Annotated in this window: 36 protein-coding genes; 25 read left to right on the plus strand and 11 right to left on the minus strand. The window is 71.6% G+C overall.

Translation table 11 applies throughout. The features are described from left to right. Positions 1–169: 169 nt before the first annotated feature. The 9 genes from ACIRJP_RS30020 (at position 170) to ACIRJP_RS30060 (ending at position 10,355) form a co-directional block, all read left to right on the plus strand. The gene (locus ACIRJP_RS30020; protein WP_404180695.1) at positions 170–1,345 is read left to right on the plus strand and encodes a MalY/PatB family protein; all 1,176 of its coding nucleotides are present in this window, start codon (positions 170–172) and stop codon (positions 1,343–1,345) included. 167 nt (positions 1,346–1,512) lie between these two features. Continuing rightward, entirely contained in the window at positions 1,513–3,048 is a 1,536-nt protein-coding gene (locus ACIRJP_RS30025; protein WP_404180698.1) for an MFS transporter, read from the plus strand. A 58-nt stretch (positions 3,049–3,106) separates the two neighbouring features. After that, positions 3,107–3,520 (plus strand): DUF3151 domain-containing protein, encoded by a 414-nt coding sequence (locus ACIRJP_RS30030; RefSeq protein ID WP_328512431.1) that lies wholly within the window; start codon positions 3,107–3,109, stop codon positions 3,518–3,520. A gap of 178 nt (positions 3,521–3,698) precedes the next feature. Next, a complete protein-coding gene (locus ACIRJP_RS30035) occupies positions 3,699–4,547 on the plus strand; it encodes a tryptophan 2,3-dioxygenase family protein (protein ID WP_404180701.1) in 849 nt (282 codons plus the stop codon). A 13-nt stretch (positions 4,548–4,560) separates the two neighbouring features. Further along, complete coding sequence (gene kynU, locus ACIRJP_RS30040) at positions 4,561–5,793, plus strand: kynureninase (RefSeq protein WP_404180894.1); 1,233 nt, start codon at positions 4,561–4,563, stop codon at positions 5,791–5,793. Positions 5,794–5,914: 121 nt separating this feature from the next. After that, positions 5,915–6,790: an alpha/beta hydrolase family protein gene (locus ACIRJP_RS30045; RefSeq protein WP_404180704.1), complete on the plus strand. Its 876-nt coding sequence runs from the start codon at positions 5,915–5,917 to the stop codon at positions 6,788–6,790. A gap of 128 nt (positions 6,791–6,918) precedes the next feature. Beyond that, entirely contained in the window at positions 6,919–8,220 is a 1,302-nt protein-coding gene (locus ACIRJP_RS30050) for a sensor histidine kinase (protein ID WP_404180707.1), read from the plus strand. A gap of 5 nt (positions 8,221–8,225) precedes the next feature. After that, positions 8,226–8,918, plus strand: a complete 693-nt coding sequence (locus tag ACIRJP_RS30055; RefSeq protein ID WP_404180897.1) for a response regulator — start codon at positions 8,226–8,228, stop codon at positions 8,916–8,918. 207 nt (positions 8,919–9,125) lie between these two features. Beyond that, positions 9,126–10,355 (plus strand): cytochrome P450, encoded by a 1,230-nt coding sequence (locus ACIRJP_RS30060; protein WP_404180710.1) that lies wholly within the window; start codon positions 9,126–9,128, stop codon positions 10,353–10,355. Between the two features lie 33 nt (positions 10,356–10,388). Here the strand turns inward: ACIRJP_RS30060 and ACIRJP_RS30065 are convergent, their stop codons facing one another. From ACIRJP_RS30065 to ACIRJP_RS30075, 3 genes are all read right to left on the minus strand, one after another. Further along, a complete protein-coding gene (locus tag ACIRJP_RS30065) occupies positions 10,389–10,718 on the minus strand; it encodes a hypothetical protein (RefSeq protein ID WP_388666219.1) in 330 nt (109 codons plus the stop codon). 90 nt (positions 10,719–10,808) lie between these two features. Beyond that, entirely contained in the window at positions 10,809–12,443 is a 1,635-nt protein-coding gene (locus tag ACIRJP_RS30070; protein ID WP_404180713.1) for an ABC transporter permease, read from the minus strand. Beyond that, the gene (locus tag ACIRJP_RS30075) at positions 12,440–13,399 is read right to left on the minus strand and encodes an ATP-binding cassette domain-containing protein (protein ID WP_404180716.1); all 960 of its coding nucleotides are present in this window, start codon (positions 13,397–13,399) and stop codon (positions 12,440–12,442) included. The genes ACIRJP_RS30070 and ACIRJP_RS30075 overlap by 4 nt, the downstream gene beginning before the upstream one ends. A gap of 101 nt (positions 13,400–13,500) precedes the next feature. Here ACIRJP_RS30075 and ACIRJP_RS30080 point away from each other — a divergent pair, with 101 nt between their 5' ends. Continuing rightward, positions 13,501–14,070, plus strand: a complete 570-nt coding sequence (locus ACIRJP_RS30080; RefSeq protein ID WP_404180719.1) for a GbsR/MarR family transcriptional regulator — start codon at positions 13,501–13,503, stop codon at positions 14,068–14,070. 206 nt (positions 14,071–14,276) lie between these two features. Here the strand turns inward: ACIRJP_RS30080 and ACIRJP_RS30085 are convergent, their stop codons facing one another. After that, the gene (locus tag ACIRJP_RS30085; protein ID WP_404180722.1) at positions 14,277–15,134 is read right to left on the minus strand and encodes a diacylglycerol kinase; all 858 of its coding nucleotides are present in this window, start codon (positions 15,132–15,134) and stop codon (positions 14,277–14,279) included. Between the two features lie 186 nt (positions 15,135–15,320). On the opposite strand from ACIRJP_RS30085, the gene ACIRJP_RS30090 reads away from it, so the two are divergent. Both ACIRJP_RS30090 and ACIRJP_RS30095 read left to right on the plus strand, forming a co-directional pair. Next, positions 15,321–16,604 carry an adenylosuccinate synthase gene (locus ACIRJP_RS30090; protein WP_404180725.1) on the plus strand — a complete coding sequence of 428 codons (1,284 nt, stop codon included), beginning with the start codon at positions 15,321–15,323 and terminating at the stop codon, positions 16,602–16,604. A gap of 628 nt (positions 16,605–17,232) precedes the next feature. After that, the gene (locus ACIRJP_RS30095) at positions 17,233–18,129 is read left to right on the plus strand and encodes a glycoside hydrolase family 19 protein (protein ID WP_404180728.1); all 897 of its coding nucleotides are present in this window, start codon (positions 17,233–17,235) and stop codon (positions 18,127–18,129) included. 71 nt (positions 18,130–18,200) lie between these two features. Here the strand turns inward: ACIRJP_RS30095 and ACIRJP_RS30100 are convergent, their stop codons facing one another. Then, the gene (locus ACIRJP_RS30100; protein ID WP_404180900.1) at positions 18,201–19,679 is read right to left on the minus strand and encodes a helix-turn-helix domain-containing protein; all 1,479 of its coding nucleotides are present in this window, start codon (positions 19,677–19,679) and stop codon (positions 18,201–18,203) included. Between the two features lie 337 nt (positions 19,680–20,016). On the opposite strand from ACIRJP_RS30100, the gene dnaN reads away from it, so the two are divergent. Continuing rightward, the gene (dnaN, locus tag ACIRJP_RS30105; protein ID WP_404180731.1) at positions 20,017–21,168 is read left to right on the plus strand and encodes a DNA polymerase III subunit beta; all 1,152 of its coding nucleotides are present in this window, start codon (positions 20,017–20,019) and stop codon (positions 21,166–21,168) included. Positions 21,169–21,423: 255 nt separating this feature from the next. Here dnaN and ACIRJP_RS30110 read toward each other — a convergent pair whose 3' ends face one another. From ACIRJP_RS30110 to ACIRJP_RS30120, 3 genes are all read right to left on the minus strand, one after another. Continuing rightward, positions 21,424–23,415 (minus strand): Ig-like domain repeat protein, encoded by a 1,992-nt coding sequence (locus tag ACIRJP_RS30110; RefSeq protein WP_404180734.1) that lies wholly within the window; start codon positions 23,413–23,415, stop codon positions 21,424–21,426. A gap of 146 nt (positions 23,416–23,561) precedes the next feature. Then, positions 23,562–23,786, minus strand: coding sequence for a DUF397 domain-containing protein (locus ACIRJP_RS30115; RefSeq protein ID WP_404180903.1), 225 nt, complete (start codon positions 23,784–23,786; stop codon positions 23,562–23,564). Between the two features lie 223 nt (positions 23,787–24,009). Further along, entirely contained in the window at positions 24,010–24,708 is a 699-nt protein-coding gene (locus ACIRJP_RS30120) for a hypothetical protein (protein ID WP_404180737.1), read from the minus strand. A gap of 293 nt (positions 24,709–25,001) precedes the next feature. On the opposite strand from ACIRJP_RS30120, the gene ACIRJP_RS30125 reads away from it, so the two are divergent. From ACIRJP_RS30125 to ACIRJP_RS30135, 3 genes are read left to right on the plus strand one after another with little or no spacing between them, the layout of a single operon-like run. Further along, positions 25,002–26,483, plus strand: coding sequence for a DUF4331 domain-containing protein (locus ACIRJP_RS30125; RefSeq protein WP_404180740.1), 1,482 nt, complete (start codon positions 25,002–25,004; stop codon positions 26,481–26,483). Next, positions 26,480–27,784: a tetratricopeptide repeat protein gene (locus ACIRJP_RS30130; protein WP_404180743.1), complete on the plus strand. Its 1,305-nt coding sequence runs from the start codon at positions 26,480–26,482 to the stop codon at positions 27,782–27,784. Before ACIRJP_RS30125 ends, ACIRJP_RS30130 begins: the two co-directional genes overlap by 4 nt. Positions 27,785–27,802: 18 nt before the next feature. Beyond that, positions 27,803–29,335, plus strand: coding sequence for a nickel transporter (locus ACIRJP_RS30135; RefSeq protein ID WP_404180746.1), 1,533 nt, complete (start codon positions 27,803–27,805; stop codon positions 29,333–29,335). On the opposite strand, the gene ACIRJP_RS30140 is transcribed toward ACIRJP_RS30135, so the two are convergent. Then, the gene (locus ACIRJP_RS30140) at positions 29,336–31,180 is read right to left on the minus strand and encodes a protein kinase (RefSeq protein WP_404180749.1); all 1,845 of its coding nucleotides are present in this window, start codon (positions 31,178–31,180) and stop codon (positions 29,336–29,338) included. Positions 31,181–31,415: 235 nt separating this feature from the next. On the opposite strand from ACIRJP_RS30140, the gene ACIRJP_RS30145 reads away from it, so the two are divergent. The 3 genes from ACIRJP_RS30145 to ACIRJP_RS30155 all read left to right on the plus strand — a co-directional run bounded on the left by ACIRJP_RS30145 (position 31,416) and on the right by ACIRJP_RS30155 (position 34,428). Then, positions 31,416–32,789 (plus strand): aspartate aminotransferase family protein, encoded by a 1,374-nt coding sequence (locus tag ACIRJP_RS30145; RefSeq protein WP_266731725.1) that lies wholly within the window; start codon positions 31,416–31,418, stop codon positions 32,787–32,789. A gap of 119 nt (positions 32,790–32,908) precedes the next feature. Further along, positions 32,909–33,655 (plus strand): GntR family transcriptional regulator, encoded by a 747-nt coding sequence (locus ACIRJP_RS30150; protein WP_404180753.1) that lies wholly within the window; start codon positions 32,909–32,911, stop codon positions 33,653–33,655. 122 nt (positions 33,656–33,777) lie between these two features. After that, positions 33,778–34,428 (plus strand): hypothetical protein, encoded by a 651-nt coding sequence (locus tag ACIRJP_RS30155; protein ID WP_404180756.1) that lies wholly within the window; start codon positions 33,778–33,780, stop codon positions 34,426–34,428. Positions 34,429–34,471: 43 nt separating this feature from the next. On the opposite strand, the gene ACIRJP_RS30160 is transcribed toward ACIRJP_RS30155, so the two are convergent. Next, a complete protein-coding gene (locus tag ACIRJP_RS30160; protein ID WP_404180759.1) occupies positions 34,472–35,233 on the minus strand; it encodes an SLATT domain-containing protein in 762 nt (253 codons plus the stop codon). Between the two features lie 357 nt (positions 35,234–35,590). On the opposite strand from ACIRJP_RS30160, the gene ACIRJP_RS30165 reads away from it, so the two are divergent. The 3 genes from ACIRJP_RS30165 (at position 35,591) to ACIRJP_RS30175 (ending at position 37,374) form a co-directional block, all read left to right on the plus strand. Further along, the gene (locus ACIRJP_RS30165; protein WP_189543466.1) at positions 35,591–35,926 is read left to right on the plus strand and encodes a YbaB/EbfC family nucleoid-associated protein; all 336 of its coding nucleotides are present in this window, start codon (positions 35,591–35,593) and stop codon (positions 35,924–35,926) included. 57 nt (positions 35,927–35,983) lie between these two features. Then, positions 35,984–36,583, plus strand: a complete 600-nt coding sequence (recR, locus tag ACIRJP_RS30170) for a recombination mediator RecR (RefSeq protein WP_072487887.1) — start codon at positions 35,984–35,986, stop codon at positions 36,581–36,583. Positions 36,584–36,714: 131 nt separating this feature from the next. After that, on the plus strand, positions 36,715–37,374 hold the full coding sequence (locus ACIRJP_RS30175) for a DUF5063 domain-containing protein (RefSeq protein ID WP_266731732.1): 660 nt from the start codon (positions 36,715–36,717) through the stop codon (positions 37,372–37,374). A gap of 43 nt (positions 37,375–37,417) precedes the next feature. Here ACIRJP_RS30175 and ACIRJP_RS30180 read toward each other — a convergent pair whose 3' ends face one another. Further along, the gene (locus ACIRJP_RS30180) at positions 37,418–37,726 is read right to left on the minus strand and encodes a hypothetical protein (protein WP_404180763.1); all 309 of its coding nucleotides are present in this window, start codon (positions 37,724–37,726) and stop codon (positions 37,418–37,420) included. Between the two features lie 273 nt (positions 37,727–37,999). On the opposite strand from ACIRJP_RS30180, the gene ACIRJP_RS30185 reads away from it, so the two are divergent. The 3 genes from ACIRJP_RS30185 to ACIRJP_RS30195 all read left to right on the plus strand — a co-directional run bounded on the left by ACIRJP_RS30185 (position 38,000) and on the right by ACIRJP_RS30195 (position 41,277). Further along, positions 38,000–39,271, plus strand: a complete 1,272-nt coding sequence (locus ACIRJP_RS30185) for an aspartate kinase (RefSeq protein ID WP_266731735.1) — start codon at positions 38,000–38,002, stop codon at positions 39,269–39,271. Beyond that, positions 39,268–40,332, plus strand: a complete 1,065-nt coding sequence (locus tag ACIRJP_RS30190; RefSeq protein ID WP_404180767.1) for an aspartate-semialdehyde dehydrogenase — start codon at positions 39,268–39,270, stop codon at positions 40,330–40,332. Before ACIRJP_RS30185 ends, ACIRJP_RS30190 begins: the two co-directional genes overlap by 4 nt. A gap of 369 nt (positions 40,333–40,701) precedes the next feature. Next, positions 40,702–41,277 (plus strand): SigE family RNA polymerase sigma factor, encoded by a 576-nt coding sequence (locus tag ACIRJP_RS30195; protein WP_404180770.1) that lies wholly within the window; start codon positions 40,702–40,704, stop codon positions 41,275–41,277. Positions 41,278–41,495 lie beyond the last annotated feature (218 nt).

Below are 41,495 nucleotides of genomic sequence, written 5' to 3' on the forward strand. Positions count from 1 at the left end.
GCGCTGGGCGCCGCGGGGCCCCCCACACCCCCCGCCCCCCCCCCCCCCCGGCGGGGGGGGGGGGCCGGGGGGCCGGGGGGGGGGGGGGGCCCCCCCCCCGGGGGGGGGCCCCCCCCCCACGGCATGTCCGAGGGACGTTTTCTGACAGATACATACGTAAGGAGTCGCTGTGGCTTCCAGCGCGCGCTATGACTTCGACACCGTCGTCGACCGCCGGGGCACCTGGTGCGTCCAGTGGGACGGGGTCGCGGACCGGTTCGGGGTGGACGGGCTGCTGCCGTTCACCATCTCTGACATGGACTTCGAGACGGCCCCGGAGGTGCTGGACGCGCTGCGCTCCCGCCTCGGCCACGGGGTGTTCGGCTACACCGACTGGCGGCAGGGCGACTTCCGCTCGGCGATAGCCCACTGGTACGCGACCCGGTACGGCACGGAGGTGGACACCGGGCAGCTGGTGTACGGGCCCTCCGTGCTCAGCCAGCTCTCGCAGCTGTTGCAGATGTGGACGTCGCCGGGCGAGGGCGTGGTCGTCCACACCCCCACCTACGACGGTTTCCGCAAGGCGGTCACCGGGCTCGGGCGGGAGCTGCGCGGTGTGCCGGTGGGGGACCCGGCCGCGCTGGAACGCGAGCTGGCCCGCCCCGACAGCAAGGTCCTGGTCCTGTGCTCCCCGCACAATCCGACCGGCCGGGTGTGGACGACGGCCGAGCTGGAGGAGATCGCCTCGCTCGCCGCGCGGCACGGCGTCGCGGTGATCAGCGACGAGATACACGCGGACTTCGTGCACGAGGGGCATACGCATGTGCCGTGGACGCGGGTCGCGGGTGACGGGCGCTGGGCGCTGGTCACCTCCGCGTCCAAGGCGTTCAACTTCCCGGCGTTGACCGGTTCGTACGGATTGATCGGCGATCCGGCCGACCGGACGGAGTTCCTGCGCCGGATGGAGACGGCCGAGGGGCTCGCCTCCCCGGCGGTGCTGTCGCTGACCGCGCACATCGCCGCGTACCGGGAGTCAGCACAGTGGCTGGACTCGGTGCGGGAGTACGTCGCGGGGAACCTGGCGCTGGTCGCGCAACGGCTGGGCGAGGCGTTCCCGGAGCTGGGGTGGCGGCCGCCGCAGGCCGGATACCTGGCGTGGATCGATCTGCGGCCCGCCGGTGTCGACGGCGACGAGGCATTGCAGCGGGTGCTGATCGAGCGGGAGAAGGTCGCGGTGATGCCGGGCGGGGTGTACGGCGCGGAGGGCTTCGTGCGGCTGAACGTGGGATGCCCGCGCGCCAAGACGGAGGCCGGGGTGGACGCGCTGATCCGGGGCGTGCGGGCGGTGACGGGGCGGGCGGCGTAGGCGTCGTAGGCTGCCCGGTGTTGCCCGGTGCTGCCCGGGGCCCGGCGCCGCCTGGTGTCGCTCGGTGCCGCCCGATGTCGTGCGGGAGATCCGTGCAGCCGCCCCCCGTCGGCCGGGAGCGCCGCCGCCGGATGGCTCTCCCGGCCCGGAGCGGGGATGCTGCTCGTATGCCTGACGCAGCCGAGACGGGAACCCCGGGCGCCATCCGCGTCGCCTCCGCCGCCGGACGCTGGGTCGTCCTCACCACCGTCCTCGGCTCCAGCATGGCCATGCTGGACTCCACCGTCATCAACGTCGCACTGCCCCGCATCGGCAAGGACCTCGGCACCGACCTGGCCGCGCTCCAGTGGACCGTCAACGCCTACATGCTGACCCTCGCCGGACTCATCCTCCTCGGCGGCGCCCTGGGCGACCGGTACGGGCGGCGGCGGGTCTTCGTCGTCGGCGTCGTCTGGTTCGCCGCCGCGTCGGTGCTGTGCGGTCTGGCGCCGAACGCCGCCGTCCTGATCGCCGCCCGCGCTCTCCAGGGCATCGGCGGGGCGCTCCTTACGCCCGGTTCGCTGGCCCTGATCCAGGCGAGCTTCCACCCCGACGACCGGGCCCGCGCGGTCGGGCTGTGGTCGGGGCTGGGCGGGGTCGGGGCCGCCGTCGGGCCGTTCGTCGGCGGATGGCTGGTCGACGGGCCGGGCTGGCGGTGGGTGTTCCTGCTCAATGTGCCGCTCGCCGCGGTCTGTGTGCCGGTGGCGCTGCGCCACGTACCGGAATCACGCGACCCGCACGCCCACGGGCGCTTCGACGTGCTGGGCGCCGTGCTCGCGGCGCTCGCCCTCGCCCTGGTGACGTACGCGCTGATCGAGGCGCCGGGGCAGGGGGCGTCCGGGGCGGTGATCGGGGCGGCCGTCGCGGGGGTGCTGCTCGGGGCGCTCTTCGTACGGGTGGAGCGCACCCGGGCGGAACCGATGCTGCCGCCCTCGGTCTTCGCGTCCCGGCAGTTCACCGTTGTCAATGTGATCACCCTCTGCGTGTACGCGGCCCTCGGCGGTTACTTCTTCCTCTCCGCGATCCAGCTCCAGGTGGTGGCCGGGTACTCGGCGCTCGGCGCGGGCACGGCGCTGCTGCCGTCGACCGTCCTGATGCTGCTCTTCTCGGCCGCCTCGGGCGAGCTGGGCCAGCGCATCGGGCCCCGTATTCCGCTCACGGCCGGGCCGCTGGTCGCCGCCGCCGGAATGCTGCTGATGCTGCGGGTCGGGCCCGGGTCGAACACCGTGTCCGGCTACCTCACCGACGTGCTGCCCGCGGTCGCCGTTCTCGGCGTCGGACTGGTCACCCTGGTCGCACCGCTCACCGCGACCGTCCTGGCCTCCGTGGACACCGCACGGGCCGGCCTCGCCAGCGGGATCAACAACGCGGCCGCCCGCGCCGCCGGGCTGATCGCGGTGGCCGCGCTGCCGCTGCTCGCCGGAATGGGACCGGAGGCCTACCGGAACGCCGACGAGTTCGCCGCGACCTTCCGCCGGGCCATGCCGATGTGCGCCGGGCTCCTCGTGCTGGGGGCGGCGATCGCCTGGGTGACCGTACGCAGACCCCCGGTCACGGCGGACGAGAAGGAGCAGGTGCGGCCCGAGTGCACCGTGCACTGCGGGATCGCCGCACCGCCCCTGGAACCGGCGCACGAGGAGGAGCAGAACCCGGGCGCACGCTGACCGCGCACGCCGACGCCCGGGTGCCCCCGGCGGGCGGGCGCCAGGCACACTTGAACCCATGTCGATCCACGAGAACCTGCTCGGGGGCCCGCCCCCCACCCACCTGCCCGACGACCCGGAGCCGCGCGAACTGCTGGCGAACGGCGTCGCCCCCGCCGACGTCGCAGCGAAGTACCCGACCTCGTCCCTGGCCTGGGCGCAGCTCGCCGACGAGGCGTACGACGCCGGCCGCGTGGTCGAGTCGTACGCCTACGCCCGCACCGGCTACCACCGCGGCCTGGACGCGCTGCGCAGGGCCGGCTGGAAGGGACACGGCCCCGTGCCGTTCGAGCACGAGCCGAACCGCGGCTTCCTGCGCGCCCTGCACGCCCTGGCACGGGCCGCGCGGGCGATCGGTGAGCAGGAGGAGTACGAGCGCTGCTCGACGTTCCTGCGCGACTCCTCGCCCACCGCCGCCGAGACGCTGGGTTAGGGCCGCCGGGCCCCCCAAGGGTTGCGAGAAGGTGCTTTGGGCCTCGCGGACATATCGTCGTCCGCGGGGCCTGCACGTTCTCCCGGTGTCCGCTTAGGATGCCGACAGGGGACCGGAGCTCCATCACCTCACGGAAGGGGCGGACCGCTACCCGGAAGCTTGTGTCGAGGAGACAGCAATGTCGACGATCCACCCCGACCCCGAAGCCACCGGTGCGCAGACCCCGCACCTCGACTTCGCGGGTACGACTCCGTACGAGGACTATGTCCAGGCGGATGTCCTGACCCATCTCCAGCACCCTCTCTCCGACGATCCGGGCGAGATGGTCTTCCTGGTCACCACCCAGGTCATGGAGCTGTGGTTCACCGTCATCGTCCATGAGTGGGAGACCGCCGCGCACGCCCTGCGCCAGGACCGGCTGAATGTCGCCCGCGACGCGCTGAAGCGCTCGGTGCGCGAGCTGGAGGCGCTCAACGCCTCCTGGACGCCGCTGGCCCAGCTCACCCCCGCCCAGTTCAACTCCTACCGCTCCGCGCTCGGCGAGGGTTCCGGTTTCCAGTCGGCGATGTACCGGCGGATGGAGTTCCTGCTCGGCGACAAGTCCGCGTCCATGCTGGTGCCGCACCGGGGCGCGCCCCGGGTCCACGCCGAGCTGGAGAAGGCGCTCGGCGAGCCGGGTCTGTACGACGAGACGCTGGCGCTGCTCGCCCGGCGCGGGTTCGCCATACCCAAGGCCGTGCTCGGCCGGGACCTGACGCGGAAGTACGAACCGTCGCCCGAGGTCGAGGCGGTCTGGGCGGAGATCTACGCGGACCCCGAGCACCACGACGAGCTCGTCCGGCTCGGCGAGGCGCTCACCGACGTCGGCGAGCTGGTGTGGCGCTGGCGCAACGACCATCTCGTCGCCACGCGGCGCGCCATGGGCTCGAAGACCGGTACCGGCGGATCCGCCGGGGTCGCCTGGCTGGAGAAGCGGGCCACGAAGAACGTCTTCCCCGAGCTGTGGACGGCGCGCAGCCATGTCTGAGACCTCCGCTGCCATGCCCGAGAACTCCGCAGTCACGTCCGAGACCTCCGCTGCCGCCTCCGAGTCCCTCGCCGCGCGGGCCGCGGCACTCGACGCCGCCGACCCGCTCGCGGACCGGCGCAAGCTCTTCGCCCTCGACGACACTGTCTACCTCGACGGCAACTCGCTCGGCGCGCTGCCGGCGCACGTGCCCGCCCGGGTGCAGGAGGTCCTCACCCGCGAGTGGGGCGAGCTGCGCATCCGGTCCTGGGGCGAGAGCGGCTGGTGGACCGCGCCGGAACGGATCGGTGACCGGATCGCCCCGCTCGTCGGCGCCGCCGCCGGACAGATCGTGGTGGGCGACTCCACCAGCGTGAACGTCTTCAAGGCCGTCGTCGCCGCGACCCGGCTGGCGCCGGAGGGCCGCGACGAGATCCTCGTCGACGCGACGACCTTCCCCACGGACGGGTACATCGCCCGGTCCGCCGCCCGGATGACCGGCCACCGGATCGTCCCGGTCGCCCCCGCCGAGGTGCCGGACGCGCTGGGCCCCCGTACCGCGGCCGTGCTGCTCAACCATGTCGACTACCGCACCGGCAGGCTCCACGACCTGCCCGGACTCACCGCCGCCGTGCACGGGGCGGGCGCCATCGCCGTCTGGGACCTGTGCCACAGCGCGGGCGCCCTGCCCGTCGGCCTCGACGAGCACGGCGTGGACCTGGCGGTCGGCTGCACGTACAAGTACCTGAACGGCGGCCCCGGTTCGCCCGCGTACATCTACATCGCCGAGCGCCACCAGGCGGCCTTCGACTCGCCCCTGCCGGGGTGGACCTCGCACGCCGACCCGTTCGGCGTGACACCTGAATACACCCCGGCCGACGGCGCGGTACGAGGCAGGGTCGGCACCCCCGACATCGTCTCCATGCTCACGCTCGAAGCAGCGCTGGACGTGTGGGACGGGGTGTCCATCGACGAGGTACGGGCCAAGTCCCTGGCGCTGACGGACTTCTTCCAGGAGTGCGTCGCCCGGTACGCGCCCGAGGGCCGGGTCCCCTCCATCACCCCCGCACCCGCGGAGCGCGGCAGCCAGGTCGCGCTGCGCTGCGAGGACGCGGAACAGGTGATGGACGAACTCATCGCCCGGGGCGTCGTCGGTGACCTGCGCCGGCCGGACGTGCTGCGGTTCGGATTCACGCCGCTGTACGTCGGGTTCGCGGACGTGGAGCGGGCGGCCCGGGTGCTGGGCGAGGTGCTGGCCCAGCAGTAGCAGGGGAAGCCCGCGGGCATCTTTGGGCCCGTGATCCTCCGCGGGGACGGGAACCTTCCGTACTGGTACCGTCCCCGCAGGTCAGGCCAGTTGGGCACAGCTACAGGACGGTTGGAGCAGCATGTCGGATTCTGCCGCGCGTGATCGGGACGCAGCCGAGACCGAATCGGCCCTCTCGCATCCACCGGTCGCCCCCGATGCGTCAGCCTCCTATGGCAGCCACCCCGACCAGCTGATCGACTTCTACGCCCCGCGCGACGGGCGGACCGGGGCGCCGGTCGTGGTCGTGCTGCACGGCGGGGCATGGCGGGCGCCGTACGACCGGCAGCACGTGTCGCCGTTCGCGGATTTCCTGGCCCGGCGCGGGTTCGCCGTCGCCAGCGTCGAGTACCGGCGCGGCGGCGAGATCCCGCAGCAGCGGGGTTCCGGTCCGGTCGCGGGCCGCTGGCCGGAGACCTTCGACGACGTCGCCGCGGCGATGGACGCGCTGCCGGCGCTGCTGGCCCGGGAACTCCCGGAGGCCGACGCCCGGCGGATCGTCGTCACCGGGCACTCGGCCGGCGGGCAGCTGGCGCTGTGGGCCGCCGCCCGGCACGTACTGCCCGAGGGGTCGCCGTGGCGGCTGCCCGCGCCGCCGCAGCTGCGGGGCGTCGTCGCCCTCGCACCCATCGCAGACTTCGCCACCGCCGTCGGGCTGGACGTGTGCTCGGGGGCGGTCGGTCAACTCCTCGGCGGTGATGAGGACTTCGCGGATCGGGCCGCGCACGCCGATCCGGCCGTGCTGCTGCCCACCGGCATCGCCACCACTGTGGTGCAGGGCACCACCGACATCGACGTGCCGCAGGCGGTCGCGGAGGCATTCGTCGACGCGGCGGCGAAGGCGGGCGAGACGGTGGGGCTGACCCTGCTGCCCGAGGTGGGTCACTTCCCGCTGATCGACCCGGCGGCGGACGCGTGCGCGGTGGTGGCGGAGGAGCTCGCACAGCTCGCCTGGTGAGGGACGTTTCCGGTCGCCTGGCGAGCTGGGCAGGCCGCTCGGCGGAGTCCGTAGTACTTGCGATGGACGGCCCGGAATCCGTATCACTGCTGACGACCGGGCCGGGCCCGCCCGCCTAACGTGGAAGCGTGACCGAGACCAAGAGCAGAAGCCCGGAGTTCCAACTGGCGGCGGGGGCGATAGGCGGCCTCCGGCAGTCCCTCTTCAACGACGCGTTCGCCTACCGCCCGATGCCGCGGCTGGGGACCGACGGGCCGGTGATCCGCCAACTGCCGAAGCGGATGCGGGAGCGTGCGACCTGGGCGCTGCACGCGGTCGTGGTGCTGGCCGCGCTCATCGTCTTTCTGCTGGGGGTGGCCGAGGCGGAGTATCCGCTCGCCGAGGTGCTCGCCGTGTTCCCGGCCATCGCTGTGGCGATGACGCTGGTCAGGCCGGTCGGGGCGTTCTGGATGTCGTTGCTGCTGACGCCGGTGACCGCGGTGTTCGGCAACGGCGGGTGGCCGTGGGGGCCGGTCACGTTCTTCGCGCACCTGGTCGTGCTGATCGTCGTCGCGGCCAGGACCGGGCGGCGCACCGCGGCCTGGATGTGGGGCCTGACCACACTGCTCGGTGTGGTCATGGAGAACCTCGTCTGGCGGCCCGGGACCACCACCTTCGGGATGGCCCTGACCTCGGCGTTCGCCCTGCTGGTGGTCTCCACGGTGCAGATCCGCCGCGACGCGGAGCGCGAGGTGACGGTGCAGCGGACTGTGACCGCCGTCGAGCGCGACCGGCGCACACTGCTGGAGGAGCGCACCACCATCGCCCGTGAGCTGCACGACGTGGTCGCGCACCACATGTCGGTCGTCGCGATCCAGGCCGAGGCCGCCCCGTACCGGGTGGAGAATCCGCCGCCCGAGCTGGAGCAGGCCTTTGTCACGATCCGGGAGAACGCCGTCGCCGCCCTCACCGAGCTGCGCCGGGTCCTCGGCGTCGTACGCGCCGAGGACTACCAGGCGCCGGACGCCCCGCAGCCCACGCTCGCCCAGCTCGACGGGCTCCTCGCCAACGTGAGCGAGGCGGGCCTGACGACGGAGAAGACCGTCACGGGTGCGGTGCGCGAACTGCCGCAGGGGGTCGAGCTGTCGGCGTACCGGATCATCCAGGAGGCCCTCAGCAACACGCTGCGGCACGCACCGGGCGCCACCGCCAGGGTGGAGATCGGCTATGTGCTGGGCGGGCTCGGTGTACGTGTCGTCAACGGGCCGCCCACCGGTCCGGTGAAGCCCTCACCGGGCGCGGGCCACGGGATCACCGGGATGCGGGAGCGGGTCGCGATGCTGAACGGCGACATGACGGCCGACGCGACCACCGACGGCGGGTACGAGATCACGGTGTTCATCCCCGTACAGACCGGTTCCGAGCCCCTGGAACAGGCGGACCGGGCATGAGCGGCATGAGCGGCACGGGCACTTCCACCGTCCCGGCCCCGTCCATCCGGGTGCTGATCGTGGACGACCAGATGATGGTCCGTGAGGGCTTCTCGGTACTCCTCAACGCCATGCCGGGGATCGAGGTCGTCGGCGAGGCGGTCGACGGCCGACAGGCCATCGCACAGGTCGCGGCCCTGAGCCCCGACGTGGTCCTGATGGACATCCGGATGCCGGAACTCAACGGCATCGAGGCCACCCGCGAGATCGTCGCCGCTGACGCGGACGCCAAGGTCCTGGTGCTGACCACCTTCGACCTCGACGAGTACGTGTACCAGGCGCTGCGCGCCGGGGCGTCCGGCTTCCTCCTCAAGGACGCCTCCGCGCGCCAGCTCGCGGACGGGGTACGGGTGGTGGCCGCGGGCGAGGCACTGCTCGCGCCGACCGTCACCAAGCGGCTGATCAACGAGTTCTCGAAGCTCGCGGAGGCCCCGCGCTCACCCGCGCTGGCCCGGATCGGCGACCTCACCGAGCGCGAGACGGAGGTGCTCGTCCTCATCGCGCAGGGCCGGTCCAACGCGGAGATCGCCTCGTATCTGGTGGTCGCCGAGTCCACCATCAAGACCCATGTGAGCCGGATCCTGGTGAAGCTGGGACTGCGCGACCGCACCCAGGCGGCCGTCTTCGCGTACGAGGCCCGCCTGGTCACACCTTCCTGAGACGGGGTGGTGGACGGGAGACGGACGGGGGCGGTCGGCGGCCGGGAGAGGTCTGGGCCGCTGGTCGCCGCCGCGGGATGGCTGGGGTCGGTCCTTGGCCGGGGGCGTGACCCGGGATGGCCGGGTCGGTCCTTGGCCGGGGGATGGCTGGGGTCGGTCCGTGGCCGGGGGTGGTCGGCGGCCCGGGGATGCGGTTAGCGTCCGGCTATGCACCAGTCCCCCCGTTCCGCGGCCGATGCCCCCTTCGACCCCTGGTCCCCGGCCTTCGTCGCCGACCCGTACCCCGCCTACGCCGCACTGCGCGCCACCGGCCGGGTGCACCGCTTCGAGCCGACCGACCAGTGGCTCGTCCCGCACCACGCGGATGTGTCCGCGCTGCTGCGCGACCGCCGCCTGGGCCGCACGTACCTGCACCGCTTCACCCACGAGGAGTTCGGCCGCACGCCGCCGCCCGCCGGGCACGAGCCCTTCCACACCCTCAACGGACAGGGGCTCCTCGACCTGGAGGCCCCCGACCACACCCGGATCCGGCGCCTGGTCTCCAAGGCGTTCACCCCGCGTACGGTCGAGCAACTCGTCCCGACCGTGCGGCGGCTGGCCGCCGAGCTGGTCGACTCCTTCGTCGAGGCGGGCGGCGGCGATCTGCTCACGGCGGTCGCCGAGCCGCTGCCGGTGGCCGTCATCGCCGAGATGCTCGGCATCCCGGAGTCCGACCGGGGCCCGCTGCGGCCCTGGTCCGCGGCGATCTGCGGAATGTTCGAGCTGAACCCGTCCGAGGAGACCGCGCACGCCGCCGTCCGCGCCTCGCTCGACTTCTCCGCGTATCTGCGCGAGCTGATCGAGGAGCGGCGCAAGAACCCCGGTACGGATCTGATCTCCGCGCTCATCGCCGCCCACGACGAGGGGGAGCGACTGAGCGAACAGGAGATGATCTCCACGTGTGTGCTGCTGCTGAACGCGGGCCACGAGGCGACCGTCAACACCACCGTGAACGGCTGGTGGACGCTGCTGCGCCACCCCGAGCAGCTGGCCGCACTGCGCGCCGACCACGGCCTGCTGCCGACGGCCATCGAGGAGCTGATGCGGTACGACACCCCGTTGCAGATGTTCGAGCGCTGGGTCCTGGACGACATCGAGATCGACGGCACAGTCATTCCGCGCGGCTCGGAGGTGGCGCTGCTCTTCGGCTCGGCCAACCGCGACCCGGCCCGCTTCACCGACCCGGACACCCTGGACCTGGCCCGGCAGGACAACCCGCACATCACCTTCGGTGCGGGCATCCACTTCTGTCTGGGCGCCCCACTGGCCCGGGTCGAACTGGCCGCGTCCTTCGGTGAACTGCTGCGCCGAGCCCCGCGGATGCGGCTGGCGGCCGAGCCGGAGTGGAACCCGGGCTATGTGATCAGGGGTCTGAAGGAACTCCGCGTGGAGCTGTGACGACAGCCGGGGCGGCGCGGGGCCGCCCCGCGCTCAGCACCCCGGTCCGCAGGCCAGCGGCGGGCCCTCCAGTACGTCGAAGGCCACCCCGAAACCGGTGAGGGCGGCGAGCGCCACCGCCGCCCCGAGCGCCCGCCGCCACTTCCGCCCCGCGAGGGCGACGAGGACGAGCCCGGCCGCGATGCCGCCGAGCGTCATGACCGGAAGCCCGAGCCAGAGCACGTTCCACTCCGACTCGCCCTCGAAGCCGCCGAAGATGCCGTGCCTGCCGTACGGCGCCCAGGCGAGCACCCCGGCCGCCGCGCCCGCGGCGACGACCAGGCATCCGACGGCCCCACGGACGGCTTCGCTTCGGTTCTCCATGCACGCAGTGACGCCCGGGAAACCCGGCGGGGTTGCGCCCGCCGGGTTTCCCGGGACCATCCAGGGCCCGTATCGTCCCGCAACGCCCCGTCACGTCAGGACATCGCGCCTGCGCAACGCCCCCACCCCGGTCCCGACCAGTGCCACTGCGACGGCGGTGAGCGCGAGCACCGGGCCCCACTCCATTCCCGTGCCGCCCGGCAGCTTCGGCAGATGTGTGAACGGCGACATGTCCATCACCGCCTGCGGCATGTCGACGGCGGGCCCGAGCCACCCCAGCGCCAGACAGATCCCGGCGACGCCCCAGGACGCCACCGCCGCCTTCGGGAACGCCCCGTACAGCAGGACCGTCACCCCGCCGAGCAGCCAGATCGCCGGGAGCTGCACCAGCGACGCACCCAGCACGGCCGGGAGTTCGTGGCCGTAGCCGAGGGCCAGGCCGAGGCCGCCGGCCGTCATGAGCAGGGCCGCGCCGCCGAACGCGATGACCAGATGACCGGCCGCCCACCCCGTCCGGCCCACTCCGCCCGCCAGCACCGGTTCGGCACGTCCGACGGTCTCCTCGCCGTGCAGCCGCAGCACCGACGCGACGATGTACAGCGCCGCGACCATCCCGAGCACGGAGATCATCACGGCGAGGAACGCGTCGGTCAACCCGGCCTGACCGCCCATCCGCTCGAAGACCTCCCTGGTCTTCGCGTTGTCGCCGACGAGATCGGCCGCCCCGCCGGTCAGCCCGCCGAAGGCGACACCGACCACCGCGAAGGAGAGCGTCCACCCGGTCAGCGCACCGCGCTGGAGCCGCAGCGCCAGACCGAACGCCGTGGAGATCCGTCCCCGCGCGGGCCCCGGTCTCGTCGCCAGGAAGCTCATCCCGACATCGCGCCGCCCGGCCAGCCCGTACGCGAGGACGGCCTGGACCACCACGGCCGCCGCGAGGACGAGCAGCACCCACCAGCGCTCGTCCGCGTACGCCCGGACGTTCTCCGCCCAGCCGATGGGGGAGAGCCAGGTCAGCACGGACGAGCCGTCGTCCGAAGCCGAGTCGCCCGCCGCCTTCAGGACGAACGCGGCACCGATCACCGCCGCCGTGAGCCCCTTGGCGAGCCGGGCGCTCTCGGTGAACTGGGCGGCGATCGCCGCCGTGCAGGCGAACAGCACACCGGTCCCGGCGACCGCCAGGGCCAGGGCCACCGCCCCGGCGCCGCCCGCGCCCGACCCCGCCAGGCCCGCGCCCATCACCAGTGCCAGTGCCGTGTTGGCGATCACGGCGGCGAGCAGGGCGGCGGTCAGCGGGGCGCGGCGCCCCACCATCGCGGAGGAAAGCATCTCCTGACGGCCGGTCTCCTCTTCCTCCCGGGTGTGCCGTACGACGACTATCAGGCTCATCACGGCCGCCAGCACCGCCCCGAAGGCGGCCATCCGCCAGCTCACGAGTCCGCCGACCGAGTCGTCGAAGACCGGGCCGTACATGGCGCGGAGGGAGCTGTTGCCGTTCATCGACGCGGCGAGTTCGGCACGTTGGGCGGCGGTGTCGTAGATCGAGGCGATGGAGTTGCCGACGGAGGAGAAGGAGCCGCCGAGGGCGAGCACCCAGATCGGCAGCATGATCCGGTCGCGCCGCAGCGCGAGCCGCAGCAGCGTCCACGTCCCGGCGAGCTGCCCGGTCGCGGCCCGGGTCCGGCGCCGGGCGCCGGCCGGGGTGGTCATGGTCACGGCAGTCATCGCGCCACCGCCCCCGCGCCCTCGCCTTTTCCAGGAGCGTCCGCCGTGTCTGTCGCGCCTGCTGTGTCCGCCGTGTCGGTTGCGTAGTGGCGCAGGAACAGCTCCTCCAGCGTGGGCGGAGTGCTGGTCAGCGTCCGTACGCCCGACGCGGTGAGCGACTTGAGGACGGCGTCCAGCTTGTCCGTGTCGACCTGGAGCGTGACCCGCAGGCCCTGGACTTCGAGGTCGTGGACACCGGGCAGCCGGGCGAGCCCGTTGGGCGGGGCGGCCAGCTCGGCGCTGATGTTCGTACGCGTCAGGTGGCGCATGTCCGCCAGCGAGCCCGTCTCCACCGTCCGCCCCTGGCGGATGATGCTGACCCGGTCGCAGAGCGTCTCGACCTCGCTGAGGATGTGGCTGGAGAGCAGGACCGTCCGCCCGCGCGCACGCTCCTCGGCCACGCACTCCTGGAAGACCTCCTCCATCAGCGGGTCGAGTCCGCTGGTGGGTTCGTCCAGGATCAGCAGATCCACGTCGGAGGCGAAAGCGGCGACGAGGGCGACCTTCTGGCGGTTGCCCTTGGAGTACGTACGCCCCTTCTTGGTCGGGTCGAGCTCGAACCGGTCGACGAGATCGGCGCGCCGGGCCCGGTCGAGGCCGCCGCGCAGGCTCCCGTACAGATCGATCACCTCGCCGCCGGAGAGGTTGCGCCACAGCGTGACGTCGCCCGGGACGTACGCCACCTTCCGGTGGAGCTCCACCGCGTCTCGCCACGGGTCGCGGCCGAGCAGCTGGGCGGCGCCGGAGTCGGCCCGCAGCAGGCCCAGCAGCACCCGGATGGTGGTGGACTTCCCGGAGCCGTTGGGCCCGAGGAAGCCGTGGACCTCACCGCCCTCGACGATGAGGTCTAGCCCGTCCAGCGCGTGTGTCCGGCCGAAGGACTTGTGCAGTCCGGCCACCGTGATCGCCTTCGTCATGTTTCTGAACGTACGCTACTTTCACAATTTTGTGAAGTTAAGGAAGCGTATAAAGTTGACGTTGCGGCGGGGGCCGGGAAAACAGGGGAGACGATCGGGTGATGACCAGCGAGACCCAGACCCAGACCGGGGCCGGGAGTCAGAGCGGCGAGACCGGGCGGAGCGGGGGCTCCGGGCGTGACGCGGAGGCTGTGTCGCGGTTCGTGGAGCGGTTCGCGTCGGAGATGACCGAGGCGGGGATGCAGCGGATGGCGTCCCGGGTCTTCGCCGCGCTCCTCGCGGACGACGACGGCTCCATGACCTCCGCCGAGCTCGCCCTCGCGCTGCAGATCAGCCCGGCGGCCGTGTCCGGCGCGGTCAGCTATCTCACGCAGGTCAGCATGGTCAGTCGTGAACGCGACCCGGGTTCGCGCCGCGACCGCTACCGCCTGCTCGACGAGGTCTGGTTCGCCACCTTCGCCAGCCGCGACCGGGTGCTGACCCGCTGGGAGAGCACCCTCAAGGAAGGCGTCCGCATCCTGGGCGAGGACACCCCGGCCGGTGCCCGGCTCGCCGAGACGGTGGCGTTCTTCGAGTTCCTGCAGGCGGAGCTGGTCGGGATGATGGACCGCTGGCACGAGCACCGCAAGGCGCTCGACCTCCCGACCCGCGACGGGCACGCGACCGCCTGACGGGCACGCGACCGTTTGGGCGGGTGCGGGGGACCCGGCGGCATGAGCCGCAGCAGCCCCTCCGGCAGGGCATCGCCGTCATCGGCAACCACCCCCGGACCCGCCTCTTCGCCCGCCTCCCCGGCCGGGAAGAGCATGAGCAGGGGCCCGGCAGCCGCGTCGTTCACGTCGAACAGCAGGACATCCCCCCACTCCTCGGCCGGAGGCTAGCCCTCCGCCATCGGCAGCATCAGTCCCCAGGCCCCCGCCCGCACCGTCCACGTCCGCGTCCGGACCGGGCCGCCGACCTGTATGTCCGCCCGGTAGCGGAAGTCCGCGCCCGAGACCGTGACGGCCTTCGCCTCCGCCGTCACCGGATCGGCCGCAGGCGGGCGGATCACCACCTCCGCGAGGCCCCCGTCACCGCCCTGCGAGGTCACCGTCACCGATTCGACCGGCTGGTCCAGGTCGTTCAGCAGGACACCGTCGGCCTCGACCCGCAGCCGGTGCGTGGGCGGCGGGGCGGCGGGTGTCTGCGGGACGGGGCGCACCAGGGTGCGGACCAGGTTGCGGCAGGTGTCCCAGACCGCCGTGACCCCCGTGTGCGCGGCCGACGCACCCGGCAGCGCACTCTGCGCCGGGATGTGCAGCGCGCCCAGGACCACACCGTCGCTGTCGTCCACCAGCAGGTCCAGCCTGCGCGCGGCGCCGTCCAGCGCGGTGCGCGCCGCCGCCACCGCGCCCAGGGGCACGCCGAGCGAATGGGCCAGTTCCAGCGCGGCCGCGCTGCCGACCGGGATCAGCGAGAGCACGCTCCCGTCCGGCTCCCGCTCCCGGTGCAGCTGGGCCACCGCCCGCCGCAGCGCGCGGTCGTCGCCGACCACCACCGGGCGCCTCCCACCCCGGCGGGACAGGGCCCTGGCGAATTCCTCGGGCCCGTCGGGCAGGCAGATCTTGGCGTGCGAACCGGCGCTCAGCACGTCCTTCGCGATACGCACGGACTCGCCGTCGGTCCGGCGGGCGACCGGGTCGATGACCACCAGCAGCTGGTGCGCACCGTCGCCGGGGGGCTGGGCAGCCGACACCTCGGTCCTTCCTCGGGTAGCATCTTGGTGCAAGAGCCCCTTGCGCTATTGCGCCAGGGGCTTCGTCTATTCCGGGGCACCCGGTTCGACGGTTCAGGCCTTGTCGTACATCGTCGTACGGCATGTACGACGTTTACGTACGCCCCCTGACCTTGGACATGCCCCGCCCGGAAGGGGTGTACGCCTGTGCCCGCACTTGTGCTGCTCGGTGCTCAGTGGGGTGACGAGGGCAAGGGAAAGGCCACCGACCTCCTCGGTGGATCCGTGGACTATGTAGTGCGCTACCAAGGCGGCAACAACGCCGGCCATACGGTGGTCGTAGGTGACCAGAAGTACGCACTGCATCTCCTCCCCTCCGGAATCCTTTCGCCGGGTTGTACCCCGGTCATCGGAAACGGTGTCGTCGTCGACCCGGCCGTCCTGCTCTCCGAGCTGAGTGGGCTGAACGACCGCGGCGTGGACACGTCCAAGCTGCTGATCAGCGGCAATGCCCATTTGATCACCCCGTACAACGTCACGATCGACAAGGTGACGGAACGGTTCCTCGGGAAGCGCAAGATCGGCACGACCGGTCGAGGCATCGGCCCGACGTACGCCGACAAGATCAACCGGGTGGGCATCCGCGTCCAGGACCTCTACGACGAGTCCATCCTGGAGCAGAAGGTCGACGCGGCCCTGGAGCAGAAGAACCAGCTCCTGGCCAAGGTCTTCAACCGCCGTGCCATCGAGTCCGGCAAGATCGTCGAGGAGATGCTCCAGTACGCGGAGCAGATCAAGCCGTACGTCGCCGACACGACGCTGATCCTGAACGACGCCATCGACGCGGGCAAGGTCGTCCTCTTCGAGGGTGGTCAGGGCACGCTGCTCGACGTCGACCACGGCACGTACCCCTTCGTCACCTCGTCGAACCCGACCGCGGGCGGCGCCTGCACCGGTGCCGGCGTGGGCCCGACGAAGATCAGCCGGGTCATCGGCATCCTCAAGGCGTACACCACCCGCGTCGGCGCCGGCCCGTTCCCGACGGAGCTGCTCGACGAGGACGGCGAGGCGCTGCGCCGGATCGGTGGCGAGCGCGGTGTCACCACCGGCCGCGACCGCCGCTGCGGCTGGTTCGACGCGGTCATCGCGCGGTACGCGACCCGGGTCAACGGTCTCACCGACTTCTTCCTCACCAAGCTGGACGTGCTGACCGGCTGGGAGCAGATCCCGGTGTGCGTGGCGTACGAGATCGACGGCAAGCGCGTCGAGGAACTCCCGTACAGCCAGACCGACTTCCACCACGCGAAGCCGGTCTACGAGATGCTGCCGGGCTGGTCCGAGGACATCACCAAGGCCAAGTCCTTCGGTGACCTGCCGAAGAACGCGCAGGCGTACGTGAAGGCGCTGGAGGAGATGTCCGGCGCCCCGATCTCCGCGATCGGTGTCGGCCCCGGCCGCACCGAGACCATCGAGATCAACTCCTTCCTCTAGGAGCGGCCGCCGCCGAGCGGCGAACACCAAAAGGGCCGGGACGGCGAGTCCCGGCCCTTTTGGTGTTTCGTTCACTCCTCGCCGCAGATCCGCAGCCCCTCCGGCGTCGCGCACGGCAGATGGCTGTGGGCGCGGATCACGTCCTGGCCGTTGCCCCGGGTGAGGTAGCCGAGGAAGCCCGCGGCCAGTGAGCCGGTGGGCGGGCGTCCCGGATGCCGCCGATGATGCGGACGCGGCTGTCCACGGCCGCCCCGGTCAGCAGCACCAGCAGCTTGAAGTGCTCACCCCGGTTGAGCGGTACGCGCGGCAGCCGGATCAGCGAGCCGCTCTGGCGCAGCCCGGCTGCCGGGGTGAAGCCCTGGGGTGCGACGGCGGCAACCCCGCCTCGGTCGAGGCCCGGGTTGCCAAGTGCGAACGGGTTACGTCCGTTCTCGGCACGGACCCGGCTCAGGACTGATCTGCTGACGCCGAGTCAGCTATGCGCCGTCGGTGCGCCCCGGATGCGCCCCGAAAGGAGCGCCGTTCTGGTCTAGACCTTGACAGGTTCAGACCATTCCCGCTTGAGTGGCGGGCAACCCCATGGCGGCGCACCGTCCAGTCCGGTGCACCGCGCCGAAGGAGTGATCGCATGATCAGGCGCTTCACGGGTCTGCTGGCCGCGCTGGCCGCGGTCGTCGCAACGGTCGTCTTTCTCCCGGTGGCCAACGCGTCCGGCGCGGCGGCCGAGGCCGACTGCGCGGCCCCCTGGAACTCCTCGTCCGTGTACACCGGTGGCGGGACGGCCTCCTACAACGGACACAACTGGACCGCCAAGTGGTGGACCCAGAACGAAACCCCCGGAAGCTCCGACGTCTGGTCGGACCGGGGGAGTTGCGGCGGTGGCGGTACGGACCCGGGCAACCCGTCCGGCTTCGTCGTCAGCGAGGCGCAGTTCAACCAGATGTTCCCGAACCGGAATTCGTTCTACACGTACGAGGGTCTGGCCGCAGCCCTGAGTGCCTACCCGGCCTTCGCGAACACCGGCAGCGACAGCGTCAGGCGCCAGGAGGCGGCGGCGTTCCTCGCCAACGTCAGCCACGAGACGGGCGGCCTGGTGTACGTGGTCGAGCAGAACACGTCCAACTACCCCCACTACTGCGACAGCAGCCAGCCCTACGGCTGCCCGGCCGGTCAGGCCGCGTACTACGGCCGCGGCCCGATCCAGCTCAGCTGGAACTTCAACTACAAGGCCGCCGGTGACGCACTCGGCATCGATCTGCTGGCCAACCCGTACCTGGTCGAGCAGAACGCCTCGGTCGCCTGGAAGACCGGCCTCTGGTACTGGAACACCCAGAACGGCCCCGGCACCATGACCGCCCACAACGCCATGGTGAGCGGCGCCGGGTTCGGTGAGACCATCCGGTCCATCAACGGCACCCTGGAGTGCAACGGCGGCAACCCCGCCCAGGTCCAGAGCCGCATCGACCGCTACAAGGCGTTCGTGCAGATCCTCGGCGCCACCCCCGGCTCCAACCTGAGCTGCTGACCGGCGGCTCCTGTTCTCCCCCACGCTGCGGGGGCGTGCCCGGCTCCGGCCGGGCACGCCCCCGTTCCGGTTCAGCGGGCGGTGCCGGCCTCCGCGAGGTCCAGGGCCCGGAAGGCGAGCCACAGGTCGTAACGGGCGCTGGGCGGCTGGAGCAGTGAGCGGCCGAGGACCGATTCGAGCCTGGTGAGGCGCTTGCGGACGCCCGGCACCGAGATGCCCAGCGCCTCGGCGGTACCGGAGAGTTGGGCCTCGCACTCCAGCCAGGCACGGAGGGTCTCCCACGGATCGGCGGAGCTCCGCGAGGTGCCCGGCCCGGGGAGCGGGCGCAGTTGCTGGGCCGCCCACTCCTGTACGGCCACCACGCCCAGGATGTCGTCCAGGCCGAGCGGCGGCCGGGGCGCGCGCTCGTTCCGGCGGGCCCTGCCGGGCACGGTGGGGGTGGCGCGGATGCGCAGGGCCAGATCGAGGGCGGCCTGGTCGCCGACCCGGTTCAGGTCCAGGCCGAGCAGTTCGCCGATCAGCCGGAGCCGGGCGGCCAGGGTGTTGCGATGGATCTTCAGATGCTGGGTCGCGTGCGAGGAGAACGCCAGCCAGGAGGCGAGCGTCGCCGCGAGTTCCTGGCTGCCCGGGTCCTGGCTGCGCCGGGGCAGGTACGTGAGCAACGGGTGCAGCAGTTCGTCGGCCCACCGCGCCCCGACCGCCCCGGCGGCCACGGCCGGATCCGGCGCCGATCCGAAGCAGGCGTGCCGGGCGGGCAGTCCGCGGGCCACCGCCAGCGCGTGGAACGCCTGGCGGTAACCGGTCGCCGTGTCCGCCAGCGGTACGTCCTCGCTCACCCCCGCGACGCACTCGGTGACCGCCTCGGCGACCCGGATGCCGAGCCGCTGTTCGGCCGTGCCCGCGTCGGCCGGCACGACGAGGATCAGATGGCGGGCGTAGACCGGGCACCGGACGATCCAGGACCGCCCGCCGGAGAGCTCCGTGCAGATCCGCGCCACCTCGTCCCGGCGGCCGGGCGGGCACTCCACGACGTACACCCGGACGGGGTCGGGCAGGTTGGGCTTCAGCGCGCCCGCCACCTGGTGCGCGATGGACAGCTGACCCGTCATGAGCAGGTGCAGCACCGCTTCCCGGCTGCGCGACTCCGCGAGGTCGACGCGGCGCCGCTTGCGCTCCACGGCCTCCGCCGCCCAGCACATGGCGAGCGGCATCGCCACGTCGGCGAGCAGGATGGCGAGCCCGTCCGGCAGCGGGCGTGGCGCGACCACGGCCAGAATGGGGGCGGCGGCGTCCGGCGGGCCGTCCAGCGGGAACAGCAGCGCGGTGTTCGCCCCGCGGTCGAAGGAGAAGGAGCGGGCGTCGAGCCCGGGCAGGTTCCTCGCGTACTCGCGTGCCAGCGCGGCCGCCTCCACGCCCGTACCGTCCGGGCTCCGGGTCACGCCGTGCAGCACGGTGCCGTCCCCGTCGAGGAGCCCGGCCCAGCCCGCCGCCCGGCCGGACACCCAGTGCAGGAGCTCCCGCGATCCGCCCGACCGGGCCAGCCGGTACATCCGAAGTACGTCATCGGCCCGTTCCCGCGCGCGCACAAGTCCTCCACCCCTGCTCAAAACCGGAATGAAGGCTACCGGTTTGATTGTGCGGACTGATACCTGACATGGCCCACACAGTGCTGATTGAAGCTTTCAGGTACGTACCCGAGGACCTAGAGTCCGAACACGGTTGCGGCACCCCTTGGGGGAGGGGTACGGGGGCGACAGCAGCGGCTCACGGGGGTGGCCGCTGTCGCGTCGGCCGCAACCGTTCTTTTTCTTCCGTTGTCAGTGGCGGCCCCTAGTGTCGGCTCACGATCGCGTCCGCGATCGAAGCCGACCGGGAGAGGCCGCCGCCATGGAGTTCCGCATTGAGCGCAGCGCACTGACCGATGCCGTGGCCTGGGCGGCCCGCGTGCTGCCCACGCGCTCGCCCGTTCCAGTGCTGGGCGGCCTCCTGCTGGAGGCAGCCGATGGCCGGCTGGGCATCTCGGGGCTGGACTACGAGGCGTCGGCCCGCATCGAGGTGGCGGCAGAGACCGTACGGGCCGGGAAGGTGCTGGTCATGGGCCGGCGGCTGCTCGATGTCTGCAAGGTGCTGCCCGAGAAGTTGGTGGAGTGCGCGGTCGAGGGTTCCCGGTTCTCGCTGGCGAGTGACGGTGCCCGGTTCGGCCTCTCGGTGCTGCCTTTCGACGACTACCCGTCGCTGCCGTCGCTGCCGGAGGTGCTCGGCGGGGTGGACGCGGAGGAGTTCGCGGCGGCCGTCGCCCATGTGACGGTGGCGGCGGGCCGGGACGACTCGCTGCCGACGCTGACCGGCATCCGGCTGGCGCTGGACGGCGACACGATGACCCTGGCCGCCACGGACCGCTACCGCTTCGCGGTGCGCACGCTCTCCTGGAAGCCCGGCCGGGACGCTGTCACGGCTGATGTCGTGGTCTCTGCCCGCAGGCTCACCGAGATCGCCCGCTCCTTCGGCCGGGGCGGCGTGGTCAGCCTGGCCCTGGACGGCGGTTCGGCCGGGTTCGAACTGGCCGGGATGCGTACGACGGTGCGCCTCCTCGACGGCCGGCTGCCGCGCCACGACCAGCTGTTCGCGATGACCGGCGCGGTCACGGCCGAGACGGACCGGGTGCCCCTGGTCGAGGCCGTCAAGCGGGTCGCCGTGGTCGCGGAGGGCGGCAGCCCGCTCCACCTCGTCTTCTCCGAGGGCTCGGTGCTGCTCCAGGCGGGCTACGAGGACGACGTCGCCTCCCAGCGCCTGCCCGCCGTGCTGGAGGGCGCCGAGGATCTGACGGTCGCCTTCAACCCGGCGTATCTGATGGATGCGCTGGGCTCGTTCGGCACGCCCGTGATCAGGTTCGAGCTGATGGGCCCCGGCCAGCGCGCGATGGTCACCGGCCGGACGCCCGGCGAGGACCCGGAGGGCTCCCGGCCCGCTCACCAGCATCTGCTGATGTCGGCCAAGCCGCTGCTCCAGGACGTACCAGGGGCGGGGCGTGTCACGTGATGCTGACGTCATGATCGCGCGGCTGCGTACCTGGCACGCCCGGAAACCGCCGCCCGCTGCCGGGGCGGCGGTGCGCGAAGCCCTGCGCGAGGGCATGGACTGGCTGGAGCGCCGGGGCCGGGCCGGCGCGCGCCGCCACGCGTACGGGGCCGGGCGAACAGCCCGGCCCCGCATTCATGCCGACCGCACTCACGAGGCTGCCAGGTGCTGCTTGTTGCCGCCTGGCTACTTCGCGCCTTGCCAGTTCGTGCCTGGTTACTTCGTGAAGATGAAGTACTGCCAGGCGCCGTGCGTGGTCGAGTTCACCGTGTCGCCCGAGGTGCCGTTGACGTACGAGGCACGGACGCGCATCCGGTAGCCCGTGTCATGGGTGCCGTTCAGCGTCACGATGGTCTTCCCGTTGGTGCCGAGCTTGAAGTACTGCGAGCCCGCGTCGTACCACCTGCCCTGGTAGTACAGCTGCAGGGACAGCTTGTGCGAGCGGTTCTTGTAGTACGTCATCGTCGTCGTGAAGACCGGGTCGGTCTTCTTGTGGAAGTACCGGTACGAAGTCTTGCCGATCTCCGCCGTCTTGTACTGCTTCGAGATGGAGGTGGAGACCTTCACCTTGGCGTACGCGGTCGACGTGACCTTCTTCGAGGTGTACCGGCCGTCGCCCTTGAAGACCGCGGTGACGGTGGTGTCCCGGGTCATGTCGACGGTGGTCGACAGGTTGCCCTTGGAGTTGACCTTGCCGGTCTTCACCAGCTTGTTCGGCTTGTCCGACCCGAACGGGTCCACCCACAGCTCGACGGTGCGGTTCTTGTACGTCTTGCCGAGGTGCGCCGTGAACGTCACGTCGGCGCCGTACGAGTACAGCGCCTTGTTGTGGTTCAGGGTCAGCGAGGTGGCCGTCCGGGGCACGGCGACCTTGTCGGAGCCGGAGGCCGCGGAGTGGGTGGTGTCGCCCGCGTACGAGACCTTGTACGTGACCTGGCCACCGGCGGTCGGGGTGTCGGTGAAGGAGAAGCTGCCGTCGGACTTCAGCGTCACCGAGGGCAGAGCTTTGCCCTTGGGCGACTCGATGTCCGTACGCGTCACGGCGGCCTTGGCGCCCGCCGGGAACGCGCCGTCGGACTTCACCCGGCCGGTGACAGTGAGCTTCTTGTCGAGCGCGGACTTCGCCGGGGCGTCGACCGTGACGGTGCTCGCGGACTTCACGGCATCGGTGAGCACCCGCAGCGAACGGACGCCCGCGCTGTTCACAGTGACCGCGAACAGCCGGCTGGTGTCCGGTGCCCAGGCCAGCCCCGCGTCTGCCAGGGTGTCCGAACCGCTGCTGTTCCCGGTGTTGGGGAATTCGTACGTCCGCACCGGCTTGGTGGAGTTGCCGGGCTTGTAGACGTAGACATCCGATTCGTACCAGGCAAACGATCCCGCGGCGATCGTTCCGTTCGGGGCGATGTCGATCGCGTTGGGGTACGAGGTGGACGGGTACGCGGTCCCCGGCGTGAGGTCCGTCGTGTTGTACGCCTGGTGGAGGTACGGGGCCGCGCTGGCGACCACGACCTGCTTGCCGTCCGGGCTCAGCGCCAGGTCGCGCATGTTGCCCCCGTCGGCGCGCACGTGCGCGGTCCGCGTGGCCGTCCCCGAGGAGACGTCGTACACGGCCAGTTCCGTCGGGCTCTGGGTCTCGATCCCGGCGGCCAGTGTGCCCGGCGCGCCGGGCGCCGACGCCAGGGTAGGGGCCGAGTACCAGGTGCGGTCCGGGTCCTGGTCCAGGGTGACGACCGGCTCGGCGCCGGACAGATCGAGCGATCCGATGTTGCCCTCGGATCCCGCTCCGTAGCCGAACCAGAGCTTGCCGCCTGCCAGCGCCGGGTGCTTCGGGTCGGTGCCCTCGCCGGTCGCGTACCGGGCGGACTCCGTGAGCCCGGCCGTGTCGATGGTGACGATCGCGTCGGCGCCGGGCACGGCGGCGTACAACGTGCCGGAGTCGGCGGAGAGTTCAAGGCCGGTCACGCCCGGCAGAGAGGTGATGGTGCCGACGACCGCACCGTTGTAGTCGGTGACGAGCACCTTGCCGCCGGTCGGGTCACTGATGAAGACCCGCTTGTGCACACCGTCCGCGACGATGTCGCCGACCGAAGCGGCGGGAAGGACCTTGGTGGAGTCGGCGGCGGCCGGATTCGCCGCACCACCGATCAGAACTACGGAACTGAAGAGAACCGCGAGCGAGGTCGCGGCCGAGATTCTGCGCGTACGCAAAATTGTTTACCCCCACGGGAAGAGAGGGCCGTGGCACCCGAGATGAGAGGGGTGCGGCCCACGAACGCAGGGTATGCCATGGCGTCCACAACTCCCACACATTTGTGAGGCCGGGGCAGGACGCCTCCCCCCGGCCCCGCGAAACGTCAGTCCGCCCAGGTGAGGAACGCCGCCCAGGCACCAGGAGCGATCGCGAAGGTGGGGCCGTCGGGCACCTTGGAGTCCCGGATGTGGACGGAGTGGGGGCAGGTGGCGACCTCGATGCACTGGCCGCCGCTGTCGCTGCTGTACGAGGACTTGTGCCAGTCGAAGGCCACCTCGATGCACTCGCCGCCGTTGGCGTTGCTGTAGCTGGACTTGAACCAATGCAGGGTGTTGCTCGCTCAACGCGAAGGCGGGCCGGATCAGTTACGTACCGATCCCCGCACTGAGCGGCCGGACCTGGCCGCTGGCCTGGCACTTCCCGCCCACGGCGCCGGACCGGTTCGTCCACACGATGCTTCTGCTGCACGCCGCGACCGCCCTGCTCTGCTGACCGGGCGCGGGCAGCACGAAACGGCCGCCCCCCGGCCGGGGGGCGGCCGAAAGGGCCGGTCAGAAGCTCGGGAAGCCGATGGGCGAGGAGGTCTGGCCCGGGATGTAGTCGAAGTTCGGCGTGAGCGTGCCGAGCAGACTGCCGACGCGCGGACCCGGGCGGCCCGTCACCTGGGCGAACAGCGCCGACGCCTCGGCGGTGATACGGAACGGCACCTTCTCCAGCCGGAAGCCCGTGGGGCTCGGGCGGGCGCCGAGCAGGGCCTCGGCGGGGGTCGTGTCCGCGATCAGCAACTCGTCGGCGATCGGCACACCGTCCACCGCGACCCCGGCGGCGTAGCCCGGGGTCGGCATCACACGGATGTACGTCGGCTTCAGGGTGATGGTCTTGCTCGAGGCGGCGTGATGGAAGTTGAGGCCACCGGGGTAGAAGATGCGGCCCTTGGAGTCGAGGCCGTCACCCGCCGTCGAGCCGATCGGCATGGAGAAGCCCCGGCCGTCCGCGTCCATCACGAACGGGCTGATGGCCTCCAGCGTGATTCCCTCGGTCCGCATCCACGTCAGCAGTTCCGGGCTGAGCTCCACCTGGGCGTCTCCCCACGGGGAGATGTACACGCCGGGGAACGGGTCGGCAACCACCGTGCGGGGGGCGCGGGCGGAGTTCGACTCGGCCGCTCCGGCCGATGCCAGGCCGAGCGGCACGCTGAGTGCGGCCACTGCGGCGAGGACGGTGAGACGGCGGATTACGCGCATGCTCATGGGGCCTTCCTGATCTGATGCTGCGTGGGGGGAAGTGCCGGGCAGAGCTGCCCGGACGTCCCAACGGGGTGCATGGAGAGCGGAGTTGACCGATTGACGTAGAAGCGCCACGGTTCTCGACCGTCCGTCGGGCGTGTCCATCAATGCATACATGCGTGCTCGGTCAAACGGTCCTTAGACCGCCCGGCGGAAAAGCTCCACGCGATTGGGGGCGATCGGCGCGCTGAGTTCGCGCCTTGATCAACAGCGCTCCAGTCTGGGCGGACTCCCCCCACCGAGCACTGGAGCGTCGCGTGTCCGCAACCGCCCGACAGCCACGCCGTTTTCCATCCGGCCGTCTCGCCGCCCTGACCGCCACCGCCGCCGCACTGACCGCCGCGTCCCTGTGGGGACCGCTGACCGGAAGCGGCGAGGCGGGCGGCCACATCGACGCTCCCTCGTCGGTGCTGGACACGGCGGCGGACCTCACCGACGTGTACGCGTTCAGCAGCCCGGACAACCCGGACATGGTCACCCTCATCGCGAACGTCCGGCCGTTCGAGACGCCCGGGACCGCGCTGAACGCGCTGGTGGACTATCCGTTCGCGACGGGTGCGCGGTACGAGATCCACACGGACGCCGACGGTGACGGGGTGCCCGACACCACGTACCGCTGGACCTTCCGGGACGACGACCGCAGGCCCTTCGGGCTCGGGCCCAAGGTCGGTCCGGCACCGGTGACTTCGCTGGACGACCGCTCGCTCGGGGTTCGTCAGAAGTACAACCTGGAGCGGGTCACGGCGGGAGGCGCCGGTCAGACGCTGCTGAGCGACGCGATCGCCGCGCCCACCGACACCGGCCGGTTGCTGATGCCGGACTACGGCAAGCTGCGCGCGCAGGCGATCCGCAGGCTGCCGGGCGGCGGCCAGACCCTCGCGAGCCAGGTCGCGGACTCGTTCAAGGCGGACACCCAGGTCTTCGGCCTGTACACGGTCGGGACGCGGGGGCCCGTGCCCGGCTGGCTGCCGGACGCCCAGCCGCTGTCGGTGCTCAATGTGAACAGCCTGATCATCCAGGTGCCCAAGAGCGAGGTGGCGCTGAAGGGCGACCCGGCGCGCAACCCGGTGATCGGGGTGTGGGCGAGCGTCTCCAGGCCGGGCGCGGACCTGGGCCGCAGCCTGGCGAAGCAGGCCCCGACGTTCCGCCAGGTATCGCGGCAGGGCAACCCGCACCTGGCGTTCACGGTGTACGGCTCCACCGTCGGCCTCTCCAGGCCGGGCGGGCCCGAGGACCGCTTCCAGGCGCGGGCGCCGAAGGACGACCACCTGGAGAACGAGTTCCTGGCCGACACCCTGGACCCCGTACCGCCCCACCGCATCCAGACGGCCCAGGGGTACCCGGCACCGGCGACCCCGCGCACCGACATCCAGGCCCTGTTCCTGAAGGGCATCGGCGCGGACAACGGCTCGAAGTTCGGCTTCGACCTGAACACCCACACCATGAACGCGGACGCCGACCGCAGCCGCATCGTGATGGCCGAGGAACTGCGGTTGAATCTGACGACGCCGATCACCGCCGCACCGCGTGCCATGGGCGTCCTCGACGGCGACCGGCAGGGCTTCCCCAACGGGCGCCGGCTCAACGACAACATCGACGGACCCCTGCTGCGGATGCTGGAGGGCGAGCCCGCCCAGCCGTCACCGCCCGGACTGCTGCCCAAGCCGGTGGTCGCGCTGGAGGTCGCCGACGCGCAGAACACGTTCCCGTATCTCAACCTCCCGCACGCGGGCCCGTGAGGCGTCCGATCTCCGTTGCGGGCGCGGCGGTGGCCGTCGCCGGGTGCGTGGCGGGACTGCTGTACCTGGGTCCCGGCACGGAGAACCATCCGACGGCCACCGCCCCGCGGGCCGGTGCGGCGCCCGACGCCGTGGCCCTCGCGGTCGCCACGGCGCGCAAGCGCACGGAGCGCTACCCGGACGACCCGACGGTCTGGTCGAACCTGGCACGGGCGGAGGTCGAACAGGCCCGCGTCACGCTCGACGCGGCCCGGCTCGACGCGGCCGACGAGGCCCTGCGCCGTTCGCTGGCCCTCAATCGCAAGGACAACTACGCCGCGGTGACGGGGCAGGGGCTGGTGGCCAACGCCCGCCACGAGTTCGCGGACGGCCGGAAGTTCGGGCTGAGCGCCACCCGGATGGCGCCGGACCGGGCGGACGGCTACGCGGTGCTGGCCGACGCGGAGATCCAGCTCGGCGACTACCCGGCGGCCAGGTCGGCCGTGCAGCGCCTGCTGGACATCGCTCCGGCGGGGGCCGCGTACAGCAGGGCGGCGTACGACCTGGAGACCAACGGCAGGCCAAAGGACGCCGCGATCGCGCTGGGGAGGGCGGTGGAAAGTGCGGCCACCGCCGACGAACGGGCCTTCGCGCAGGCCCGGTTGGGTGACCTGGCCTGGAACGAGGGTGCGGTGGACCGGGCCGAGTGGCACTTCCAGCGGGCGGTGGACGCCGTACCCGGGCATCCGTACGGGGAAGCCGGGTTGGCCAAGGTGCACGCGGTGCGCGGCGACACGGCGAAGGCCCTGGACATGTACCGGCGGCTGGTGGCGCGGACACCGTTGCCGCAGTTCCTGGCGGAGGCCGTGGAGCTGGGCGGGGGCGGGGAGCGGATGCGGGGGGAGAAGGCGGCGCTGGACGCGCAGGTGCGGCTGCTGCGCGCCTCCGGCGGGCCGGTCGACCCGCATCTCGCCCTGTACGTGGCCGACCACGGGGACCCGGAGGTCGCGGTGGAGTTGATGCGCGGGGAGTGGAAGCGGGCCCGGAGCGTGATCGTGGCCGATGCGCTGGGCTGGGCGCTGCACCGCGCGGGGCACGACGCGGAGGCCGTCGGGTACGCCCGGCAGGCGGCGCGGACGGGGTGGGGCAACGCGCTGTTCCGGTACCACCGGGGCGCGATCGAGCACACCCTCGGGCTGCCCGAGGGCGACCACCACCTGCGGGAGGCGCTCGCCCTGAACCCGAATTTCTCGCCGTACCACGCTCCGTTGGCCACTCGAATGCTGAAGCAGAAGAACCAGCAGAAGAACCGACAGAACTGAGTTCTTGCGTTGTTGTTGATGATGAAGCGAATCGGCGGTGCGGTGGCTGCCGCGCTGCTCCTCTGCCCGGCCACGGCGCCGCCGGTGCACGCCCAACCGGCCCATCCGCTCGGGAACTTCAGCCTGAATCATTACGACGGGCTGCGGCTCGTGCCGGACGGGATCGAGGACACGGCCGTCGTCGACAGCGCGGAGATCCCCACCGCCCAGGACGAGGAGGCCACCGACCGGGACCGGGACGGGAGGGTCTCGGCGGCGGAGGCCGCCGCCCGCGCGAAGGCCCGGTGCGCGGAACTGGCCGGGCGGACCCGGGCCTCGGCGGCCGGCGAGGCGCTCGACTGGCACGTCGGGCGCACCTCCCTGACGTACGGGAAAGGGGCGGCCGGCCTGCCCATCGCCCGGCTGACCTGCGTACTGCGGGCGGACGCCGATCTGTCCGGGCCCGCCGACGTGACGTTCGCCTCGGGGGCGGAGGCGGCGCGGACGGGCTGGAAGGAGATCACGGCGGTCGGGAGCGGGGTGCGGCTGGTCGACTCCTCGGTTCCGGCGCGCAGTTCGAGCGACGCGCTGCGGAGCTACCCGGCGGGTGGGGACGGCGGGTGGTCGTCGGACGTGGTCGATGCGCGGATCCGTACGGAGCCGGGTGCGGCGGGTACGGGGGGCGGGGCGGGTGCCGCCGGGTCCCGGCTGCCGGGCGCGGCCCCGGCCGTGGACCGGGGGGCGATTCTCTTTCCGGCGCTGGAGGACCGGCTCACCGGTCTGACGTCGGGCCGGAACCTGACGGTGCCGGTGGGCCTGCTCGCGGTCCTGCTGACGATGCTCCTGGGGGCGGGGCACGCGGCCTTGCCGGGTCACGCGAAGCTCGCCGTCGCCGCCTGCCTGGCACGGAAGGAGGGCGGCGTGCGGGCCGCGTTCGCGGTGGGTGCGACGGTGACGGTGACCCACACGGCGGGCGTGCTGGCGGTGGGGCTGGCGCTGACGGCGGGGGGCGGCTTCCTGGGGGAGCGGCTGCTGGGGTGGCTGGGGGCGGTGAGCGGGGCGGTGATCGCCGTGCTGGGCACGGGGCTCGTGGTGACGGCGGCACGCGCACTGCGGACGGGGCGCCCGGCTTCGCACAGCCATGAACACGGGAATGGGCATGGACACGGGCACAGCCATGCGCACGAGCACGGGCACGCGCATGGGCGCGACCACGATCACGATCACAGGCATGAACACGGGCGTTCCCGTCGTACCGGGCTGCCCGCGCTGCTCGGCGTCGGGCTGGCGGGCGGGCTGGTGCCCAGTCCGTCCGCGCTGGTCGTCCTGCTGGGGGCCGTCGCGCTCAGCAGGACGTGCTTCGGCGTCCTGCTGGTCGTCGGCTACGGCGTCGGCATGGCGCTCACCCTCACCTCGGCCGGACTGCTGCTGGCCGGCGGCAGCAACCGGCTCGCCGTCCTGGGCGAGCGGCGGCTGCCCGCCCTGCGGCGCTGCACCCCGTACGGGAGCGTCCTGACCGCGCTGGCCGTCCTGGCGGTGGGAATCGGCCTCACGGTGCGCAGTCTGGGCTGATCAGTCGTCCTTCGTGTACGTGAGCTGCTCGCCGTTGTCGTTGTTCGCACGGCGCAGCGAACCGTCCGGGAGCAGGGTGAGCGTGGTGGCCTTGCCCGCCGTGCAGGACGTCATGGGCTCGCCCACCGTGACCGTGGAGGGGCCGACCTCGACGGGGCCGCCCGGGGACGGCTCCGCGGTCAACTCGGCCTGGAAGACGCAGTGGTAGGTGCCGCCGGTGTCGAGCGGGCCGTCCGCGGTGAGGGTGAGGACGCTCTGCCCGACCGTGCCCTGCTGGATGACGAGCTTCCGGGTGGAGCGGCCGGCCGCGTTCTCGATGGAGCCGGACCAGGTGCCGAGGTAGCCGGACGGGATGGGACCGTCGCTGTTCTTCTTGCCGTCGCTGGGGGAGGGGTCCGGCGAGGACGGGTCGTCGGTCCCGGGGGAGTCCGACGAAGGGTCCGTGGGGGCCGCGGAGCCGGTGGGGCCCGGAGTGGGCTCCACCGGCTTGCCGTTCATGAGCGCGTAGACGGACCCGCCCGCCCCTACCGCGACGAGCAGGGCGACGGCGATGAGCGCGATGGTCGAGCCCCTCCGGCGGCGGGCCGGTTCGGGGGCGGGCTGTTGCGGAGCGGTGGGGTAGCCGGGCCCGGGGCCGTACGGGGGCGTGCTGCCGAATCCGGGCTGCGGGTGCTGGGGCTGGTGGTACTGCTGCTGTGGCTGCGGCGGGTACCCGTAGCCGGCGGGGGGCTGCTGGGGGCCGAAGCCCTGGCCGGGGTGCGGCGGGTATCCGTAGGCGGGGGCAGGCGTGGGGGCGGGCGTGGGCGTGGGGATGTGTGCGGGAGCGGGCGCGGGCGGCGCGGGCTCCGGGGATGCGGCGGGCGCCTGTGGAGCTTGTGGCACCTGGGGTGCGGCCTCCGCCGGGCTCTCCTCCGGGTCCTCGGAGTCCAGCAACTCCACCGCGTGACGGCCGAGTTGGGCTATCAGGGCGCCCGGGAGCCAGGGTTCCGCCGTGTCGCCGCCGGCCAGGCGCTCCAGGATCGCGTCCGTCGTCGGACGGGCGGCCGGGTCCTTGTGCAGGCAGTCCCGGACCAGTTCGACGAGGTCCACGGGGACGCCGGTCAGATCCGGGTCCTCCTGCGCGATCCGGAACATCTGCGCGTGCGGGTTGCTGTCGGACGGCCCGAACGGAAGCCGGCCGGTCGAGGCGTACGCCAGTACGGAGCCGAGACAGAACACGTCGCACGCCGGGGTGACCCGCTCGCCCCGCACCTGCTCGGGAGACATGAAACCGGGCGATCCGACCAGGGCCCCGGTACGGGTGACGGCGCCGTCGATGACGGTGTCCAGCGCGCGGGCTATGCCGAAGTCGATGACGCGCGGCCCGTCGATCGTCAGCAGGATGTTGGAGGGCTTGAGGTCGCGGTGGACGATCCCGGCGGCGTGGATGTCCTGGAGGGCGTGGGCGAGACCGGCCCCCAGGATGTGGACCGAACGTTCCGGCAGGGGACCGTACGCACCGGAGGCCGCCGCCTCGGGGGAGCGCGCGCGGCCGGTGACGGTGGCGTGCAGGGAGGGGCCGGCGACGTAGCCGGTGGCGACCCAGGGCACGGCGGCCTCGGTGTCGGCGTCCAGCACGGGGGCGGTCCAGACGGAGCCGACCTGGCGGGCGGCCCGTACCTCGTGGCGGAAGCGGTCGCGGAACTCCTGCTCCTCGGCGAGTTCGCCCCGTACCAGCTTGATCGCTACGGTGCGGCCGCGGTCGGACCGGGCCAGATAGACCTGGCCCATGCCGCCGGCGCCGAGACGGCCCAGCAGCCGGTACGCGCCGATGGCACGCGGATCCTGTGGCGTCAGGCTCTGCATGGCGCTGAACGTCCTTCCCCCGGGTTCGAACTGAGCGATGCCTCGCATGGCTCGCTCGATCATAGGGATCCACGCAGCGCGTGGCCGGGCCGGTTGCGATCCGGGCTCCCTCCGTTCCGCCTCCGCTCCGCTCCGGCCCCGTACGGCGGCAACCCGACACCCTGCCCAGCGGAGCGCCCCACGCCATACAAGGTGGCCATGTCGGCCCGCTCCCGGTACCGCCTACGCTCGCCGCATGACCCCTCATGCCCCGCATGCACCGCATGTCGACCCCGCTGCCGGTGCGGCCGTGAAGGCCGCCGACCGCGCGCACGTGTTCCACTCCTGGTCCGCCCAGGGCCTGATCGACCCGCTCGCCGTCGCCGGCGCCGAGGGGGCGTACTTCTGGGACTACGACGGCAACCGCTACCTGGACTTCACCAGCGGTCTCGTCTACACCAACATCGGTTACCAGCACCCCACCGTCGTCGCCGCGATCCAGGAGCAGGCGGGCAAGCTCGCCACCTTCGCCCCCGCGTTCGCGATCGAGGCGCGCTCCGAGGCCGCACGCCTCATCGCCGAGCGCACCCCCGGCGACCTGGACAAGATCTTCTTCACCAACGGCGGTGCCGAGGCCGTCGAGAACGCCGTCCGGATGGCCCGGCTGCACACCGGCCGTTCGAAGGTGCTCTCCGCCTACCGCTCGTACCACGGCGCCACCTCCACCGCGATCAACCTGACCGGTGACCCGCGCCGCTGGCCGTCCGACAACGGCTCGGCGGGCGTCGTCCGCTTCTGGGCGCCGTTCCTCTACCGCTCGCCGTTCCACGCCGAGACCGAGGCCGAGGAGTGCGCCCGCGCGCTCCAGCACCTTGAGGACACCCTCGCCTTCGAGGGCCCCGGCACCATCGCCGCGATCATCCTGGAGACGATCCCCGGCACCGCGGGCATCATGACGCCGCCGCCCGGCTACCTCGCGGGCGTCCGCGAGATCTGCGACCGGTACGGCATCGTCTTCATCCTCGACGAGGTCATGGCCGGTTTCGGCCGCACCGGCAAGTGGTTCGCCGCCGACCACTTCGACGTGGTGCCGGACCTGATGACCTTCGCCAAGGGCGTCAACTCCGGTTACGTGCCGCTCGGCGGCGTCGCGATCTCCGCCGAGATCGCCGCCACCTTCGAGACCCGCGCCTACCCGGGCGGACTCACGTACTCCGGTCACCCGCTGGCCTGCGCGGCCGCCGTCGCCACCATTCACGTGATGGAGGACGAGAAGGTCATCGAGAACGCCGCCCACATCGGCGAGACGGTCCTCGGCCCCGGCCTGCGCGAACTCGCCGAGCGCCACCCGTCGGTCGGCGAGGTCCGCGGCCTCGGCGCGTTCTGGGCGCTGGACCTGGTCCGCAACAAGGAGACCCGCGAGCCGCTGGTCCCGTACAACGCGGCGGGCGAGGCCAACGCGCCGATGGCGGCCTTCGGTGCCGCGGCCAAGAAGAACGGCCTGTGGCCCTTCATCAACATGAACCGCACGCACGCCGTTCCGGCCTGCAACATCACCGAGGCCGAGGCCAAGGAGGGCCTCGCGGCCCTCGACGCGGCGCTGTCGGTCGCGGACGAGCACACAGCGTGACCCGCAGCCGCGGGGCCGCCTGGTAGGCGCCCCGCGGTACGTCGCCCCTCCCCTGCCCGGATCCGGGCACAGCGGCCCTGGCTTAAGGTGACCGAAAGCAAAGAACGGGGAGGGGCGCCATGGGCGCGAGCGGAGCTGTGACCCGCAGTACGCTGCGGCAGCAGATCGCGGACGCGCTGCGTGACGAAGTGCTCGCCGGGCGTCTGCAGCCGGGGCGGGAATTCACGGTCAAGCAGATCGCCGAGCAGTACGGCGTCTCGGCCACGCCGGTGCGCGAGGCGCTCTTCGACCTCTCCGCGCAGGGGCTGCTGGAATCGGACCAGCACCGGGGCTTCCGGGTACGGGAATTCACCGTCGCCGACTACCGGTCGCTGGTCGAGGCCCGCAGCCTGGTCATCGACGGAGTCATCCGCGGGGTCTTCTTCGGCCCTGGGCCCTGGCCCGCGCAGCTGGAGGGGTACCAGGACTGTCTGGTCTCCGTGCGCCGCAGGGCCCAGGAGGCGGCGCGGGCGGCGCTGGGCGGCGACCTCGACATCCTCATCGGCTACGACCTGCGGTTCTGGCGCGAGCTGGGCGTGCTGGTCGGCAACGCCTACATCAACGACTTCCTGCACCGACTGCGCGTCCAGGCCTGGGTGTTCGCGGTGCCGTACCTGCGCCATGACGCAAGGGCCCGGGACTGGCTCTGGCACGGTCATCCCGACCTGGTCGCGGCGATCACCCTCGGCGACCACGACGCGGTGCGCGCGGTGATGGACGACTACAGCACGCACGCGCTGAACTGGGCGGACCGGCTCGCGGCCGGTGAGCTCGAACATCCGGGGCGCGGCGGGCCGGAGCCGGCAGCGGGTACGCCGGAGCCGTAGGGCCTGCCTCCTGCCCCCGTCGGTACCGGCACTGTGCGCAACGCACCCACCGCATTACGCTGTCCCGACCAACCCGAACGTTCCACACGTTCCATGCGCACCCAAGGGGAGAGCGAGACTTCGTGGCCTGTGACCTGTGGCTGGTCCCCCTCGTCGATGTGCTGTGCCACAGCCCCGACAACCCGTTCGCCGAAGAGATAGCCGTCTACGACAAGGCGTTGGGCGAGGCCGGACTGCCGCCCGTCCCCGTGTACGCCTACATGCCGGGCCTGACGGGCGATGTCGCCCCGATCGCGGGCTTCGACTACGACGCCCTGCACTTCCTGCGCCGCGCCTTCCTGCTCCAGCTCAGCGGCCTCGCAGTCACACCGGTCGACGAACTGGGCGGGGACTACGAGCAGTTGCTGGAGATGTTCGAGGCGTCGGCCCAGCAGTCCCACCTGGTCTGGCACTACGACCACGCCGGGGCTTACGTCCCGCTGGACTTCGCCGCCCCGCTCTCCAACGACGACCTGCTGGCGGGCGGCGGCCCGCTCGGCTCCTCGCACGGGCTGCTGCGGGAGCTGCAGTACGTCGCCCCGTCCATCGGTATCGACCCGGCGAACCCACCGGCCGCCCCGCTGCCGCCCGCCGCGCCGACCTCCCTGGAGGAACCGGCGGCGCCGATCCCGTACGACGACAGCCCGTTCGCCCGCGAGCGGCACGTCTGGTTGGGCCTGCACGCGGCGGCCACCCGCAGCCTCGCCCAGGGCTCGATGATCATCTTCAGTTGAGGCCGGCAAGGCCCCCGGGGCGGCCCCCGGGGTCACCGCGAGGTCATCGCGGTGACTCCGGCGGGCGCTGGCGCGGCATGTTCGGCCGGGTCATCGTCTGGAGCGGGAACCGCCCCGACAACACCCCCTGATCCGGACGCCCGCCGTTCCCTGAGCCCGACGACAGGGCCTGCAGCCCCATCGGTGCCGGCCCGGCCCGGAACTCCACCATCCAGTCCGCGGTCTCGGTGCGCACCAGCTCCGTGATGTCCTCCGAGAACCGCCGCAGCACCCCCAGGCACCGTTCGGCCGCCTCGCTGGCCGTCCCCTCGGTCGGGCCGAGCACCTCCCGTACGCACTCCGACGCCCAGTCGAACTGCAGCACCTGGAGGCGCCGCTGCACGGCCTGGGCGGTGGCGAGGTTTCTTATCCAGCCCGAGGTGAGGCCGAAGTACCGGTCGCACGCCATGCACGCGGCGCCCAGCAGCAGCGACAGATATCCCCAGCCCGCCGCCTCGGGCAGCGCCCCGGTCAGATCGAGCAGCGGCAGCGCTGTGCCCGCGACCGTCCCGAGCGCGGTGCCGATCCGCAGCGTCCTGGCGCCGCGGCGCTTGTGCACCCGGTCGTTCAGGTACCAGTCGGCGGTGCGCAGCGCGTCGGCCTCGACCCAGCGGTACAACTCGTCGAGGCGGTCGGCGGGTTCGCCCCAGTCGCCGAGCGGGAATGGCGTACCGGTCAGATCCCGGCCCCGTGCGCGGGAGTCCGAGCCGGCCGGACGGGGCTCGTTGCGGGGCGGCCCTTCGGGCTGCTTCTCCGGCTGACTCACCGGGTACTCCTCTGCATTCTGCGTAGCGACGCCTGATGTGGCGATGTGTTTCGAGACGGTGGGGTGCTCACTGCTCTCCGGCGTGGCCGACTGTCCCGAGTGGGTAACTTTGCGTGACGATCGGAGTGCCTGGGTGTCCTGATGCGTGTGCCCTTCCTACCGCCGAATGGTGGGCTGCGGAGGAGAAAACGCGGTATTCCCGGGTGCGCAGGGCCTGTGATCAGGTATAGGAGCCCGGCAAGGGCTGCCTGAAACTCACTCGAAAGAGTTGCGCGCCAGCGAGTGGGGCGCGCTGCCCGGGGACCACGTAGGCTCGGCTTACCGAAACATTTTGTCGTCGAATTGCCAGGAGTGACCGTGATTCCCGGTGGTGGTCAGCCCAATATGCAGCAACTGCTGCAGCAGGCCCAGAAGATGCAGCAGGACCTCGCCGCGGCCCAGGAGGAGCTGGCCAGGACCGAGGTCGAAGGTCAGGCGGGTGGCGGTCTCGTGAAGGCGACCGTGACCGGCTCCGGCGAGCTCCGCAATCTGGTCATCGACCCGAAGGCCGTCGACCCGGAGGACACCGAGACGCTCGCCGACCTCGTCGTCGCCGCGGTCCAGGCGGCGAACGAGAACGCGCAGCAGCTCCAGCAGCAGAAGCTGGGCCCGCTGGCCCAGGGCCTGGGCGGCGTGCCCGGCCTCCCCTTCTGACCTGTCCCTTCTGACCGGTCGAGAACAGAGACAGAACAGGAAAGGAAGGCGTTCCCGTTGTACGAAGGCGTGGTTCAGGACCTCATCGACGAGTTGGGCAGGCTGCCCGGCGTCGGTCCCAAGAGCGCGCAGCGGATCGCCTTCCACATCCTGCAGGCCGAGCCGACCGATGTACGCCGCCTCGCCCATGCCCTCCTGGAGGTCAAGGACAAGGTCCGGTTCTGTTCGGTCTGCGGCAACGTCGCCCAGCAGGAGCAGTGCAACATCTGCCGGGACGCGCGCCGGGACCCGTCGGTGATCTGTGTGGTCGAGGAGCCGAAGGACGTCGTCGCGATCGAGCGGACCCGTGAGTTCCGGGGCCGGTACCACGTGCTCGGCGGCGCGATCAGCCCGATCGAGGGCGTCGGCCCGGACGACCTGCGCATCCGCGAGCTGCTCGCCCGCCTCGCTGACGGCTCGATCACGGAACTGATCCTGGCGACCGACCCCAACCTGGAGGGCGAGGCCACCGCGACGTACCTGGCGCGGATGATCAAGCCGATGGGCCTGCGGGTCACCAGACTGGCCAGCGGCCTCCCGGTCGGCGGCGACCTGGAGTATGCGGACGAGGTCACCCTGGGCCGCGCCTTCGAGGGGAGGCGCCTGCTCGATGTGTGACGCCTTTACGACTTCCGATGTTCTTCCGGTGACCGTTTCGAAGGGCGTTCCCGCGACTCACGGCGGCTTTACGTTCAGCGACGCTATGTTCTACTCACCGTTCGCGACCGTGCCCACGGGAGGTCCCCTCGATGTCTGACGCCACGCTGAACTCCGTCACGCAGGACCCGGACGACTTCGCCGTCCAGATCGCCGACCAGATCAAGACGTTCATCGTCGCGGTCACCGAGGTGTCCAAGGTCGAGGAGCCCGAGGAAGCCGTCCCCGTCCTGCTGCTCCAGGTCTCCCAGCTCCTGCTGGCGGGCGGCCGGCTCGGCGCGTACGAGGACATCGTCCCCGACGAGCGCTACGAGCCGGACCTGGGCGCCGAGCCGGACGCCGACGGGCTGCGCGAGCGGTTCGCCGCCCTGCTGGAGCCGATCGACGTCTACTCCGAGGTCTTCGACCCGTACGAGCCCCGCAAGGCCCCGGTCCCGGCCCGGATCTCCGACGACCTGGCCGACCTGGTCACCGACCTGCGCCACGGCCTGGCCCACTACGAGGAGGACCGCACCACCGAGGCGCTGTGGTGGTGGCAGTTCTCCTACTTCTCCAACTGGGGCTCCACCGCCTCCGCCACCCTGCGCGCACTCCAGTCCCTGATCGCCCACATCCGCCTCAACCAGCCCCTCCAGGAGCTGGACGGCCTGGACACCGACACGGAGACCCTCGACGACGACCTCGCCGAGGAGGCCGGCCGGGTGATGGCCGAGGAGATTGCGGGACCGCTGGGGCTGCGGCCGGTGCAGTAGGCGCCGCTCCGCTGCCCCGCTGCCCCGCTGCCTCAAGGCTCTCTCAGCCCCCGTCGCACCGCAGGTCGCCGTCGCGCATGTACCCCAGAGGTGCGCCGTCGTCCGTGCGCGACACGCGCCACAGCTCGTCCGCGCCCTGGCGGGCGGCGTTCACCGGAATACCCGGGTCCAGGTGGCCGGCGATGTCGGACGGTGTCGGGACAGGGTTGGCGCCCCCGTAGATCGGGGCGTCGGCATGGGTGGTGAAGCAGGTGGAGCCCGCGTGCGCGGGGGACGCGGTCAGAGGGAGCGCGGCAAAGGCGAGAAGCAGGGGCAGCGCGCGCAGGGGCAGTGCGCGTAGCGGCGTGCGCATGGCAGGTCTCCGGCGGGCGGATGATTAGGTTCCGGTTCACGCTAGAGGTGCAGGACCGGTGAATCGTGGAGCTGGACCGCCGGGCGTGTGTCCTGGACCACATACGGCATGCGAGCAGGCTCGGCGGGCAGCACACCTGTACGAGCGGTCCGGGAGGTCGCGCCGATGATCACGTGCTGAGCGGGACATCTCACCATGTGGTATCAGCGGGGCGATTCCGGACTGCTCGTTAAACTGAGCCGACCGCAGTAATGGACTGAGCGAGGAGCGCACGTGGGCCTTGTCGTGCAGAAGTACGGAGGCTCCTCCGTAGCCGATGCCGAAGGCATCAAGCGCGTCGCCAAGCGAATCGTCGATGCCAAGAAGAACGGCAACCAGGTGGTTGTCGTGGTGTCAGCGATGGGCGACACGACGGACGAGTTGATCGATCTCGCCGAGCAGGTATCCCCGATCCCTGCCGGGCGTGAGTTCGACATGCTGCTGACCGCCGGAGAGCGGATCTCCATGGCCCTGCTGGCGATGGCGATCAAAAACCTGGGCCACGAGGCACAGTCGTTCACCGGTAGCCAGGCAGGCGTCATCACCGACTCGGTCCACAACAAAGCGCGCATCATCGATGTGACGCCGGGCCGTATCCGTACTGCGCTGGACGAGGGGAACATCGCGATCGTCGCGGGGTTCCAGGGTGTGTCCCAGGACAAGAAGGACATCACCACCCTCGGTCGCGGCGGGTCCGACACCACCGCCGTCGCGCTCGCGGCCGCGCTGGACGCCGAGGTCTGTGAGATCTACACCGATGTGGACGGTGTCTTCACCGCCGACCCGCGGGTCGTGAAGAAGGCCCGGAAGATCGACTGGATCTCCTTCGAGGACATGCTGGAGCTGGCCGCGTCCGGCTCCAAGGTGCTGCTGCACCGGTGCGTGGAGTACGCACGCCGCTACAACATTCCGATCCACGTCCGCTCGTCCTTTTCCGGACTGCGCGGAACCTGGGTCAGCAACGAGCCGCAAGGGGACCAGAAGGTGGAGCACGCGATCATCTCCGGAGTCGCCCATGACGTCTCCGAGGCCAAGATCACCGTCGTCGGCGTGCCCGACAAGCCGGGCGAGGCCGCCGCGATCTTCCGCACCATCGCGAACGCGGAGATCAACATCGACATGGTGGTGCAGAACGTCTCCGCCGCGTCGACCGGTCTGACCGACATCTCGTTCACGCTGCCGAAGGCCGAGGGCCGCAAGGCCATCGACGCCCTGGAGCGCAACCGCGGCACCATCGGCTTCGAGTCGCTGCGCTACGACGACCAGATCGCGAAGATCTCCCTGGTCGGCGCCGGCATGAAGACCAATCCGGGAGTCACGGCGGGCTTCTTCGAGGCGCTGTCGGACGCCGGTGTGAACATCGAGCTGATCTCGACGTCCGAGATCCGCATCTCGGTGGTCACCCGCGCCGACGACGTCATGGAGGCCGTGCGCGCCGTGCACACCGCCTTCGGTCTGGACAGTGACTCCGACGAAGCCGTCGTCTACGGGGGCACCGGCCGATGACCGCGCGCCGTCCTTCGCTCGCGGTCGTCGGAGCGACCGGGGCGATCGGCGGCGTCATGCTCCAGATCCTTTCGCAGCACGCGGATGTCTGGGGCGAGGTGAAGCTGATCGCCTCGCCGCGCTCGGCCGGCCGCAAGCTGGTCGTGCGCGGCGAGGAGAGCGAGGTCCTCCACCTCACCGAGGAGGTCTTCGACGACGTCGACGTGGCGCTCTTCCTGGTGCCCGACGAGGTCTCCGCGCAGTGGGCGCCGATCGCCGCCGCCAAGGGCACGGTCGTCATCGACGACTCGGCCGCGTTCCGGCTGGCCGCGGACGTCCCGCTGGTGGTGCCCGAGATCAATCCGCACGCTGTACGGATCCGGCCACGCGGCATCGTCGCGAGCCCGAACTGCACGACGCTCGCGCTGATCGTCGCGGTCGGAGCGCTGCACGCCGAATTCGGCGTACGGGAGCTGGTCGTCTCCTCGTACCAGGCGGTGAGCGGGGCGGGCCGGGAGGGTGTCGCCGCGCTGCGCGAACAGCTGTCGATGGTCGCCGGCACGGAACTGGGCACGCGGCCGGGGGACGTACGCAGGGCCCTGGGGGATGCGGAAGGCAGCCCCTTCGCCGCCCCGGTCGCCCTCAACGTGGTGCCCTGGGCCGGGACCGAGGCCGGGGACGGCTGGTCCTCCGAGGAGATGGCGATCCGCGAGGAGTGCCGCAAGATCCTGGACCTGCCGAGCCTGCGGATCGCGGCGACCTGTGTTTACGTACCCGTCATCGCGACGCACTCGATGTCCGTGCACGCCCGGTTCGAGAACGAGATCGAGGTCGACCGGGCCCACGAGATCCTGGCGACGGCACCGGGCGTGGTGCTGTACGACAGCCCGGCGGCGGGGGACTTCCCGACGCCGTCCGACGTCGTCGGCACCGATCCGACCTGGGTCGGACGAGTGCGCAGGTCACTGGACGATCCCCGGGGTCTGGAACTCTTCGTCTGCGGCGACAACCTCCGCAAGGGGGCGGCGTTGAACGTGGCACAGATCGCCGAATCGGTGGCCGCGGAGTTTCCCCGGTCCTGATCGAACCGATTTCGTACTCTCTGTGAACGTCCTGTGAGTAAGTTGAAGGTCTCAACCTCTTGAGATGGGGGGTCGGGGTATCCGACGATGACTTTCGGCCTACTGCAACCGCCGACCGAAGGCTGAGCGTCTATGCGGTCACCTTCTGGCGCGGCGGGGGGAACAATTCGGGGCAGTCGGGGTATTCGGGGAAGTGCAGGTACGTATGAGGGCATGTCGCACGGCGGTGAACGTGGTGCCGCGCGCGTACAACCCTGACGGGGGGAAACGTGTCCAACTGGCGTGGCAGAGGTTCTCGAAATCACAGTGGTGGGCCCCTTGCGCGGCGCTTCGGTTCGCCCGCTCCGACGGCCCCGTGCGCCCGGCGGTATGCCGGTGATCGCGCCCATGCCCGCTGCGCGTTCCGCACGGCTGCCCGCGCAGCGCGAGGGCGCTGAGGAGAGCGTGGCTGTCGGAACCACGGTCGACCATCTCACCGAGACCTACCGCGCCCACTACCGCTCGCTGCTCGGCCTCGCGGCCCTGCTCCTGGACGACACGGCCTCGTGCGAGGACGTGGTGCAGGAGGCGTTCATCCGGGTGCACTCGGCGCGCAACCGCGTCCGGGACCCGGAGAAGACGCTCGCGTATCTGCGCCAGACCGTCGTCAACCTCTCGCGTTCCGCGCTGCGCCGCCGCATCCTCGGGCTGAAGCTGCTCTCCAAGCCCATGCCGGACATGGCGAGCGCGGAGGAGGGCGCGTACGACCAGCTGGAGCGGGACGCGCTGATCAAGGCGATGCGGGGGCTGCAACGGCGCCAGCGGGAGGTGCTGGTGCTGCGTTACTTCGCGGACATGACGGAGGTCCAGGTGGCCGAGACGCTCGGGATATCCCTGGGCTCGGTCAAGGCCTACGGATCCCGCGGGATCGCGGCGCTGCGCGTCGTGATGGAGGCGCAGAAGTGAGTCGGCGCGAGTACGAGAACGGCCCCGGAGGCGAGAACGGCTCCGAAGGCGCGAGCGGCCCCGCAGATGTGAGCGGCTCCGAGCGGGAGCATCGGCGTGAGCGTCGGAATGACCGGACTGGAAACGGAATTGTGAACCACGACCCTGGAACGGCTGAGGCGGCTGGAGCTGACGGGGCGGCGGAGGCCGCTGAGACTGCCGAAGCCACCAGGACCGCT

The sequence above is a fragment of the Streptomyces sp. NPDC102437 genome (genome assembly GCF_044765565.1).
In the GTDB taxonomy this organism is placed as follows: domain Bacteria; phylum Actinomycetota; class Actinomycetes; order Streptomycetales; family Streptomycetaceae; genus Streptomyces.

What these genes read in the sequence shown, in the direction of transcription:
- ACIRJP_RS30025 (WP_404180698.1), top strand. Translation starts at nt 1,513, where the DNA reads ATGCCTGACGCAGCCGAGACGGGAACCCCGGGCGCCATCCGCGTCGCC.
- ACIRJP_RS30030 (WP_328512431.1), top strand. Translation starts at nt 3,107, where the DNA reads ATGTCGATCCACGAGAACCTGCTCGGGGGCCCGCCCCCCACCCACCTG.
- ACIRJP_RS30035 (WP_404180701.1), top strand. Translation starts at nt 3,699, where the DNA reads ATGTCGACGATCCACCCCGACCCCGAAGCCACCGGTGCGCAGACCCCG.
- kynU (WP_404180894.1), top strand. Translation starts at nt 4,561, where the DNA reads ATGCCCGAGAACTCCGCAGTCACGTCCGAGACCTCCGCTGCCGCCTCC.
- ACIRJP_RS30045 (WP_404180704.1), top strand. Translation starts at nt 5,915, where the DNA reads ATGTCGGATTCTGCCGCGCGTGATCGGGACGCAGCCGAGACCGAATCG.
- ACIRJP_RS30055 (WP_404180897.1), top strand. Translation starts at nt 8,226, where the DNA reads ATGAGCGGCACGGGCACTTCCACCGTCCCGGCCCCGTCCATCCGGGTG.
- ACIRJP_RS30060 (WP_404180710.1), top strand. Translation starts at nt 9,126, where the DNA reads ATGCACCAGTCCCCCCGTTCCGCGGCCGATGCCCCCTTCGACCCCTGG.
- ACIRJP_RS30065 (WP_388666219.1), bottom strand. Translation starts at nt 10,718, where the DNA reads ATGGAGAACCGAAGCGAAGCCGTCCGTGGGGCCGTCGGATGCCTGGTC.
- ACIRJP_RS30070 (WP_404180713.1), bottom strand. Translation starts at nt 12,443, where the DNA reads ATGACTGCCGTGACCATGACCACCCCGGCCGGCGCCCGGCGCCGGACC.
- ACIRJP_RS30075 (WP_404180716.1), bottom strand. Translation starts at nt 13,399, where the DNA reads ATGACGAAGGCGATCACGGTGGCCGGACTGCACAAGTCCTTCGGCCGG.
- ACIRJP_RS30080 (WP_404180719.1), top strand. Translation starts at nt 13,501, where the DNA reads ATGACCAGCGAGACCCAGACCCAGACCGGGGCCGGGAGTCAGAGCGGC.
- ACIRJP_RS30095 (WP_404180728.1), top strand. Translation starts at nt 17,233, where the DNA reads ATGATCAGGCGCTTCACGGGTCTGCTGGCCGCGCTGGCCGCGGTCGTC.
- ACIRJP_RS30100 (WP_404180900.1), bottom strand. Translation starts at nt 19,679, where the DNA reads ATGTACCGGCTGGCCCGGTCGGGCGGATCGCGGGAGCTCCTGCACTGG.
- dnaN (WP_404180731.1), top strand. Translation starts at nt 20,017, where the DNA reads ATGGAGTTCCGCATTGAGCGCAGCGCACTGACCGATGCCGTGGCCTGG.
- ACIRJP_RS30120 (WP_404180737.1), bottom strand. Translation starts at nt 24,708, where the DNA reads ATGAGCATGCGCGTAATCCGCCGTCTCACCGTCCTCGCCGCAGTGGCC.
- ACIRJP_RS30135 (WP_404180746.1), top strand. Translation starts at nt 27,803, where the DNA reads ATGATGAAGCGAATCGGCGGTGCGGTGGCTGCCGCGCTGCTCCTCTGC.
- ACIRJP_RS30140 (WP_404180749.1), bottom strand. Translation starts at nt 31,180, where the DNA reads ATGCAGAGCCTGACGCCACAGGATCCGCGTGCCATCGGCGCGTACCGG.
- ACIRJP_RS30145 (WP_266731725.1), top strand. Translation starts at nt 31,416, where the DNA reads ATGACCCCTCATGCCCCGCATGCACCGCATGTCGACCCCGCTGCCGGT.
- ACIRJP_RS30150 (WP_404180753.1), top strand. Translation starts at nt 32,909, where the DNA reads ATGGGCGCGAGCGGAGCTGTGACCCGCAGTACGCTGCGGCAGCAGATC.
- ACIRJP_RS30175 (WP_266731732.1), top strand. Translation starts at nt 36,715, where the DNA reads ATGTCTGACGCCACGCTGAACTCCGTCACGCAGGACCCGGACGACTTC.
- ACIRJP_RS30180 (WP_404180763.1), bottom strand. Translation starts at nt 37,726, where the DNA reads ATGCGCACGCCGCTACGCGCACTGCCCCTGCGCGCGCTGCCCCTGCTT.
- ACIRJP_RS30190 (WP_404180767.1), top strand. Translation starts at nt 39,268, where the DNA reads ATGACCGCGCGCCGTCCTTCGCTCGCGGTCGTCGGAGCGACCGGGGCG.
- ACIRJP_RS30195 (WP_404180770.1), top strand. Translation starts at nt 40,702, where the DNA reads ATGCCGGTGATCGCGCCCATGCCCGCTGCGCGTTCCGCACGGCTGCCC.